This window comes from Cryobacterium soli (assembly GCF_003611035.1).
GTDB lineage: Bacteria > Actinomycetota > Actinomycetes > Actinomycetales > Microbacteriaceae > Cryobacterium > Cryobacterium soli.
Window position 1 is genome coordinate 57,672 of the sequence record NZ_CP030033.1, and the last position, 56,339, is coordinate 114,010.

At 68.7% G+C, this 56,339-nt stretch carries 52 protein-coding genes and 1 tRNA gene (1 of these 53 only partly in view); 36 read left to right on the forward strand and 17 right to left on the reverse strand.

The features are described from left to right. Together valS and DOE79_RS20400 are read right to left on the reverse strand one after the other, a co-directional pair. Positions 1-1,484, reverse strand: the 5' portion of a protein-coding gene (valS, locus tag DOE79_RS00310; protein WP_120336812.1) for a valine--tRNA ligase. The gene continues 1,099 nt to the left of window position 1, outside the view; the window shows 1,484 of its 2,583 coding nt (coding positions 1-1,484); its start codon is at positions 1,482-1,484; its stop codon lies beyond the left edge, outside the window. Positions 1,485-1,673: 189 nt separating this feature from the next. After that, complete coding sequence (locus tag DOE79_RS20400) at positions 1,674-3,179, reverse strand: HNH endonuclease signature motif containing protein (protein ID WP_245977264.1); 1,506 nt, start codon at positions 3,177-3,179, stop codon at positions 1,674-1,676. Here DOE79_RS20400 and DOE79_RS20820 point away from each other — a divergent pair. The 3 genes from DOE79_RS20820 (at position 3,173) to DOE79_RS00335 (ending at position 5,247) form a co-directional block, all read left to right on the forward strand. Then, a complete protein-coding gene (locus DOE79_RS20820) occupies positions 3,173-3,916 on the forward strand; it encodes a TetR/AcrR family transcriptional regulator (RefSeq protein ID WP_162942555.1) in 744 nt (247 codons plus the stop codon). The two genes, DOE79_RS20400 and DOE79_RS20820, sit on opposite strands and share 7 nt — an antisense overlap. 81 nt (positions 3,917-3,997) lie before the next feature. Then, positions 3,998-4,504: a metalloregulator ArsR/SmtB family transcription factor gene (locus DOE79_RS00330; protein WP_120336815.1), complete on the forward strand. Its 507-nt coding sequence runs from the start codon at positions 3,998-4,000 to the stop codon at positions 4,502-4,504. Further along, positions 4,501-5,247: a DUF2071 domain-containing protein gene (locus DOE79_RS00335; RefSeq protein WP_120336816.1), complete on the forward strand. Its 747-nt coding sequence runs from the start codon at positions 4,501-4,503 to the stop codon at positions 5,245-5,247. The genes DOE79_RS00330 and DOE79_RS00335 overlap by 4 nt, the downstream gene beginning before the upstream one ends. Before the next feature lie 49 nt (positions 5,248-5,296). On the opposite strand, the gene DOE79_RS00340 is transcribed toward DOE79_RS00335, so the two are convergent. From DOE79_RS00340 to DOE79_RS00355, 4 genes are read right to left on the reverse strand one after another with little or no spacing between them, the layout of a single operon-like run. Next, the gene (locus tag DOE79_RS00340) at positions 5,297-7,036 is read right to left on the reverse strand and encodes a dipeptide ABC transporter ATP-binding protein (RefSeq protein WP_220094269.1); all 1,740 of its coding nucleotides are present in this window, start codon (positions 7,034-7,036) and stop codon (positions 5,297-5,299) included. Then, positions 7,033-7,932: an ABC transporter permease gene (locus tag DOE79_RS20765; RefSeq protein ID WP_120336818.1), complete on the reverse strand. Its 900-nt coding sequence runs from the start codon at positions 7,930-7,932 to the stop codon at positions 7,033-7,035. Before DOE79_RS20765 ends, DOE79_RS00340 begins: the two co-directional genes overlap by 4 nt. Further along, a complete protein-coding gene (locus tag DOE79_RS00350; RefSeq protein WP_120336819.1) occupies positions 7,929-8,939 on the reverse strand; it encodes an ABC transporter permease in 1,011 nt (336 codons plus the stop codon). Before DOE79_RS00350 ends, DOE79_RS20765 begins: the two co-directional genes overlap by 4 nt. Beyond that, a complete protein-coding gene (locus DOE79_RS00355) occupies positions 8,924-10,603 on the reverse strand; it encodes an ABC transporter substrate-binding protein (protein WP_120336820.1) in 1,680 nt (559 codons plus the stop codon). Before DOE79_RS00355 ends, DOE79_RS00350 begins: the two co-directional genes overlap by 16 nt. A 165-nt stretch (positions 10,604-10,768) precedes the next feature. Between DOE79_RS00355 and DOE79_RS00360 the strand changes: the two genes are divergently transcribed. The 5 genes from DOE79_RS00360 (at position 10,769) to ndk (ending at position 17,271) form a co-directional block, all read left to right on the forward strand. Continuing rightward, positions 10,769-11,383, forward strand: a complete 615-nt coding sequence (locus DOE79_RS00360) for a TetR/AcrR family transcriptional regulator (protein ID WP_120336821.1) — start codon at positions 10,769-10,771, stop codon at positions 11,381-11,383. A 270-nt stretch (positions 11,384-11,653) separates the two neighbouring features. After that, entirely contained in the window at positions 11,654-15,079 is a 3,426-nt protein-coding gene (ileS, locus tag DOE79_RS00365) for an isoleucine--tRNA ligase (protein WP_120336822.1), read from the forward strand. After that, entirely contained in the window at positions 15,072-16,442 is a 1,371-nt protein-coding gene (locus tag DOE79_RS00370; protein WP_120336823.1) for a bifunctional folylpolyglutamate synthase/dihydrofolate synthase, read from the forward strand. Before ileS ends, DOE79_RS00370 begins: the two co-directional genes overlap by 8 nt. Next, entirely contained in the window at positions 16,439-16,786 is a 348-nt protein-coding gene (locus DOE79_RS00375; protein ID WP_245977043.1) for a DUF4233 domain-containing protein, read from the forward strand. Before DOE79_RS00370 ends, DOE79_RS00375 begins: the two co-directional genes overlap by 4 nt. 65 nt (positions 16,787-16,851) lie before the next feature. Next, positions 16,852-17,271 carry a nucleoside-diphosphate kinase gene (ndk, locus tag DOE79_RS00380; RefSeq protein ID WP_066595890.1) on the forward strand — a complete coding sequence of 140 codons (420 nt, stop codon included), beginning with the start codon at positions 16,852-16,854 and terminating at the stop codon, positions 17,269-17,271. Between the two features lie 100 nt (positions 17,272-17,371). Here ndk and DOE79_RS00385 read toward each other — a convergent pair whose 3' ends face one another. Then, on the reverse strand, positions 17,372-17,971 hold the full coding sequence (locus DOE79_RS00385) for a vitamin K epoxide reductase family protein (protein WP_120336824.1): 600 nt from the start codon (positions 17,969-17,971) through the stop codon (positions 17,372-17,374). 280 nt (positions 17,972-18,251) lie between these two features. Between DOE79_RS00385 and DOE79_RS00390 the strand changes: the two genes are divergently transcribed. From DOE79_RS00390 to DOE79_RS00405, 4 genes are all read left to right on the forward strand, one after another. Further along, on the forward strand, positions 18,252-20,981 hold the full coding sequence (locus tag DOE79_RS00390; RefSeq protein WP_245977268.1) for a ribonuclease E/G: 2,730 nt from the start codon (positions 18,252-18,254) through the stop codon (positions 20,979-20,981). 304 nt (positions 20,982-21,285) lie between these two features. Beyond that, positions 21,286-22,329: a permease gene (locus DOE79_RS00395; protein ID WP_120336825.1), complete on the forward strand. Its 1,044-nt coding sequence runs from the start codon at positions 21,286-21,288 to the stop codon at positions 22,327-22,329. A 64-nt stretch (positions 22,330-22,393) separates the two neighbouring features. Then, positions 22,394-23,167: a TIGR03943 family putative permease subunit gene (locus tag DOE79_RS00400; protein ID WP_245977044.1), complete on the forward strand. Its 774-nt coding sequence runs from the start codon at positions 22,394-22,396 to the stop codon at positions 23,165-23,167. After that, the gene (locus tag DOE79_RS00405) at positions 23,157-24,593 is read left to right on the forward strand and encodes a hypothetical protein (RefSeq protein ID WP_162942556.1); all 1,437 of its coding nucleotides are present in this window, start codon (positions 23,157-23,159) and stop codon (positions 24,591-24,593) included. Before DOE79_RS00400 ends, DOE79_RS00405 begins: the two co-directional genes overlap by 11 nt. Positions 24,594-24,649: 56 nt before the next feature. Here the strand turns inward: DOE79_RS00405 and DOE79_RS00410 are convergent, their stop codons facing one another. After that, positions 24,650-24,925 (reverse strand): DUF4031 domain-containing protein, encoded by a 276-nt coding sequence (locus DOE79_RS00410; protein WP_120336828.1) that lies wholly within the window; start codon positions 24,923-24,925, stop codon positions 24,650-24,652. Positions 24,926-25,162: 237 nt separating this feature from the next. Between DOE79_RS00410 and rplU the strand changes: the two genes are divergently transcribed. The 10 genes from rplU to DOE79_RS00460 all read left to right on the forward strand — a co-directional run bounded on the left by rplU (position 25,163) and on the right by DOE79_RS00460 (position 32,241). After that, entirely contained in the window at positions 25,163-25,471 is a 309-nt protein-coding gene (gene rplU / locus DOE79_RS00415) for a 50S ribosomal protein L21 (RefSeq protein ID WP_066595881.1), read from the forward strand. 19 nt (positions 25,472-25,490) lie between these two features. Beyond that, positions 25,491-25,748, forward strand: a complete 258-nt coding sequence (rpmA, locus tag DOE79_RS00420; protein ID WP_066595878.1) for a 50S ribosomal protein L27 — start codon at positions 25,491-25,493, stop codon at positions 25,746-25,748. Between the two features lie 84 nt (positions 25,749-25,832). Continuing rightward, positions 25,833-27,416, forward strand: a complete 1,584-nt coding sequence (gene obgE / locus DOE79_RS00425) for a GTPase ObgE (RefSeq protein WP_120336829.1) — start codon at positions 25,833-25,835, stop codon at positions 27,414-27,416. A 35-nt stretch (positions 27,417-27,451) separates the two neighbouring features. Then, positions 27,452-28,261, forward strand: coding sequence for a glutamate 5-kinase (proB, locus tag DOE79_RS00430; protein ID WP_120340064.1), 810 nt, complete (start codon positions 27,452-27,454; stop codon positions 28,259-28,261). A 9-nt stretch (positions 28,262-28,270) separates the two neighbouring features. Further along, a complete protein-coding gene (locus tag DOE79_RS00435; RefSeq protein WP_120336830.1) occupies positions 28,271-29,629 on the forward strand; it encodes a glutamate-5-semialdehyde dehydrogenase in 1,359 nt (452 codons plus the stop codon). A 126-nt stretch (positions 29,630-29,755) separates the two neighbouring features. Beyond that, positions 29,756-29,962 (forward strand): hypothetical protein, encoded by a 207-nt coding sequence (locus DOE79_RS00440; RefSeq protein ID WP_120336831.1) that lies wholly within the window; start codon positions 29,756-29,758, stop codon positions 29,960-29,962. 14 nt (positions 29,963-29,976) lie between these two features. Continuing rightward, the gene (gene nadD / locus DOE79_RS00445; protein ID WP_120336832.1) at positions 29,977-30,570 is read left to right on the forward strand and encodes a nicotinate-nucleotide adenylyltransferase; all 594 of its coding nucleotides are present in this window, start codon (positions 29,977-29,979) and stop codon (positions 30,568-30,570) included. Then, on the forward strand, positions 30,567-31,568 hold the full coding sequence (locus DOE79_RS00450; RefSeq protein WP_162942557.1) for a hypothetical protein: 1,002 nt from the start codon (positions 30,567-30,569) through the stop codon (positions 31,566-31,568). The genes nadD and DOE79_RS00450 overlap by 4 nt, the downstream gene beginning before the upstream one ends. Before the next feature lie 83 nt (positions 31,569-31,651). After that, positions 31,652-32,095, forward strand: coding sequence for a ribosome silencing factor (gene rsfS, locus DOE79_RS00455; protein ID WP_084020945.1), 444 nt, complete (start codon positions 31,652-31,654; stop codon positions 32,093-32,095). Positions 32,096-32,168: 73 nt separating this feature from the next. Beyond that, positions 32,169-32,241, forward strand: a tRNA-Ala gene (locus tag DOE79_RS00460). Between the two features lie 179 nt (positions 32,242-32,420). Here DOE79_RS00460 and DOE79_RS00465 read toward each other — a convergent pair. After that, entirely contained in the window at positions 32,421-33,227 is an 807-nt protein-coding gene (locus tag DOE79_RS00465) for a PspA/IM30 family protein (RefSeq protein ID WP_120336834.1), read from the reverse strand. Beyond that, positions 33,224-33,844: a hypothetical protein gene (locus DOE79_RS00470; RefSeq protein WP_120336835.1), complete on the reverse strand. Its 621-nt coding sequence runs from the start codon at positions 33,842-33,844 to the stop codon at positions 33,224-33,226. Before DOE79_RS00470 ends, DOE79_RS00465 begins: the two co-directional genes overlap by 4 nt. 180 nt (positions 33,845-34,024) lie before the next feature. On the opposite strand from DOE79_RS00470, the gene DOE79_RS00475 reads away from it, so the two are divergent. From DOE79_RS00475 to DOE79_RS00500, 6 genes are all read left to right on the forward strand, one after another. Further along, positions 34,025-34,333: a zinc ribbon domain-containing protein YjdM gene (locus DOE79_RS00475; RefSeq protein ID WP_245977045.1), complete on the forward strand. Its 309-nt coding sequence runs from the start codon at positions 34,025-34,027 to the stop codon at positions 34,331-34,333. A gap of 56 nt (positions 34,334-34,389) precedes the next feature. Then, positions 34,390-34,905: an SOUL family heme-binding protein gene (locus tag DOE79_RS00480; protein WP_162942558.1), complete on the forward strand. Its 516-nt coding sequence runs from the start codon at positions 34,390-34,392 to the stop codon at positions 34,903-34,905. 4 nt (positions 34,906-34,909) lie between these two features. Next, positions 34,910-35,338 (forward strand): YchJ family protein, encoded by a 429-nt coding sequence (locus tag DOE79_RS00485; RefSeq protein ID WP_120336837.1) that lies wholly within the window; start codon positions 34,910-34,912, stop codon positions 35,336-35,338. Positions 35,339-35,394: 56 nt separating this feature from the next. Then, positions 35,395-36,063: a response regulator transcription factor gene (locus tag DOE79_RS00490; RefSeq protein WP_181445840.1), complete on the forward strand. Its 669-nt coding sequence runs from the start codon at positions 35,395-35,397 to the stop codon at positions 36,061-36,063. Continuing rightward, positions 36,060-37,409 carry a sensor histidine kinase gene (locus DOE79_RS00495; protein ID WP_120336838.1) on the forward strand — a complete coding sequence of 450 codons (1,350 nt, stop codon included), beginning with the start codon at positions 36,060-36,062 and terminating at the stop codon, positions 37,407-37,409. The genes DOE79_RS00490 and DOE79_RS00495 overlap by 4 nt, the downstream gene beginning before the upstream one ends. Before the next feature lie 202 nt (positions 37,410-37,611). Further along, a complete protein-coding gene (locus tag DOE79_RS00500; RefSeq protein WP_162942548.1) occupies positions 37,612-37,896 on the forward strand; it encodes a hypothetical protein in 285 nt (94 codons plus the stop codon). A 52-nt stretch (positions 37,897-37,948) separates the two neighbouring features. Here DOE79_RS00500 and DOE79_RS00505 read toward each other — a convergent pair whose 3' ends face one another. Both DOE79_RS00505 and DOE79_RS00510 read right to left on the reverse strand, forming a co-directional pair. Beyond that, complete coding sequence (locus DOE79_RS00505; protein ID WP_120336840.1) at positions 37,949-38,323, reverse strand: hypothetical protein; 375 nt, start codon at positions 38,321-38,323, stop codon at positions 37,949-37,951. Between the two features lie 129 nt (positions 38,324-38,452). Further along, positions 38,453-39,655, reverse strand: coding sequence for a trans-sulfuration enzyme family protein (locus DOE79_RS00510; RefSeq protein WP_120336841.1), 1,203 nt, complete (start codon positions 39,653-39,655; stop codon positions 38,453-38,455). A gap of 85 nt (positions 39,656-39,740) precedes the next feature. Here DOE79_RS00510 and DOE79_RS00515 point away from each other — a divergent pair, with 85 nt between their 5' ends. The 7 genes from DOE79_RS00515 (at position 39,741) to DOE79_RS00545 (ending at position 50,255) form a co-directional block, all read left to right on the forward strand. Next, positions 39,741-41,426 carry an ABC-F family ATP-binding cassette domain-containing protein gene (locus DOE79_RS00515; RefSeq protein WP_120336842.1) on the forward strand — a complete coding sequence of 562 codons (1,686 nt, stop codon included), beginning with the start codon at positions 39,741-39,743 and terminating at the stop codon, positions 41,424-41,426. Between the two features lie 126 nt (positions 41,427-41,552). After that, positions 41,553-42,587: an LLM class flavin-dependent oxidoreductase gene (locus tag DOE79_RS00520; RefSeq protein WP_120336843.1), complete on the forward strand. Its 1,035-nt coding sequence runs from the start codon at positions 41,553-41,555 to the stop codon at positions 42,585-42,587. Between the two features lie 106 nt (positions 42,588-42,693). Further along, positions 42,694-44,922: a glycogen debranching protein GlgX gene (gene glgX, locus DOE79_RS00525; protein ID WP_120336844.1), complete on the forward strand. Its 2,229-nt coding sequence runs from the start codon at positions 42,694-42,696 to the stop codon at positions 44,920-44,922. A gap of 5 nt (positions 44,923-44,927) precedes the next feature. After that, on the forward strand, positions 44,928-47,273 hold the full coding sequence (gene treY / locus DOE79_RS00530) for a malto-oligosyltrehalose synthase (RefSeq protein ID WP_120336845.1): 2,346 nt from the start codon (positions 44,928-44,930) through the stop codon (positions 47,271-47,273). Then, complete coding sequence (treZ, locus tag DOE79_RS00535; protein WP_245977047.1) at positions 47,270-49,057, forward strand: malto-oligosyltrehalose trehalohydrolase; 1,788 nt, start codon at positions 47,270-47,272, stop codon at positions 49,055-49,057. The genes treY and treZ overlap by 4 nt, the downstream gene beginning before the upstream one ends. Before the next feature lie 44 nt (positions 49,058-49,101). Further along, entirely contained in the window at positions 49,102-49,647 is a 546-nt protein-coding gene (locus DOE79_RS00540; protein ID WP_120336846.1) for a hypothetical protein, read from the forward strand. 35 nt (positions 49,648-49,682) lie between these two features. After that, positions 49,683-50,255 (forward strand): hypothetical protein, encoded by a 573-nt coding sequence (locus DOE79_RS00545; protein ID WP_120336847.1) that lies wholly within the window; start codon positions 49,683-49,685, stop codon positions 50,253-50,255. Between the two features lie 24 nt (positions 50,256-50,279). Here the strand turns inward: DOE79_RS00545 and DOE79_RS00550 are convergent, their stop codons facing one another. Further along, entirely contained in the window at positions 50,280-51,167 is an 888-nt protein-coding gene (locus tag DOE79_RS00550) for an oxygenase MpaB family protein (RefSeq protein ID WP_120336848.1), read from the reverse strand. Between the two features lie 195 nt (positions 51,168-51,362). Here DOE79_RS00550 and DOE79_RS00555 point away from each other — a divergent pair, with 195 nt between their 5' ends. Beyond that, positions 51,363-51,923 carry a YceI family protein gene (locus DOE79_RS00555; RefSeq protein WP_066595801.1) on the forward strand — a complete coding sequence of 187 codons (561 nt, stop codon included), beginning with the start codon at positions 51,363-51,365 and terminating at the stop codon, positions 51,921-51,923. Between the two features lie 61 nt (positions 51,924-51,984). Here DOE79_RS00555 and DOE79_RS00560 read toward each other — a convergent pair whose 3' ends face one another. From DOE79_RS00560 to sepH, 4 genes are all read right to left on the reverse strand, one after another. Beyond that, positions 51,985-52,728, reverse strand: a complete 744-nt coding sequence (locus tag DOE79_RS00560; RefSeq protein ID WP_120336849.1) for a TMEM175 family protein — start codon at positions 52,726-52,728, stop codon at positions 51,985-51,987. 9 nt (positions 52,729-52,737) lie between these two features. Then, positions 52,738-53,781, reverse strand: coding sequence for an FUSC family protein (locus DOE79_RS00565; protein ID WP_342767932.1), 1,044 nt, complete (start codon positions 53,779-53,781; stop codon positions 52,738-52,740). A gap of 41 nt (positions 53,782-53,822) precedes the next feature. Next, on the reverse strand, positions 53,823-55,016 hold the full coding sequence (locus DOE79_RS00570; RefSeq protein WP_120336850.1) for a winged helix DNA-binding domain-containing protein: 1,194 nt from the start codon (positions 55,014-55,016) through the stop codon (positions 53,823-53,825). A 109-nt stretch (positions 55,017-55,125) separates the two neighbouring features. After that, complete coding sequence (sepH, locus tag DOE79_RS00575) at positions 55,126-56,283, reverse strand: septation protein SepH (protein ID WP_120336851.1); 1,158 nt, start codon at positions 56,281-56,283, stop codon at positions 55,126-55,128. Between the last annotated feature and the right edge of the window lie 56 nt (positions 56,284-56,339).

Consider the following 56,339-nt stretch of genomic DNA (forward strand, 5'->3'; position numbering starts at 1 on the left):
TAGCCGGGAGCCACATCGGAGGACGGGTCGACCGGGAGCAGCTCGCGGGTGGCGATGATCGGCTGGTCGAAGACCGGGTTGGCGTCGGCGTCGAGCGGGTACCAAACCGGGAGCGGCACGCCGAAGAACCGCTGCCGGGACACCAGCCAGTCACCGGTGAGACCGTTGACCCAGTTCTCGTAGCGCACGCGCATGAACTCAGGATGCCACTGCAAAGCGGTTCCGTGTTCGATGAGCCGGGCCCGCAGCGCTTCGTCGCGGGCGCCGTTGCGGATGTACCACTGGCGGGTGGAGACGATCTCGAGGGGCTTGTCGCCCTTTTCGAAGAATTTGACCGGGTGCACGATCGGCTTGGGCTCACCGATCAGGTCGCCGGATGCGCGGAGCAGGTCGACCATGGCCTGCTTGGCGGAGAACACCGTCTTGCCGGCGAGCTGCGCGTACGCGGCTTGCGCGTCGGGCGTGGTGATGACGTCGGGCGCCTCGGCAATGATGCGGCCGTCGAAGCCCATGATCGCACGGTTGGGCAGATCGAGTTCGCGCCACCAGACCACGTCGGTGACGTCGCCGAAGGTGCAGATCATGGCAATGCCCGATCCCTTGTCCTTCTGGGCGAGGTGGTGCGCGAGGATCGGCACCTCCACGTCGAACACCGGGGTGCGCACGGTGGTGCCGAAGAGCGGCTTGTAGCGCTCGTCGTCCGGATGCGCCACGAGCGCCACACACGCCGCGAGGAGTTCGGGGCGGGTGGTCTCGATCTCGATGGTGGAGCCATCCGGCTTGTGGAAGGAGACCCGGTGGTAGGCGGCGGGCATCTCCTTGTCCTCGAGCTCGGCCTGGGCCACGGCCGTACGGAAGGTGACGTCCCAGAGCGTCGGCGCCATGGCCTGGTAGGCCTCGCCGCGGGTGACGTTGCCCACGAACGCGAGCTGCGAGGCGAAGATCGACTCCGGCGCGATGGTGCGGTAGCTCTGGGTCCAGTCGACGGAGAGGCCGAGGGTGCGCCACAGCTCTTCGAACTGCTTCTCGTCCTCGACGGTGAGTCGTTCGCACAGCTCGATGAAGTTGCGACGGCTCACGGGGAGCTGGTCGGCGGCCTTGGTGCTCTTGCCGTCGCCACCCTCGAAGGGGGGCACGAAGTCGGGGGTGTACGGCAGCGACGGGTCGCAGCGCACGCCGTAGAAGTTCTGCACGCGGCGCTCGGTGGGCAGACCGTTGTCGTCCCAACCCATCGGGTAGAACACGCTCTTGCCGCGCATACGCTGGAATCGTGCGACGACATCGGTGTGGGTGTAACTGAAGACATGTCCGATGTGGAGGGAACCGGATGCGGTGGGCGGCGGGGTGTCGATCGAGAAGATCGACTCCTTCGCGGCAGCGGCCCGGTCGAACCGGTAGGTGCCCTGAGCCTCCCAGCTGGCTTCCCATTTGGCTTCGAGCCCTTCGAGGACTGGCTTTTCGGGAACGCGGTCAGCGTTGCTCATGACTCTCCGATTCTTATTTCAGCGGCACCGTGTCGATGGTGAGGTGCCTTCAGTACTGCTGAACCAATCTAGCCGATGCTCCGCCCCGACCAGCACGGCGACCCTCCGAACGGGCTGATCCGGGGCTTGTTTGGGAGTCTTCTCAGGAGGTTGGCCGGCTGATACCTGATCATCTCGAGGCTCGGTCGGCTAGAACGGCGGCGCTTCGGGAAGGGGGCGTGTCGGGCGTTGGTCCGGTCGTGTCGCCGTGTTGGGTGCGTGGGCCGGATGTGGGGGTGGGGTGGGTGGTGGCCCGAGGGTGGTTTCGGGGTAGGTGCGGTGGGTCGCCCCCGCCGGGGAGGTCCAGCGGAGCACTCCGCCGGGTTCCTGCACGACCGACCAGAGGGTCTGGTGTTTGAGCCGGTGGTGCGGGCCGCAGAGGTGGGCGAGGTTGTCGTAATCGGTGGGGCCGCCGGCCTCCCAGGCTGTGGTGTGGTCGATGTCGCTGCGGACGGCGGGGCGGGTGCAGCCGGGGAACCGGCAGGTGCCGTCCCGCAGACGCAGCCAACGGCGCAGGTCAGCGGGGACCGTGTAGCGGTCCTTCCCGACGGAGAGCACGGCGCCGGTCTTGGGATGAGTGAGCAGCCGGGCGAAACTGGGCGCTCCGGCGGCGATCTCCCGGGCCGTATCCGCGGGGATCGGCCCGTACCCCTCTAGGACACCGGGCTCGTCGCTCGTGCCCATCGCCGTGAGTACAGGGACGGTGACGAGGACTTGGCCCTGAATCCCGCCGCCGGTACCCGACGGGGTCACGCCGTCCAGGGCCAGATCGGCCATGGCGTCGGCGCAGATCTGACCGATCGTGCGACGCTGTTCTTCCGGGAGGGCGTCGTCCTTGCGTTCCTGAGCCTGGGCGGCCCGGGCGATACGGGTAAGGCGGTCGTGCGCAGCCTGGGTGTGCTGCGCGGTGCCGTACCAGGTGAGGGTGCCCATGCCGTCGGGCCGTCCTTCCCACCACACGCCCCGTTCGGCGTGCGCGGCGGTGGCCCGGCTGGTCAGGGTTTCCGGGTGCCGGTGTTCCCGCACCCGCCGCGCCTTCACCCTGAGCTTGCCCACGGTGAGCTCCTTCGCCGCCGCCAACAACTCGGCTTCCAGCTCGGCGGCTTCCTCGAGCGGGATGAAGCTCAACTGCTCCATCAACACCTGCCCGTGCCGGTAACTGATCTCCCCACGCCTCATCGCGGTCAGGGTCGCTGTCATCGGACCGGCGAACATCGCCGATTCGCCGATCAGGTTCTCCGCCGTGCGCTCGGCCAGGTGCAGGGCGCACGCGACCTCGCTGGCGATGGTGCGGCGGGCGATCTCCTGGTCTTCCCACGCGGCGACCTTCCGCGAACTGGCCTGCGAATCGGTCAGGACCGGGCGGCGGGCCTCCTCGAACGCGCTGTCGGGTTCGAGGGCGTAGTCGGGGTTGAGCAGTTTCGCGATGACCGGGTCGGAGCTCCAGTCCTGCAGCTCGGCTAAGGCCCGGGCGCGGTTCGCGTTCGCCGTAGCAATGCTCCGGTGGGTGGGGGTGTGGAAAAGATTTCTGACCAGCCTGTTGTGGAGAAGGGGTGGGCGTTTTCCACGTACGGCTCGAGCATTTTCGAGCCGCGTCGCGGCACCCCGGGGCTGACCGCGGGGGTGGCGTTGTGTGGCACGATGGCTCTGTGACAGACCACGCCGCGCAGCCCCGTGCCGAACGAGGCCGGCCTCGCGCGGCGGCCGCCCATCGACCCGATCTGTCGGCGACGGAGCAGATCCTCGACGCGGCGGCTCAGCTGTTCGTCGAGCGGGGCTTCGCGGCCACATCGACCCGCGCGATCGCGGACCGGGTGGGCATCCGCCAGGCTTCGCTCTACTATCACTTCCCCAGCAAGGAGCAGATCCTCAAGGTGCTACTGATGCGCACCGTGCAACCCTCTACGCGGGTAGCGGCGTATCTGGAGGCGGCACCGGAGCCGGCCGTGGTTCGCTTGGCCGCGCTGATCTGCTTCGATACCGGACAGCTGGCGAGATCGTCCTACAACATCGGAACGCTGTACTTCCTCCCGGAGATTCGCAATGAGCTCCTCGAGCCGTTCCGGCGGGAACGTGCCAGGCTCCGGGACACCTACGCGGCACTCATCATGCACAGCGTCGAGGCCTCGGTCCGGGCCGATCTCGGACCCACGGGAGGCGGCTCCAGATCCGCACTCGACTATCTGGTCGACGTGATCTTCGGTCTGGTGGAGAGCGTGATCGCCATCCGCGCCGATCGCCCCGACGAGGATGCGGCGGCGCTGGTCTCCACAATCCTGTACAGCAGCCTGCGGGTGCTGGGTCATGACGGGGACTCCAGCCCTGGCATCACCGAGCAGGCCGGAATCCTGTTGAGGGGGATGCCCGACGCCCCCGTGGTGCCGGAGACCTGAGCCTCCTGGACCCTGGGCAGCACAGCGGTGGGGCCGGGATTGTCATTGTGCGCTATTTAGCTTGAGTGCTAGATTGCAAACATGCAAGCTATCAGCACGACCGAAGCCGTTGGTGATGTCTTCACAGCTCTGGCACATCCCACTCGTCGGCAGATTCTGCAGGACCTGAAAGACGGCGAGCTGGCCGCGGGGGAGATCGCCGCACGGTTCACGGCTACCGGGCCCACGATTTCCCGGCACCTGTCAGTGCTCCGGGTCGCTGGTCTCGTCACGGAACGTCGCGACGCCAACCGCATCCTGTATTCGCTTGCGGGCGACCGCCTCGCCCTGTCGGTTGGCGACTTCCTGTCCACGGTCTGTCCAGAACAGATGGTCCTGCGCAGCATCCGACCGACATCGCGCCCAGCCGCCGTATCGCCCGGCGCGGAGTCGGTCGGTCACTCCACGAAGTCGTCGGCTAAGGGTGTGCGCCCGACGGCGCATACGGGCGCTCAGAAGGCGAACCGGAAGGCCCAGAAGTCTGCAGCGAAAGCTGAGCGAGCCCAGAAAGCCCAGAAAGGCGTCACGCCTGTCCGGGACGCTCGATGACGCTCCTGAGGCCGCGCCTGGCTGCGACCATCGAGCGTCGCCTGCTGATCACCTATCGGCTTGATCCCGATGTGGCGAGCCGGTTGCTCCCCGCCGGGCTACGGCCCCAGCTGCTGAACGACCAGGCCGTCGCCGGCGTGTGCCTGTTGCGCCTGGGTTCCCTGCGCCCGGCCTGGTTCGCCCCAACGGTGGGCTGGGGTGCCGAGAACGCCGCGCATCGGATAGCCGTCGAATGGGACGACGCGCACGGAACCCAGGTGGGGGTCTATATTCCCGAGCGGCACAGCGCCTCCTGGCTGCCCGTCGCTGCAGGCGGGCGTCTGCTGCCCGGGGTGCATCACCATGCACGTTTCGCCGGCTACGAGACGGATGACCATATCGAGGTGACCATGACGGCGCCGGGCGCCAGCGTGCACGCAGCGGTCGATCTCACCGAGGACTGGACAAGTGACCTCTTCGCCAGCGTCGAGGACGCCTCGGCGTTCTTCCGGAACGGGGCCGTCGGCTGGTCGCCGAGTCGTGACGGTCGCCGCCTTCAGGGATTGCGCCTCGATACGACACAATGGCAGGTCACGCCAGGCCGGGCCCGCTCGGTGCGGTCGACGTTCTTCGCCGGCCTCCCGCACGGCGCAGCGACCCTCGACAGCGTCCTCGTCATGCGCGATGTGCCCATCACCTGGACCGTGGTGACAGGTCCCACTCCGCCGGCAGGTGGTCCTGCTCGTCTCAGCCGGCTCGTGTGAGCTGTGCCGGGTGGGCTCGTGCCGGGTGAGCGGTACGGTGTGAGCAGTTTCAGAGGAGCCGCGGCACCGCCGCGAGCAAGGCTTGCGTATACGGATGAGTCGGTGCAGCGAAAACCTGCTCGGCCGAACCCGTCTCGACGATTCTGCCCGCGTGCATGACGGCGACCTGGTCGCTGACGTGCTGGATCACTCCCAGGTCGTGCGAGATGAACAACAGGCTCAGCGCCAGCTCTCGCTGAAGCTCGTCGAGCAGGTCGAGCACCTGGGCCTGCACGCTCACATCGAGCGCGGACACGGGCTCATCGCAGATCAGGATCTGCGGCCGGGAGGCCAGTGCGCGGGCGATGCCCACCCGTTGTCGTTGCCCTCCCGACAGATCGGTCGGCCGACGGTCGAGCAGGGTGGGCGACAGGCCGACATCGTTTAGCAGGGCGCCCACCCGCGCCTCGCCGGCCCGGCGGTTGGTCCCGTCGCGCACGTCGGGTGCGGCGACGGCCACAGCGTGCCGCAGGATCTCGCGCACGCTCAGCCGGGGGTCGAAGGAGGCGAGCACATCCTGGTACACGGCTCCCACCAATCGGCGCCGAGCGCGGCGCTGTTTCTCGGGCAAGGCGCTCCACGGTTCGCCGAGGAGCCGCACCTCGCCCGAGTCCGCCGCGGTGAGCGCCAGGGCCAGACGGGCCGTGGTGGTCTTGCCCGAGCCGGACTCGCCCACGATGCCCAGGGTGCGGCCGCGCGGCAGGCTGAAGCTCACGTCGGCGACGGCATGCTGCACGGTGCCATGGGGGCCGCGGAAGGTCTTGTTCAGTCCGATGCCCTCCAGGGCCAGGTCGGAACCGGTGGCCGGCGTCATGCCGGTCGCGGCTCGCGTGCGTTCGGCGACGAACAGTCGCTCCGCGTCGTCGATTTGCTCTGTCGCGGGAGGCGGTTGTGTCGCGATCACCGGTGCCAGCCTGGAACCCCGCGGCTTGTCCACGGGAACCGCGGCGAGCATCCGCCGGGTCTCGGGGTGGCTGGGATGCCCGAGCACCTCGTTCGGCGTTCCCGTCTCGACGATGCGGCCGTCGTGCATGACCGCGATCCGGTCCGCGATACGGCTGACCACGGCGAGGTCGTGGCTGATCAGCAGGATGGCGGTCCCGCGGTCACGGATCTCCTCGAGCAGGTCGAGAACCTGTGCCTGCACGGTGACGTCGAGCGCCGTGGTGGGTTCGTCGGCGATCAGCAGCGGGGGATCGAGGGCAAGTGCGGCCGCGATGAGCGCCCGCTGGCGCTGGCCACCGGAGAGCTCCCCCGACCGCCGGCCTGCGTAGAGTTCGGGGTCGGGCAGGCCGACGGCGGCGAGGACCTCGAGCACCCGTCTGTCACGCTCGGCACCGTCTAGCCGCGTGTGCAGTCGGAGCGAGTCACCGATCTCCCGCGCGATCGGGCGCAGCGGGTCGAGCGAGGCGAGGGCATCCTGCAGCACCAGACCCACGTCGCGGCCACGGCGCCGGCGCCAGGCGGACTCGCTGAGGCCGAGGACCGACTCGCCGGTCAAACTGAGTTCGTCGGCGCTGACCTGGGCGCCTGCGCCGGCGAGGCCCAGCAGGCTGCGGGCGGTGACGCTCTTGCCCGACCCGGACTCGCCGACGATCGCCAGGCATTCGCCCGGTGCGAGCTCAAGCGACACTCCGCGCACCACAGTCTGGGACCCGAACCCGACCGAGAGATTTCGGACCGCGAGTGCCGGCACGGGCGGTGGGCCGCCCGCCGGCGCGGCCAGCCGGGTGGCGTCGGCGGCGCTCATGCGTGCCTCATCCGGCGTTCGATCGCGCGGCCGAGGGCCGTGGCGCACACGGCGGTCAGCACGATGAACAGCCCGGGGAAGAAACTCATCCACCACGCCGACGTGATGTAGGTGCGGCCGGCCGCGAGCATCGCACCCCATTCGGCGGCCGGCGGCTGGGCGCCCAGGCCCAGGTAGCTCAGGGCGGCGGCCCAGACGATGGCTTGGCCCACGCCGAGGGTGCCGAGAACGAGCAGGGGCGCCAGGGTGTTGGGCAGAATGTGCCGGGCGAGGATGCGGCCGCGGCCCAGACCCTGCACCGTCGCGGCCTCGACGAACGCCGAGGAGCGCACTCGCAGCAATTGGGCGCGGATGATGCGCGCGTAGCCCGGTGCGGTCGACAGCCCGACGGCCACGATCGCACTGCCCGCCCCAGGACCGAAGACGAGGATGAACAGGAGCGCGAGAAGCAGGCCGGGGAAGGCGAACAGGACCTCGAGGAACCTGTTGACCGTGAAGTCGACGGCGGTGCCGAGCGTGCCGGCGACGGTTCCGAGCACAGCGCCGAGGCCCAGCCCGATCAGGGTGGCCGAGACGCCGATCACGAGCGAGTCGCGGGCGCCGTCGATCACCCGGGTATAGATGTCCCGGCCGGACTCGTCGGTGCCGAACCAGTGAGACCAGGATGGCGCACCGAACGCCGACAGCGGGTCGATCGCGAGCGGATCACCCGGAGCCAACAGGCGGTGGGCTATTGCCGCGACGAGTAGGAACAGGGCAAGAAGGCCGGCCGCGATCTCGACGACGCTGGGCCGGGCCCGCGGACCGCTGGACGGTGAACCTGGTCGGCCGTCCTGCTGGTCGTCCTGGTCACCCGGCCGCGCGGATGCGGCGGCGGTGATTTCGAGTTCGCTCACTGCGCGCCTCCGGCGGTACTGGTGGTGGGGCGCGGATCGGCCAGGCGTGAGGCCAGGTCGGAGAGGATAGTCATGAGGATGTAGGCGAGTGCGACGACCATCACGACGCCGATCACCACGGGCACGTCGCGCACGGTGACGGCGTTGAGCAGGGTGCGGCCGAGGCCGGGGCGGGCGAAGACGGTCTCGACCACTACGGCGCCGCTGATCAGCGAGCCGAAGGCCCAGCCGGACAGTCCGATCGCGGGCAGAGCCGCGTGCCGGAGAGCGTGACGCCACAGCACTCCGCGCTCGCCCTCGCCGCGGGCACGGGCGGAGAGCACGAACGGGGACTCCAGGGCCGTGGTCAGGCTCTCCCGCATCACTTGGCCGAGGAATCCGGCCAGCGGGATGGCGAGGGTGAGCACCGGCAGCACCAGGCCGCGCGCATCCGCGGTGCTGATCGGCGGCAGGATGCCCCACCAGACGCTGGCGACCACGATGAGGGTCGTGGCCAGCCAGAAGTGCGGCAGCGCCGCCGCGACGATCTCCAGGCCAGATCCGATGCGCCGGGCCACCCGACCACGCCCGGTGGACCACGTGGCCAGTCCCAGGGCGAGAATCCAGGCGACGGTGAGAGCGAGTACCGCCAGGAGCAGGGTGCCGCCGAGCTGGCTGAGCACCAGCGGACCCACGTCCATGTTGAGCGCGTAGGAGCGACCCAGGTCGCCCGTGGCGAGGCGGCCGAGCTGCGCGAGATACTGCACGAAGACGGGCTGGTCGAGGCCGTACTCGGCCCGCACCGCTGCGAGGGCCTCCGGCGAGGTCTGCGACCCCGGCCCGCCGAGAATGGCCTGGGCGGGGTCGCCGGGGATCAGCCGGACCGCGAAGAAGGTGAGCGTGGCCACCGCCCACAGCACGAAGACGGCGCCGCCGATCCTTCGTGTGAGCGGCCAGCCGATGCGCGCGCCGAGCCGCCGGACGCGCTGCCCGCCGGTGCTGCGGGCATCCGTCAGCGGTTCAGCCATGCGTCGTAGAAGGTGGGCGTCGACACCGTCGGCAGGGCACGGGCGCCCTGAACGGCGGTGTCGAGCAGGAAGTGGTTCTGCTGGTCGTAGAGCGGCAGGATGTAGAAGCCCTCCAGGATTCGCTCCTGGGCATCCGCGTAGAGCGTGGCGCGTTCGTCGGCGTCACCGGTCTGGCCGGCCTGGGTCAGCAGCGCGTCCAGCTCCGGGTCGTTCACCTGCGCGTGGTTGGCGAAATAGCCGCTGGGGGCCGGGGTGATGCCGTCGGAGTGGAAGAGGATTCGCAGCACGTCCGGGCCGACCTTGGTGTACGGCGCGCTCACCGCGTCATAGGCGTTGCTGCCGAGGGCGGTGTACCAGCTGGAGAGATCGAGCTTGGTCAGCTGCACGTCGAACCCGGTCGCCTTGGCGGTCGCCTGGATCTGCTCGAATAGGGATTGCTCGGCCGGGATGGACTGGTTGGTGCTCACCGGGAAGACCACGGTGAGGCGCACGCCGTCCTTGGTGCGGTAGCCGTCCGCATCCTTCTCGGACCAGCCGGCGTCGTCGAGAAGGGTCGCCGCCGCTGCGGGGTCGTAGTCGAAGAGCTCGGGGCGTGAGGTTCCGAGGGGCTCGACGCTCGACAGGGCCGAGTAGGAGCGCTCCGCACTGCCCTGGAACAGGGAGGCGACGGCGTCGTCGACATTCGCCGAGCGGATGAACGCCTCGCGAACGGCCGCATCGTTGAACGGCGCCTTGCCCGAGTTGAGCTCGATCCGGTTGGAGGCCCCGGGCCGAGGCGCATCCAGGTGCACGATGGAATCGCTCTGCCCGGCCTGGGCGATGGTGTCCGGCTGGGCATTGTCGATCACGTCGACCTCGCCGGCCTGCAGCGCGGCATAGCGGGAGGCCGAATCGGGAATGAAGCGCCAGACGATCTTCTCGAGATAGGCCGGCCCGTCGTGCTCGGCGTCGGCGGGCGGGGACGTGTAGTCGTCGTTCCGCACCAGGGTGATGGCGTTCTGCTTAACCCAGGAGTCGACGACGAACGGGCCGGTGCCCACGGGGGCGGCGCAGTTGTCATCCTGGCTGCGCTCGAGCGCGGTGGGGGACTCGATGCCCAGCCACGGCTGGGAGAGGGACTCGAGCAGTGCGCTGTCGGGCTGCGCGAGGGTGAGACGCACGACAGAGTCGGAGACGGCCTCGGTGCCGGTGACCTTCGCCAGGGCCAGGTAGCCCGTGGACGACCCGGTCGCCGGGTCCTGCAGGTGCGCGATGTTGGCCTGCACGGCCGCGGCGTCCAGCGGCGTGCCGTCGGAGAAGGTGACGCCGTCGCGCAGCGTGAACTCCCAGGTCAGGCCGTCGTCGCTGACGGTCCAGCTATCGGCCAGCCAGGGGATGACGGTGCCATCGGAGTCGAGGGAGACCAGCGACTCGAGGTACTGGGTGCTCACGAGGGCCTGCGGGTAGTTGCCGCCCACGTGCGGGTCGAGGCAGGTGGGTTCGGCGTCGCCGGAGGCGTAGGTGAGAGTTCCGCCTGCCGTCGGCGTCGACGAGGCCTGCGGGGCGGCGCTGGTGCAGCCGGTGAGCGCGAGGCCGAGCACGGTGACGCCGGCCGCGAGGGCCACACCGAGCGGGCGCCGGGTCGAGAGGAGCGGTACGGATCGAACGAGTGCCGGACGGGGCATGCGATGGGCTCTTTTCACGGGTGCGGAATGCTGGAGGAGACGGGCGTCGACGGTCGGGCGGCCGGGGGACCGGCCACGATGTCTGCTTCGAAGGCTGCTGTGCCATTATTGGACTCGGTCCAAAAACCGAAGACCTCGAGTCCCATCGTAGAACACGAAAGAACCATGAACGATTCCCGCACCGTCGGCCGCCCCCGCGGGTCCTCCCGGGCCATGCTCGAAGAGGCCGCCGCCGAGCTGTTCCTCGAGCAGACCTACGCCAGGACCACAATCGGTGACATCGCCCGGAGAGCCGGCGTGAGTCGCAACACCTTCTTCAACTACTTCTCCGCCAAGAGCGACCTGCTCTGGGTGGATGTCGACGCGGGACTGGCCGCCCTGCCCGGCGCGTTGGCCGAGTGCGACCGCAGCGCAGGCGTGGCCAGGGCGGTCCGCCAGGCGCTGCTGCGGGTGGCCGCGGGCTTCGGGCCCGGCCGGGTGCCCTGGTCCGTCACCCAGTACGAGCTGATGAACACGGCCAGCGAGCTGGAGGCATCCGCCCTCGCCCGCCTTCTGGTGCAGGTGGGTCTGGTGGGGGAGTTCGTGGGCGCGCGGCCCGGCCACTCGGCCGACACCGACCCGGTGGGGCGGGCCTTCTCGACCGCCGTGGTGGCGGCTGCGGCCGCTGCCGCCACGGAGTGGGCCGGCGCCGGTGTGGCGCGCGGTGACCTGACCGCCTATGTGGATGCGGCGATCACTCCTGTCTGTGCGGGGTTCGGACCGGTTCTCGATCACGGCTGACCCGCCCGGCGCCGGAGTTGACGGGCGCGGTAGTATTAATCGACATTGATCCGGCCATCACCGGGGAGTCTTCGGAAGAACAGTGGAATCGTGCCCCGGTGCGAGACCAGCCAGTAGAGCCGAACGGGTCGGGCCCGTCACAGCCTTTGTATGAGCGGTCGTTCGCCTGCACGGGAACGGCAAGCGAGGTGGTACCGCGCATCGTCCTGTCGGGGCGGGCGTCCTCGTGGAATAGGCCGGCGACTCAACACCGCCTCGTCCAGGAGAAGCATGACGTACCCGAAGTCCCCCGAAGACAACCAGTCCGATTCGGCCAGCCCCGACGCCGCCGTCGTTCCCTCCCCGAACTTCCCGCAGATCGAGGGCGAAGTCCTCGACTTCTGGGCGAAGGACGGCACCTTCCAGGCGTCCATCGACAACCGCGAGGGTGCCCCTGAATGGGTCTTCTACGACGGCCCTCCCTTCGCCAACGGCCTGCCGCACTACGGCCACCTGCTCACCGGTTACGCCAAGGACCTGTTCCCGCGTTTCCAGACCATGCGCGGCAAGCAGGTGCACCGCCGGTTCGGCTGGGACACCCACGGCCTGCCCGCCGAGCTGGAGGCGGAGCGGAAGCTCGGCATCACCGACAAGAGCCAGATCGAACAGATGGGCCTGGCCGCGTTCAACGCCGTCGCCCGGGAATCGGTGCTGGAATACACCAAGGACTGGGAGACCTACGTCACCCGCCAGGCCCGCTGGGTCGACTTCGAGAACGACTACAAGACCCTCGACATCACCTTCATGGAATCGGTGATCTGGGCGTTCAAGGAACTGCACACCAAGGGACTGGCCTACGAGGGCTACCGGGTGCTGCCGTACTGCTGGCGCGACCAGACCCCGCTGTCCAACCACGAGCTGCGCATGGACGACGACGTCTACAAGATGCGCCAGGACCAGACCGTCACGGTCACCTTCCCGCTCGTGGGCGCCAAGGCCGAGACCCTCGGCCTCACCGCCGTGCGCGCCCTGGCCTGGACCACGACCCCGTGGACCCTGCCGACCAACCTCGCGCTGGCCGTTGGCCCGGACATCGTCTACGCCGTCGTCCCCGCGGGCCCCAACGGCACCCCGGATGCCGAGGTGTTGCGTGAACAGGCCGGCGCCGTGTCCGGCACCGAGGTTCTCGGCGGCGAATACCTGCTGGCCATCGACCTCGTCGGCAGCTACGCCAAGGACCTCGGCTACGAGAGCGCCGCCGGCGCGACTACCGCCATCAGCCGCACCATCACCGGACGCGAGCTCGAAGGCGTCTCCTACGACCGCCTCTTCGACTACTACGCCGACGAGAGCGAGTGGGGCACCCAGAACGCCTGGCGTTTCGTCGTCGCGGACTACGTCACCACCAGCGACGGCACCGGCATCGTGCACCAGGCGCCCGCCTACGGCGAGGAAGACCAGACAGTCTGCCAGGCCTATGGCATCCCGGTGATCCTGTCCCTCGACGACGGCGGCAAGTTCCTGCCCGAGGTCACCGAGGTCGCTGGGCAGCTCTGGAGCGACGCCAACAAGCCGCTCACCCAGCTGGTCAAGTCGCAGGGCCGGCTGCTCCGCCAGGCCAGCTACGAGCACTCCTACCCGCACTGCTGGCGCTGCCGCAACCCGCTGATCTACAAGGCCGTCTCGAGCTGGTTCGTGCGTGTCACCGACTTCCGTGACCGTATGGTCGACCTCAACCAGGAGGTGAACTGGGTTCCGGAGAACGTCAAGGACGGCCAGTTCGGCAAGTGGATCGGCAATGCCCGCGACTGGTCGATCAGCCGCAACCGCTACTGGGGCTCGCCCATCCCGGTCTGGAAGAGCGACAACCCGGCCTACCCGCGCATCGACGTCTACGGTTCGCTCGACGAGCTCGAGGCCGATTTCGGCGTGCGCCCCACCGACCTGCACCGCCCCTACATCGACGAACTCACCCGGCCCAACCCCGACGACCCCACCGGGCAGTCCACCATGCGGCGCATCGAGGATGTCCTCGACGTCTGGTTCGACTCCGGATCGATGCCGTTCGCCCAGGTGCACTACCCGTTCGAGAACCGCGAATGGTTCGAGTCGCACAACCCAGCCGACTTCATCGTTGAGTACATCGGGCAGACCCGCGGCTGGTTCTACCTGCTGCACGTGCTCTCCACGGCGCTGTTCGACCGGCCGGCCTTCAAGAACGTCGTCAGCCACGGCATCGTGCTCGGCAACGACGGCCAGAAGATGAGCAAGTCGCTGCGCAACTACCCCAACGTCAACGAGGTCTTCGACCGCGACGGCTCGGACGCCATGCGATGGTTCCTGATGAGCTCGCCGGTCCTCCGCGGCGGCAACCTCATCGTCACCGAAGAGGGCATCCGCGAGGGCACCCGCCAGATGCTGCTGCCGCTCTGGAGCACCTGGTATTTCTTCTCGCTCTACGCCAACGCCTCCGGCTACACCGCCACCTGGCGCACAGACTCCACCGATGTGCTCGACCGCTACCTGCTGGCGAAAACCCGCGACCTCATCGAGGACGTCACCGGCGACCTCGAACGGCTCGACAGCACGCTGGCCGCCTCGCGCCTGCGCGACTTCGCCGACGTTCTCACCAACTGGTACGTGCGCCGCTCCCGCGACAGGTTCTGGGGCGGCGTCGCCGCCGACGGCACCGGGTCGGAAGCCTTCGACACCCTGTACACCGTGCTCGAGACCGTCACCCGGGTGGCAGCGCCGCTGCTCCCGCTGGTCACCGAGCGCATCTGGCAGGGCCTGACCGGCGGCCGCAGTGTGCACCTCACCGACTGGCCCGACGCCACGGTCTTCCCCGCCGACCCCGGACTGGTCACGGCCATGGACCAGGTTCGCCTGATCAGCTCCACAGTGCTGTCGCTCCGCAAGAAGGCGGGCCTGCGCGTTCGGCTGCCGCTGGCCAACCTCACCGTGGTCACCACGGAGACGAGCGCCCTGGCCGGGTTCGAGGGCATCCTGCGCGACGAGCTGAACGTCAAGTCGGTCACCCTCGTCGAACAGGAGGCGGACAGCGCCGAGAGCTACGGCATCACCTCGAAGCTCACCGTCAACGCCCGCGCCGCCGGCCCGAGGCTCGGCAAGCAGGTGCAGCAGGTCATCAAGGCCGCCCGCACCGGCGACTGGTCGGAGACCGATGGCGTCGTCACCGCCGGCGGCATCGCGCTGCAGGCGGGGGAGTACGAGCTGGAGCTGCAGTCGGCCTCCACCTCGGCCGACACCGAGTCGGTGCTGCACAACGCCGCCCTCGCCCTGCTCACCGGCGGCGGGTTCGTACTGCTGGAGACCACCACCACCCCTGAGCTCGAGGCCGAGGGCCTGGCCCGCGACCTGATCCGGGCCGTGCAGGACACCCGCAAGTCCGCCGGCTTCGAGGTCAGCGACCGGATCCGCCTGGACCTGGTGTTCTTCGACGAGGCTGATGCCGCCACCTTCGGCCTGGCCTCGGGCGTCGACGTCGCCGGCGAAACCCTGGCCGTCCGCTTCACCACCCACTCGGCCGCCTCCGTCGCCGACGAGGTGCTGAAGGCCGGGACCCCCTCCGAATGGTTGCCGGGCCTGACCGGCGCCGCCGTCGAGCACTATGTGCGCTTCGAGGCCGACCACTACGCGAACCGAGGACCGGTCATCGTGGCCGTCGCCCGTGACAAAGGAACCATCAATGTCTGACGACTACTTCCCCGACGAATTCCGTGACGCCGGCGACGCCGTCTTCGCCGCCCTCCTCGAGCGGGTGGGCGAGAGCGCCCCGCAGCCGCGCCTGCAAGCCACCCGGCGCGCGGTCGAGCTGCTCGGCGACCCGCAGAGCTCCTACCCGATCATCCACGTCACCGGCACCAACGGGAAGACGAGCACCAGCCGCATCATCGAGAGCATCCTGCGCGCCTACGGTCTGCGCACCGGGCTGCTGGTGAGCCCGCACCTCGTGCGGCTCAACGAGCGCATCGTGATCGACGGTGCCCCCATCAGCGACGAGGCCCTCGCCGCGAACTGGGCCGACATCCAGCCCTATCTCACGATGGTCGACACCGAGCTCGAGACCGCCGGAGAGGTGCCGCTGACCTTCTTCGAGGCCCTCACCGTCCTGGCGTTCGCCTGCTTCGCCGACGCCCCCGTGGACGTCGTCGTGCTCGAGGTGGGCATGGGCGGCGAATGGGACTCCACGAACGTGGCCGACGGCCAGGTCGCCGTCTTCACCCCGATCGCCCTGGACCACACCAAGCGGCTGGGCAGCACCGTCACCGAGATCGCGCGCACCAAGTCGGGCATCATCAAGCCCGCCGCGGCCGTGGTCACCGCCGCCCAGACGCCGGAGGTGCTCGCCGAACTGTCCCGGGCCGCCGAGTTGACCGAGTCCACCCTGGTCGGCGAGGGCGCCGACTTCGCCCTCCTCGCCAGCCACGTCGCCGTCGGCGGCCAGCTCATCTCGGTGCGCGGCATCGCCGGCACCTACTCGGAGCTGTTCCTGCCGCTCTACGGCACCCACCAGGCGCAAAACGCCGCCGTGGCCATCGCCGCTGTCGAGTCATTCCTGGGTGCGGGCAGCCAAGCCCTCGTCGAGGACATCCTCGTGGAAGGCCTCGCCACCGCGACCTCGCCCGGCCGCCTGCAGCTGGTCGGCATCGAGCCGACCGTGCTCGTGGATGCCGCGCACAACCCGCACGGCGCCCTCGCCCTGACCGCCGCGCTGCAGAGCTACTTCGACTTCGACGAGATCACCGTTGTGGTGGGCATCCTCGAGGACAAGGACGCCGCCGGCATCATCGAGGCGCTGCGCCCCGTGGCGACCCGGTTCCACGTCACCCAGTCCCACTCCGAACGGGCCATCCCGGTCGACGACCTGGCCGACCTCGTCGACGAGATCGCCGGGTCCTCGGCCACCTTCCGCTACGGCGATCTCGCTCAGGCGCTCGACGCGGCGCGCGGCTGGGCCCAGGACGAACCCAAGCGCGCGGTGCTCGTGGCCGGATCGATCACCCTGGTCGGCGACGCCGTGGCCCTGGCCGACTCCGGGGACTGGATGACACCGTGAGCGCCGCCCGCGCCTCCTCGGTGCGCCGGTCGCTCGCCTCGATCGTGCTCGGCTTCGAGCTCATCGTGGTGTTCCTGGCCACCCTGGTGATCTTCGGACTCAGCGACCTGCCGCCCTGGGTCACCCTGGGCGGGGGAGCGTTGCTCTGCCTGATCATGGTGGCCACGCTCGGCTTGCTACGGTTCACCTGGGCCTACGCGGTCGGATGGGCCATCCAGGTCGTCATCGTCGCCACCGGATTCCTCAACCCTGCCATGTTCGTGGTCGGGGCGCTTTTCGCCGGCATGTGGGCCTACTGCATGATCAGCGGTTCGCGGATCGACAGACAGAACAACGCCGCCTGACCAGGCGCACCCATCCACCTCACAGCCGACTCGACCAGCACAGACCGACAGCACAAGGAGAACACATGACCCAGGTCCAGGAAACACTCGTATTGGTCAAGCCCGACGGCGTGGCCCGCAACCTCTCCGGCGAGATCCTCCGCCGCATCGAGGCGAAGGGGTACTCCCTCGTCGACATCAAGCTCGTCCAGGCCGAGCGCACGCTCCTGGCCGAGCACTACGCCGAGCACGCCGGCAAGCCGTTCTTCGAGCCGCTCGTCGAATTCATGGAGAGCGGGTCGATCCTCGCCCTGCGTATCGCCGGTGACCGTGTGATCGAGGGCTTCCGTGCCCTGGCCGGCACCACCGACCCCACCACAGCCGCTCCCGGAACCATCCGCGGCGACCTCGGCCGCGACTGGGGCCTGAAGGTTCAGCAGAACCTGGTTCACGGCTCCGACTCGCCCGAGTCGGCCGCCCGCGAACTGGCGCTCTGGTTCGCCTAAACGACCCGACTACCCGCGCCGTCCCACCCGCGAGCGGCTCTAGCTGCCGAAAAGCCCCGAAAACGTCGTGTTTTCGGGGCTTTTCTCGGTCCGCGAGCGTTTAGAGACGGTGCAGGAAGTCCATCTGCAGCTGGGCGACCGTCGCGGCGACCAGGTAGCAGGCGATCGTGATCACGAAGATCCAGGAATAGGCCACCGCCGCGAGGCGGCGCACCCGTGCCGGACCGGGGATGATGCCGGTCTTGAGGTTGTACAGGGTCACGGCCAGGAACACCGGGATCGTCACCACCCAGGTGACCATGCACCACGGGCACAGCACATCGAGCACGAAGAAGCTCTGGCCCATCAGCCAGATCACAAAGGCCAGCGCACCGGTCACGCCGACGTTCAGGCCCAGCCAGAACCACCGCGCGAACCGGGCGCCGGACAGGATGGCGGCTCCGATCGTGATCACGACGCTCCACGCCGCCACCCCGATCAGCGGGTTCGGGAACCCGAAGAGAGCGCCCTGCCAGGAGCCGAGGTTGGTGCTGCATCCCACCAGGACACTGAAGTTGCAGGACAGCTGGGCCGTCGGATCCTCGAGCATCGTGAACTTGTCCAGCGTGAGAGCGAAGGCGGCGGCGAAGCCGATCGCCCCCGCAACGATAAGGAAGACAGCGAGGCCGACGGGAGGCTTTTTCGACGAGGTGAGGGGCACATTCGGATTATGTCATGTGTCGCGCGCGAGTCTCTGGGAATGCGTGCGATAATCGAAACAGTCGTTTGAGCCGCGCTCAAACCGATGCCAAAAGGCTTAATGGGCTTACATTCGCCCAGATTCATTGGTCGTAGACCAAAGGTATTAGCAACCAGAGCCACGGGCCGGTTGCGTCAACGCAATAGGATTCGCGGGGTTGTCGCGTAAGCGGGAACGTCGCACGAGAGAGTAACCGAGTGGGTGGCGCGGTCGCCCACACCGGTCAAGGAGCGCACCAGTGATGGTGGAAGACAACGAAAACAAGAAGCGCAAGGGCCTGTTCGGCACTCGCAAAACCACCAGGAAGGCGGCACCGGCACAGCAGTCTCCAGTACAGCAGACTCCGGTCGAGCAGGTTCCCCCGCAGACTCCGAACCTGTTGGAACCCGTCGCAACGCCCGTCACGGTCGACGAGGCCGTGGACCAGCCGGTCGCTTTCCCCGCCCTGCCCACCCCGTTCGACGAAACCGTCGAGGTGGTCCGCCGTCCCACGACATCGCTGATCTTCCAGGCGCCGGCGATCCTGCCCGCCCCGGTCCGGTCCGGCGGTCGCCAGCTCGACGACGAGGATGACGACGCCGACGAGAGCTCGACGGTGCGCCGTCGTGCCCGCCGACGCACCGGCGAGGAGGGCCGCAGCGACGACCCGGCCAACACCGTTGTGCGGGTGCGCACCCCGCGCGAACCCGAACTCATCACCGAACCGCAGCGCATCAAGGGCTCCACCCGGCTCGAGGCGAAGAAGCAGCGCCGCCGTGACGGCCGCGACGCCGGACGTCGACGCCCCGTCATCACCGAAGCCGAGTTCCTCGCCCGCCGTGAGTCCGTCGACCGTGCCATGGTCGTGCGTGCCAAGCACAATAAGATCCAGATCGGCGTGCTCGAAGACGGCGTGCTGGTCGAGCACTACGTGGCCAAGAACCAGGACGCGTCGCTCATCGGCAACGTGTACCTCGGCCGCGTGCAGAACGTGCTTCCCAGCATGGAAGCCGCATTCGTCGACATCGGACGCGGCCGCAACGCCGTGCTGTACTCCGGTGAGGTCGACTGGGACGCTGCCGCGGTGAACTCGCCCGGTGGCACCCAGACCCGTCGCATCGAACTGGCCCTCAAGCCCGGCGACAAGGTCCTTGTGCAGGTCACCAAGGACCCCGTCGGGCACAAGGGCGCCCGGTTGACCAGCCAGGTCTCCCTGCCCGGCCGGTATCTCGTCTACGTGCCCAACGGGTCGATGAACGGCATCAGCCGCAAGCTGCCCGACACCGAGCGTGCCCGGCTCAAGAAGATCCTCAAGGAGGTCCTGCCCGACAACGTGGGCGTCATCGTGCGCACCGCGGCAGAGGGCGCGACCGACGAGCAGCTCACCCTCGACGTGAACCGGCTGACCGCCCAATGGGCGTCCATCGCCAAGCAGGTCGAGACGGTATCGGGTCCTGCCCTGCTGCACAGCGAACCCGATCTGCTCATCAAGATCGTGCGTGACGTCTTCAACGAGGACTTCCACAAGATGGTCATCTCCGGTGACGACGCGCAGGAAGTCATCGAGTCTTACCTGCGCCAGGTGGCCCCCGACCTCGTCGAGCGCGTGCAGCGCTACGAGGGCGAGCGCGACGCGTTCGACGAGTACCGCATCTCCGAGCAGATCGAGAAGGCGCTGGACCGCAAGGTCTGGCTGCCGTCGGGCGGTTCGCTCGTGATCGACCGCACCGAGGCCATGACCGTGGTCGACGTCAACACCGGCAAGTTCGTCGGTTCAGGCGGCAACCTCGAAGAGACCGTCACCAAGAACAACCTCGAAGCGGCGGACGAGATCGTGCGTCAGCTGCGCCTGCGGGACATCGGCGGCATCATCGTCGTCGACTTCATCGACATGGTGCTCGAGTCCAACCGCGACCTGGTGCTCCGCCGCCTGGTCGAATGCCTCAGCCGGGACCGCACCAAGCACCAGGTGGCCGAGGTCACCTCGCTCGGACTCGTGCAGATGACCCGCAAGAAGCTCGGCCTTGGCCTGCTGGAGTCATTCAGCGAGAACTGCGAGACCTGCGCCGGCCGCGGAATCGTCATCCACCACGATCCCGTCGTCAAGCACCGCCAGACCGCGCAGCCGGCTCAGGAGCGCCGCCCGCGCAGCAAGTCGGCCGGCAACGGCAACGCCAATGGCAGCGGCTCGTCGCACCAGGACGGCGGCAACTCCGGTCAGCGTGGCGGCCACACCCCGCCCGCCGCCCACACCGACTCGGTCAAGGCCGGCCCTGGCACGCACGGCATCACCGAGGACGCCAAGCACGCCCTCGCGCTGATCGCCGCTCGCACCATCTCCCGGTCGCTCACCGGATCGATTCCCGTGATCGCCCCGAACGAGTCGGATGCGGCTTCGGCTCTGCCCGCCGCCACCGAGACGGAAGGCGCCACTGCACCGAGCGCTGCTCAGACGAGCACCGCTTCGACCGGCAGTTCGACTCCGATCTCCGAGCCGGGCACCGACAGCGCTCCGACGGGGGAGTCCGCAGCCGTGGACACCACCACCGATCCGGCCGCTGACGGCGGCGCCCCCGCCTCGCGCGGCGCGGCGCGTAACCGGTCGGGCGGGCGTTCGGACAACCGCACGGACAACCGCTCCGGCGCGCGCACGACGTCCCGTTCCGACGACCGCGCCCCAGAGGCTGCTGCCTCGACGGGGCAGCCCGCCGAGGACCTGGCCGCAGGGGAGCGCACCGAGGTCGCGGCTCAGCTGGTTGCCGACGCGTCCGAGGGTGTCGCGATTCTCGACATCCCGGTGAAGAAATCACCGCGCAGTCGTCGTCCGGTCAGCAAGCAGGTCACCGACCAGCTGCTCGATTCGGTTCTGGACTCACTGCCGGAGCCCAAGCAGCCCGGTCAGGGCCGCTCGCGCAGCCGGCGGGTCACGACGGCCGGTGGCTCGACGACCTCGGTGCAGCCCATCGTGGTGCCAACGACAGACCAGAAGTAGCAGCGGGACAAGCAGGACCACAGCGGCGCCACCCTCACGGGTGGCGCCGCTGTGGTCGTATGGTGACACCGCCACCAGGGCGGTCGCAGTCTGCCTTCCCGAGACTGCCTTCCCGAGACTGCCTTCCCGAGACTGCCTTCCCGAGACTGCCTTCCCGAGACTGCCTTCCCGAGACTGCCTTCCCGAGACTGCTGTCCCGGGACTGCCGTGGCGAGACCGACTGCACGCTGCCGGTTCGGCCCGGCGGTGCACACTCCGCGTCGCCCTATTCGGCACCGCAATATCGCCACGGTAAGCTCGACCCATGCACAGCGATCGGGGGGCCGTGTCGCGTGTGCCCACCGGACTCATCGTCGGGGTGATCCTGGTTGCTCTGGCCTTCACCGTCCGAGCCCTGAGTCCGGCCTTCGAGGGCTGGGGACTCCCGGACCGCGCGCAGGACACCGTCACGCTGGCGCTGAGCGTCATCATCGAATCCGCCCCGTTCGTCTTCCTCGGCATCCTGCTGTCGACCGTGGTGCAGGTATGGCTGCCGCACGGCTTCGTCACCCGGTTCCTCCCACGCCAGCCGCTGCTTCGCCGCGCCTGTATCTCGCTCCTGGGCATGTTCTTCCCGGTCTGCGAGTGCGGCAATGTGCCCCTCGCCCGCGGCTTCATGGTCGGCGGGTTCACGGTGCCCGAGTCGATCACCTTCCTGCTCGCCGCGCCGATCCTCAACCCGATCACGATCATCACCACCCACCAGGCGTTCGGGTTCAGCGACGGGATCCTGATCACCCGCATCGTGGCAGGTTTCGTGATCGCCAACGTGATCGGCTGGCTCTACAGCCGCCACCCCGATCCCGACAGCCTGCTGACCCGCACCTTCTCGGCATCGTGCGCCCGTCCGGAGACGGCCGGGCACGACGAGCACGACGGCCACGGCCACGCCCCGGGCCCTCGTCAGGGGCGCGTCGAGAAATCGGTCGACCTGTTCACCCGGGAAACCGCCGTGATCATGCCCGCGCTCTTCGTCGGCTCGCTCATCGCGGCCCTCACCCAGGTCTTCGTGCCCCGGTCGGTGCTGCTGGCCCTGGGCAGCAACCCGGTCTGGTCGGTGTTGGCCATGATGGGGCTCGCCTTCATCGTGGCGGTCTGCTCCAATGTGGATGCCTTCTTCGTCCTGTCGTTCGGCAGCACCTTCATGCCGGGCGGCATCGCCTCCTTCCTCACCTTCGGAGCCATGATCGACGTCAAGATGCTCGCCCTGATGCGCACCACCTTCACCACTCGCACCCTGGTGCAAATCACGGCCCTGGTGGCCCTCATGAGCGCCGCGGCCGGATTGTTGGTGAACTATGTCGCCTGATGCAGAGAAGACGTCCAGACGGATGCCCGGGCCCAACGATGCCGGGCTATCCGGAGCGGCGCCCGTGAGCGCTCGTCCCCTGAGCTCCGTTCCCGGCTACCTGGCCGAACGGTGGCGCGGCATCGGCCTCAGTCTCGTCGTGGTGGTCGGCACCATCTGGCTCGGTGTTACCGGTCAACTGGGGCTTTACATCCATCCCCGGTACTTCGTCTTCACCGTCATCATGGCCGCGCTCGGGCTTCTGTTCGTGGTGGCGAGCTTCGTGGTGCGCACCCCAGCGGGTTCAGCTCCGCTGTCGGCCCGCCGCGGGGCGCTCGCCCTCACCGGCAGCGGGCTCCTGCTCACGATTGCCGCCGTCGCCGTGCTCGGCCTGCCTCCGGCCACGCTCACGAGCGCCACCGCGACCCAGCGTGAGGTGAACTCCGGCGGCCTCGACAGCGAAGCCTCGTCGAAGCAGGCCGCCGCCCTCGTGGGCACCGGAGATTACGAACGGCTGAGCGTGAAGGAATGGGTGTCGCTGCTGGCCCAATCGAGTGACCCCGGCCTGTACGCCGATAAGACGGCACGGGTCACCGGGTTCGTGCTGCCGGATACGTCGGACCCCGACAATGTGTTCTATGTGGCCCGGTTCGTGGTCACCTGCTGCGCCGTGGACGCTCAACCCATCGGCCTGGCGGTCTACCAGCCGGGTTGGAAGGCGAGCTACGACACCGACGAGTGGGTCGAGGTGACGGGTACGTTCCGGCCCAACCCGAGCGTGCGATCGGCGGATGCGCTTGCCCTGCAACCCACCGACATCACGCCCGTCGAGCAGCCGAGCGACCCGTATGTCTACTGAGCCGCCGGTCACCGCCGGCCCAGCGGATCCGGGCGGAGCGCGTCGATTCCGGCGCACTCTCGGGATCCTCCTGACTGGGCTGATCGTTCTGTGCCTTGCGCTCGTGGCGGTCAACCTGCTGAACGGCCCCCGGCTCACGGGATCCGACGTCGACACGACCGCCGTGGTCTCGGCCGCCGGGCAACGCCTGGTCCTCTCGACCAACCAACAGCTCGCAGACGTCAGCGCGGACCAGGTGGAGATCAGCCCGGCCAGTCCGGTCGACGTGCAGACCTCGAACGATTCCGTCGTCGTTGTCTTCCCCCAGCCGTTGGCCTACGACACCGAGTACACGGTCCGGGTCACCGACGTCACGGGAGCCTTCGGCGACCGGACCAGCGACCTGGCCGTGACCTTCCGCACCGGAGAGGCACCGCTCTTCATCCTCAGCCGGACGCCGGCGACCCCGGGGGAGTCGACCAAGGCTCCGGACCGCATCCTGCGCACCGCCGTCGGCTCGCCGCAGAGCACAGACGCCTTCACGGCGCCCTACATCCAGTCCTTCGTGCCGATGGGGGACGAACTCGTGGTCGTCACCCTCGCCGACGATCTCAGCAGCCGGCTGAGTCTGGTGTCCGCCGACGGGCAAGCCGCCGAACTCACCCTGCCCGGCACCGGCACGGTAGAGGACCTGCAGGCCTCGGCGTCGTCCAGCACCGTCGGGTTCCGGTTCAGCAGCGCGCCGGGCGCCGCCGGCACCGTGTACGACAACACCCTGTTCCTGCTCGACCTCACCCGCGGCACTGTCGACACCGTGGGGGGCCTGGACGGAAAGCCCATCCAGGCCATCGCCTGGGGATTCATGCCGGCCCGGCCAGAGCTCGTCGCGCAACTCTTCGACACCACCCTCTTGCTCGTCGACCCGCGCACCGACACCGCCCCCATCCCGATCGGGCAATTTCCCAATCTCAACGCCTTCGCGCCCGACGGAGTCCGCATCGCGGTCTCCGATCAGGGCAGCCAGTACATCCTGGACCTCTCGACGGGCTCTGAGGCCGCGATAGTGCCCCAGGACGTGGCCGGGACCACCCCGTACACGGCGGAGCTGCGCTTCCTCACCGGGGGAGAAGGATACGTGCAGCGGGTGGCCGAATTCGACCAGGCGACCGGCCGCGTGCGGCAGTACCTCACCCTCGTCACCGGCGACCCTGCCGCGCCCACCAGCCGGGTCGTCTACGAGCCGGTGCTGCCCAACGAGACCATCTTGGGCTTCGTGATCTCGCCGAACGACCAGTATCTGGCGATCCAGACCGTGCCCAACAGCCAGACCCAGATCAGCGATGACTACCCCGTCGGAGCGCAGGCGACCACGGCGACGACGATCATCGTCGACCTGGCGACGGGTGCGATCAGTCGCAGCATCGTAGGGATCGACGCCATCTGGTGACGCCCCACAGCCTGGTGATGCCCGGATACTCGGTGACACCGCCAGACGGTGCCGCCTCAGGGCCTCGAACGGCGTTCGCGCCCGCTCACGCGCAGGCCGCTGGCCCGCAAGCGGGTGACCAGTCCGCGGAAGTCCACGGGTTCGGCTCCCGCGGCCACCAGGCTGTCGTAGCGGGCCTGCGGCACGTCGTAGTGGTCCAGGTCGAACCCGCGGCGGGGGATACCCTGAGCAGAGGCGAAGGCGTGCAACTCCTCGAGGGATGAATCGCTCACCAGGTGCGACCAGAGCGTTCCGTGGGCCGGCCAGGCAGGCTGGTCGATCAGTATGCTCATTCTGAAAGTGTAGGGACTGAATCGCCGGCCGGAAGACCCGGCGCGACACACCCCCGCCCAATGGTTTGACCGGGGCTATCCGATCCGCTAAAGTCGAGTGTTGGTGTGCGGAGGACTATGTCCACGCAACGCCCAAGGTTTTCTGAAGTGAGATGGTCCGACTTGGTCCATTCGCACCAGTGACTTTCCATCATAGGAATCGGAGCCCCCGGGGTTCCCCAGAGATAGGTACGTAAAGTGGTTTACGCAGTTGTGCGCGCCGGTGGGCGGCAGGAGAAGGTAGAGGTCGGGACCATCGTAACGATGGACCGAATCAAGGCTGACAAGGACGGCAACGTCGAGCTGGCCGCCGTGCTTCTCGTCGACGGCGACAAGATCACCTCTGACTCGACGTCGCTGGCCAACGTCAAGGTCACCGCCGAGGTCCTCAACGACCTTCGCGGCCCGAAGATCGTCATCCAGAAGTTCAAGAACAAGACCGGTTACAAGAAGCGTCAGGGGCACCGTCAGGAGCTCACTCGCGTTCAGGTCACCGGCATCGCCTAAGGCCTGAGGAGAAGAACAAATGGCACACAAAAAAGGCGCGAGTTCCACTCGCAACGGTCGTGACTCCAACGCACAGCGCCTCGGCGTGAAGCGCTTCGGCGGTCAGGTTGTCGGCGCGGGCGAGATCATCGTCCGTCAGCGTGGCACCCACTTCCACCCCGGCGTCAACGTCGGCCGTGGCGGCGACGACACCCTCTTCGCCCTCGAAGCCGGCTCGGTCGAGTTCGGTGCAAAGGGTGGCCGCAAGGTCGTCAACATCGTGGTAGCTGCCGCTTAGGCATCCACACAGCTTTTCAGCATGAGGGCGGGCTTCGGCTCGTCCTCATGTTTGTTTTTATCGCCACCTGAAAGGGGCATTCCCATGGCCACGTTCGTTGACCAAGTCACGCTGCATCTGCGAGCGGGCAACGGAGGAAACGGTTGTGTCTCGGTCAAACGCGAGAAGTTCAAGCCTCTCGCCGGCCCCGATGGCGGAAACGGCGGCAACGGTGGTGACATCGTCCTCGTGGCCGACCCGCAGGTCACCACCCTCCTGTCCTTCCACCGGTCCCCGCACCGCAGCTCCGCCAACGGCGGACCCGGCATGGGCGACCACCGCAACGGCTACAGCAGCGACATCATCGAGCTGCCGGTGCCGCTGGGCACCGTGGTCAAGGACGCCGAGGGCAACGAACTCGCCGACATGACGGAGCCCGGCTACCGCATCGTCGTCGCGCCCGGCGGACAGGGCGGGCTCGGCAACGCCGCCCTCGCGTCGACCAAGCGCAAGGCCCCCGGTTTCGCCTTGCTCGGCACCTACGGCTATGAGGGTGACGTCTACCTCGAGCTGAAGACCGTGGCGGATGTGGCCCTGGTCGGCTACCCGTCGGCGGGAAAGTCCAGCCTCATCGCGGCGATCTCCGCCGCGCGGCCCAAGATCGCCGACTACCCTTTCACGACCCTGCAGCCCAACCTCGGTGTCGTCGATGCCGGTGAGGTGCGCTACACCGTCGCCGACGTTCCGGGACTGATCGAGGGCGCCAGCGAGGGCAAGGGCCTTGGTCTCGAGTTCCTGCGCCACGTGGAGCGTTGCACCGCACTGCTGCACGTGCTCGACTGCGCCACGCTCGACCCCGGTCGCGACCCGATCAGCGACCTCGACATCATCCTCGGCGAGCTTGCCGCGTACCCGGTCCCCGAGGGCCAGACGCCGCTGCTCGAACGCCCGCAGCTGATCGCCCTGAACAAGATCGACGTCCCAGAGGGCCGGGAGCTCGCCGCCTTCGTCAAGGCCGAGTTGGAGGAGCGCGGCTACCGCGTCTTCGAGATCTCCACGGTCAGCCACGAGGGACTGCGCCAGCTCAACTTCGCCCTGGCCGAGACCGTTGAAGCCGGCCGTCTCAGCAGTGCAGAGGCCGCCGCGCTCAAGCCCCGCATCGTCATCCGGCCCAAGGCCGTCGACGACAGCGGCTTCATCGTGCGCGTCGAAGGCGGATCGTTCGGCAACATCTTCCGCATCCTCGGCGCCAAGCCTGAGCGCTGGGTACAGCAGACGGACTTCAAGAACGACGAAGCCGTCGGCTTCCTCGCCGACCGCCTGGCGAAGCTCGGCACCGAGGACGAACTGTTCAAGGCCGGTGCCGTGGCCGGCTCGACCGTTGTGATCGGCCCGGGCGACGGGATGATCTTCGACTGGGAGCCCACCCTCACCTCAACCGCCGAGCTGATCACCGCCCCGCGCGGAACCGACAGCCGGATGGACGACTCCAAGCGCCGCACCAGCAACGAACGTCGCGAGGAATACCTCAAGCGCATGGACGCCAAGTCCGCTGCCCGGGCCGAACTCATCCGCGAGCGCGAGGCCGGCATGTGGTCGACCGGTGAAGAAGAGTACAACGCCGGCGAAGGCGTCGTGACCGAGAACAACGCCGCCCGTCGCCGCACCAAGGAGGGCGACTCCGAGTGACCGATGGAGGGGTGAGTGGCGCCACACGGCGCCGCCTGGAGCGTAGCGGCATCGCCACGGCCAGACGCATCGTCGTCAAGGTCGGATCGTCGTCGATCAGCGGCGCCAACGTCGGCCAGATCGCACCCCTCGTCGACGCCCTCGCCACGGCCCACGGGCGCGGCGCCGAGGTAGTCCTGGTCTCCTCCGGCGCCATCGCCACGGGCATGCCCTACCTGCAGCTCGACGAGCGCCCCACCGATCTCGCGACCCAGCAGGCCGCGGCGTCGGTGGGTCAGAACCTCCTCATCTTCCGGTACCAGGACAGCCTCGACCGGTACGACATCATCGCGGGCCAGGTGCTGCTCACGGCCGGAGACCTCGAGAACGCGTCGCCGCGCAGCAATGCCCAGCGCGCCATGGAACGCCTGCTCGGGCTGCGCATCCTGCCCATCGTGAACGAGAACGACACCGTCGCCACCCACGAGATCCGGTTCGGCGACAACGACAGGCTCGCCGCCCTCGTGGCCACCCTGGTGAAGGCCGACCTGCTCGTGCTGCTCAGCGACGTGGATGCCCTGTACACCCGGCCGCCGCACCTGCCCGGTGCCGAGCGCATCGACCATGTGGCCGTGGGCGACACCCTGCCCGGTGTGGAGTTCGGCGCCTCGCTGTCCGGAGTGGGCACTGGAGGCGCCGGCACCAAGGTGTCCGCCGCCCGGATCGCCCAGGATGCCGGAACCGCCGTGCTCGTGACCTCGACGGCGCTCGTCGCCGAGGCGCTCAGGGGAGAGAAGATCGGCACCTGGTTCGAGCCGGCCGAGCCCGGTCTGGGCGGACGCACCGTCGCACACGAGCTGCCCTAAACTAGGGGCATGTCGCAGACCCGCCCCGTCGCCCTGCCGTCCACCGAGGACAAGGCGGGGACCGCGCCAGACGCTGTGCCATCCGAGGCTGTGCCATCCGATGCTGTGCCCGCGGACACGGATGACGGCCTCACCGCTCTGCTCAGCTCCGCACGCCAGGCCTCGCTGTCCCTCGCCTCAGCGCCCACGCAGGTGAAGAATCGCGCCCTGCGCGGCATCGCCCAAGCCCTCCGCGACAACGTCGCCGGTATCGTCGCGGCCAACGCCGCCGACCTGGCCGTCGGGGTCGTGAACGGCCTGAGTGCGGCCCTACTGGACCGGCTGACCTTGGATGAGACCCGCATCCGCTCTCTCGCCGACGCCGTGGCCGAGATCGAATTGCTCACCGACCCTGTCGGCGAGGTGGTGCGCGGCAGCAGCCTGCCCAACGGCGTCAAGATCAGCCAGGTGCGCGTGCCGTTCGGTGTGGTCGGTGTCATCTACGAGGCCCGGCCCAATGTGACCGTCGACATCGCCGCCCTGGCGCTCAAGAGCGGTAACGCAGCGGTGCTCCGCGGCGGATCTGCTGCTGAGAACTCGAACCGGGTTCTGGTGGGGCTGATTCAACGGGCCCTGGTCGAGGCTGGGCTGCCGGGGGAGTCCGTGCAGACCATCGACCCCTACGGACGCGACGGCGCCACCCGCCTCATGCGGGCCCGCGGACTCGTGGATGTCCTGATTCCCCGCGGCAGTGCCGGGCTGATCCAAGCGGTCGTGACCGAATCCACCGTGCCCGTCATCGAAACCGGGGCCGGAGTCGTGCACATCTTCCTCGACGACTCCGCGAATCTCGAGTGGGCCACGGACATCGTGCACAACGCAAAGGTGCAGCGACCCAGCGTCTGCAACGCCGTCGAGACCGTGCTCGTGCACGAGGCCGCAGCGACCCGGCTCCTGCCGACGGTGCTGGGCAGGCTCGCCGAGGCGGGCGTGACCATTCACGGGGATGCTGCGGTGCGCGAGGTGTTCCCGGCCGCGGTGCCGGCTACCGAGGAAGACTGGGCCACCGAGTACATGAGCCTTGACGTGTCCGTGGCGGTGGTCGCCGACCTCGACGAGGCGATCGCACACATTCGGCGCTATTCCACTGGGCACACCGAGTCCATCATCACCAACGACATCGTCAACGCCGAGCGCTTTCTGGGCGAGGTCGACTCCGCGGCCGTGATGGTGAACGCCTCGACACGGTTCACCGACGGCGGCGAGTTCGGCTTCGGCGCCGAGGTCGGCATCTCCACGCAGAAACTGCACGCACGGGGGCCCATGGGCCTGCCCGAACTCACGAGCACCAAATGGATCGTGCGCGGAACCGGCCAGATCCGGTCCTAGGACGTCGTCGACGCACCCCTGGCTCCGCTCCCTGGCCGGGCGGGTCGCCCCGCTAGACTGGTCCCGGTACCGGTGCCGCCCGTCGCGGCTTCCGACTGACACCACGCTTCCCCGAACGGAGATTCCATGTTGTTCCTGACCGCTGTCCTGGCCGAGGTCGAGCACGCCCAACTGCCCGTGCCCACGTGGGTCTACGGCCTGGTGGCCCTCGTGGTCTTCGCGGCGCTCGGTTTCGTCCTGTGGAGCTTCCGCGACGTCGCCAACCGCCACAGCGCCAAGGCCAACGCGTACGCGGCAGCCCACGGTGGCGCGTCCAGCCACGGCGGCCACTAACCGAACCGCCGACAATGACCCGGCACCGCCCCCGCATCGGCGTGATGGGCGGAACCTTCGACCCCATCCACCATGGGCACCTCGTGGCGGCCAGTGAGGTTGCGCAGAGCTTCGATCTCGACGAGGTCATCTTCGTGCCGACCGGGCAGCCGTGGCAGAAGCATGACGTGACCGTGGCCGAGCACCGCTACCTCATGACGGTGATCGCCACGGCATCCAACCCGCGGTTCACGGTGAGCCGGGTAGACATCGACCGCACCGGCCCCACCTTCACCATCGACACGCTGCGGGACTTGCACGCCGAGCGTCCTGACGCCGAGCTCTTCTTCATCACCGGAGCCGACGCCATCACCCAGATCCTGGGCTGGAAGGATGCCTCCGAACTGTGGAAGCTGGCACACTTCGTGGCTGTGAGTCGCCCGGGACATGATCTGAGCATTTCAGGTTTACCTAACCAGGACGTAAGCTTGTTGGAGGTTCCGGCTCTGGCCATTTCGTCCACCGACTGCCGGGAACGCGTGAACCGGGGATTCCCGGTCTGGTATTTGGTCCCCGACGGGGTTGTCCAGTACATCTCAAAGCATCACCTGTATCGGAGTGTGGCATGACGTTGGGTAATAGCCCGCAGCCACTGACGCGACGACAGTTGCGCGAGTTGGCCCGGGAAAACGAACCGGTCTCTGCAGAGGACCGTTCGATCGACGAATCACCCGCGTCCCCCGCAGTTCGCCCCGCCTCCTCGCAGGCGCCGATCGAGCCCGACGAACACCACTCCCGGCACACCGCGCCGCCCGTCGAACGTGCTGAACCCGCCCGCCCTGCTCCGGCTCCATTGCCGATCCCCGAGCCCGCCATGGTGCAGGACACCGGCCGCACTCTGAGCCGCCGCGAACTGCGTGCACTGCAGGCCGCGGCAACGGCGAGCACCGACGGTGCACATGACGGACATGCAGCCGATGAACGTGCAACCGACGACCATTCAACTCACAACGGGACTCCTGACGAACGCCAGCTGGCGCCGGCGGCTGTCCCCGCGAACCGGGACGCCGGCACCGACGCGGCGCCATCTCTGAATCCCGCCCCCGCATCCAGCGGGCTGCACCCGCCCATCGGCCATTGGTCGGTCGACCGGGAAGACGACAGCCACATCGAGACCATCGGCCGTCGCGACGACCAGACCTTCGACGACCTCGTGGGTCGGGGCGTCGGAGCGGGCGGGATCCCGACGACGACCAACGCACTCATCCTGCCGTCGATCCCCAGGCAGGGCCCGGCCGGTCCGATCACCAGCACCGGCGAGATCATGATCACCGGTTCCATCGACCTGCCGCGCAGCCTCGGCGCCACTGGCCAGCACCCCAACCTCTTCGACTCGTCCGAGATGGACCGCATGCTGGACCAGCTCGACGAGGGCGGTCACCACAACGACGTCGCGCCCGTGAGCGCGAGCCGCGCCGTCAGCACCCATACCTCGACCCGCGGCGTCATGACGCCGCCGCGCAAGCGGGGAGCGTCACTGCCGACGGTTCTCGCCATCACCGCGGCGGTGCTCGCCATCGGCGTGCTGTCACTGTTCGTGGTCGGCTACGCCTTCAATATCTACTAGCGACCCATGCTTTCTGGTGACCGACTAGTCTCGTTTCTTCTTATGCCATCCTTTTCACTTTTACTAACTCAGGGATTCAATCGATGACCGCTTCTGCCCACGCTCTCGAGCTCCTCAAGGTGGCTGCCGCCGCCGCCGACTCGAAAGCGGGGGAGGACCTCGTTGCTATCGACGTTTCCAACCCGTTGCCGTTGGCCGACATCTTCCTCATCGTCACCGGACGTTCCGAGCGCAACGTCGTCGCGATCGCCGGCGAGATCGAGGACAAGCTCATCGAGGCCGGCTACAAGCCCCTCCGTCGTGAGGGACGCGCCGAGGGCCGCTGGGTCCTCGTCGACTTCGGCGACCTGGTCGTGCACGTGTTCCACGAAGAAGAGCGGGTCTACTACTCTCTCGAACGCCTCTGGAAGGACTGCCCGGTCATCCCGATCGATCTGCCCAGCGCGCGTGCCCTCGACGAGCCCGTTGTGGAGCCCGCTGTGGCGTCCCCGACCGAATCCGTGGTCGAAATTGACGCCGCGGACTAGCGTTTGGTTCGCGAGCACTCAAAACATGTAGTAACCTAATGAAGTTGTTTCGGAGGAATTCGAAACAAAGTCTGGGTCCGTGGCGCAGCTGGTAGCGCACCTGCATGGCATGCAGGGGGTCAGGGGTTCGAATCCCCTCGGATCCACAAGAAAGTACAGAAACCCCCGGTGACAGTAGTCATCCGGGGGTTTTTTGCGTGCCGGTCCTGGTGTCCTGGGAAAAGTATTTCTGCTTTTTTCCGCACGATTCCGTAGGCCGCTGACAGGCCAAGGCGGAGGCGCGATGGATCGCCGGGACGGGACCGGGAACGGGTAGACGCCAGGCCTAACCGGCCGCAGGCCCACGGCCGATACTGAGCCAGCCGTCCGGGCCTCCGGACGGTCCTTTTCCCGTCGCTCCACCCTCTGCCTCACCCGCCGAACCCGAACCGCCCCCGGAGGCCGCATCCTTCATCGCCTGTAATTGGCGTTCGACATCCGCCCTGGTGGCGCCGGAGGAGAGCTGGCGCTCCAGATCGTCGTCCGGCGGCGCCGTCAGATCGTTCAGCGCGCCGCTGGCGAGCAGCTCGTCGGTGGCAGCGGCCCTGGCCTTCATCTGGGCCACCCGGTCCTTGGCCCTGTCGAGGGTCACCCCGACATCGCTCATCTCTGAGCCGATTCCCGCCGCGGCCTCGTTGGCCCGTGCCTGAGCTTCGGATGCCGCATACGTGGCCTTGATGGTTTCCTTCTCGGTACGGAACGCGGCGACCCGGTCGGCGAGCCGGCGCTCGTTGTCCTGCAGGCGCTCCTGCTGTTGCTGTAGCGCCGTGTACTGGTCCCGGAGCGAGGCGACCTGCCCCTCGAGCAGAGAACGGCGCTCAAGGGCCGTGCGGGCGAGGTCCTCGCGCCCCTGGGCGAGGGCCTCCTGCGCCTGGTCACCCAATCGGCGGTGCCGGACGCCCATCTCCTGCCCCTGGAGTTCGAGCCGTTTCTTCGCCGTGGCCACATCGGCCAAACCACGCCGCACCTGCTGGAGCATGACCACCAGTTGCTCGTAGCTGTCGTCGAGGGCTTCCCGAGGGTCCTCCAGGCGGTCGAGGGTGCGGGATGCTTTGCTGCGGAAGATGACGCGGAGCCGGGAGGTGAAGGTCATGAGTGGGTCCCTCGGTCAAGGTGGGTGTCCAGGCGACGAGACGCCGGTTGCGACGGCGGCTGCGCATCCGGGTGGTTCAGGGTGTGCAGCTGTGCCAGACCGGCGTCGAGAGCAGCGATCTCCCGGTCGACCTCGAGCTGCAGCGTGAGGAGGGCATCGTCGCTGAACCCGCCGAGTCCTGCGGCGACCGCCGAGCGCACCTTGCGCACCAGCCCGGTCACCTGGTCGACCCGGTGAACGGCCAGCGGCATGGCTCCGCGGAGCACCTCCGGTTCTGTCTCTGAGGACAGCAGCAGCAGGTGGGCGTCCACCGTCTCGGCCTCCCCCTCGATCCGGCGGAACAACCGTTTCAGCTCGCCGTGCGGTCCGGCGCTGCGACCCGCGAGATCGAGGGCGGCGTGCCCGCTGTACAGCGAGTCCCTCAGCCGTACCCGCTGCGCCAGGATCTCGTGCTGCGGCCCCACGCTCAGAGTCGCCCGGGTGCGGAGCAGTCCACGGTTCACCGCTCGGCTGCGGCGCATCCGCGTGTAGACCGTCCGACCGATCAGCACCACCGTCAACGTCGACACGAGAACGATGGTTCCCAGTGCGGCCAGGACCTCGATGAGCACACCCATTGCTGCCTCCCGAATTCTGCTGGGCGAGTCGCGCCCGCGAACACGGCACGATCTACCCGGTAAGGTACGCCGGAAACTGTGGAATTGTCAGGGAATCACGTGGCGGAGCCGAGTTCATCCGACCCCTACGATGAGGAGGTGAATGAGACTCTGCCTCCGTGCCCGGAATGCTCCAGCGATATGTCCTACGAGATGGGGGCGTTGCTGGTCTGTCCGCTCTGCGGCCACGAGTGGACGGCAGAGTCTGTCGCCGCCGATGAGCCGGCGCAGGAGGCCGTCATCACCGATGCGTTCGGCACGGTCCTGGCCGACCACGACTCGGTCACCATCATCAAGGACCTCAAGATCAAGGGCAGTTCCAGCGTGATCAAGGTCGGCACGAAGGTGCGCGGCATCAGGCTGCGTCAGGGCGTGGGCGACCACGACATCGAATGCCGTATCGAAGGCGTCTCCATGCAGCTCAAGTCCGGTGTGGTCAAGAAGGCCTGATCGGGAGCGAACCCGATCCCACCCCCGTCCGGGGCACCTGGATTACACTCCGTGGCATGACCGAGCAGCAGCCGTACACGGTGGTGCGGGCATTTCCCGGTTTCGACGTCCGCCGCTATCCGGACAGCGTGCGGGTCCAGGTGCGCGTGCAGGGCGACGTCACTCGAGCGGTCCGCCACGGTGTGCGGCCCCTGCTTCAGTACCTCAGAGGCCACAACAGCTCTGCCACCCGGTTCGCCCAGACGGCCCCGGTGCTCCATGAGGTGGCGGGCGAGGCCACATACCTGGTCAGCGTGGTGCTGCCGGGCCGGCAGGACCCGCACGACGTGCCGTCGCCCTTGGACGATGCTGTGACGGTGCGGGCGGTGCCCGCATTCGAGGCGGCGGCTTTGCTCTTCCGCGGCGGCTGGAGCACGCGGCGTTTTGTCGACCGTGGGCTGCACCTGCTCGGCGAGGTGCTGGCGGCGGACCTCCTGCCCGACGGCCCGGTGTACTACACCCGGGTTGACCCGAAGCCTGCCCCGGGCTTCCTCACCCGGCATGAGGCGTTGGTGCGGGTGACGTCGGCCTGACCTGATGGCGGAGAATTGCTCTGTGCCCCTCTCCGACCCCCTGTCGTCGTCTCCCACCTTGGACCGCTGCCCCTGCCTGAGCGGGGTGAGCTATGCCGACTGCTGCGGACGCCTGCATCGCGGCGACGCACGCGCGGCCACGGCCGAGCAGCTGATGCGGTCGCGGTATGCGGCCTTCGCCGTCCCGCACGCCGACTACCTGCTGCGCAGCTGGCATCCGAGCACCCGGCCGGAGACCCTGGAACTGGACCCCACGCTGCGCTGGGTGCGGTTGGACATCGGGCGCACGGTGCGGGGCGGACCGTTCGACACCGAGGGGAGCGTGGAATTCACGGCGTACTACCGGCAGGATGGGCAGCGCGGTGAGCAACACGAGGTGAGCCGTTTCGTCAAGATCGACGGTGGCTGGCTCTACCTGGACGCGCTCGACTGACCGCCGTACGTGACGCCGTGACACGCGCCGGCCTGCAGAAGGCGCATACTTTGCTCATGGAAGACGATCCGCGCATCCTGGTCGTCGAAGACGAGGCTCGGCTCTCCGGCATGCTCCAGGAGCTGCTCGGCAGTGAGGGATACGTCGTAACCGTTGCCAGGGACGGCCAGCGTGCGCTGCATGCCGGCCTGACCCAGGACTTCGATGTGATCCTGCTGGACCGTGGCCTGCCCGTGATCAACGGACTGGACGTTCTCACGAAACTCCGCGCCGGCGGCGTCCTGACCCCGGTGCTGGTGCTCTCAGCCCTGGGTAACCCTGCCGATCGGGTGGAGGGGTTGGACCGCGGCGCCGAGGACTACCTGGCCAAGCCGTTCGACCTGGACGAGCTCCTGGCGCGCCTGAGGGCCTTGCGACGGCGGACGGTCTCGACGGTTCCCGTGCTGCGGGTTCCCCGAGGCCGGCTCAGCGTCGCCGACCGCGAGGTCACCCTCGACGAGGGTGGAACGGTGACTCTGTCCGAACGCGAGTGCGATCTTCTGGAGAGACTCGCCCGTCGGCCGGATCAAACGTACCCGCGCGAGGATCTGCTCAGCGTGGTCTTCCCTGACGCTGACGACGAAGGCGTTGTCGACACGTACGTGCACTACCTGCGCAAGAAACTGGGCCGCGATTGTGTGCACACCGTGCGCGGTATCGGCTACCGGATCGGACGCCCTCTGTGAACCGCGCGGACACCGGCCGGCCACGCACGGCCCTGGGCAGGACGGCCCTGCTGTCAACCGGCGCGCGGACGGACCGCACGGACGATCCTGAGCTGCGCCTGGCCGCGCGGCGTCTCGCCATGCAGTTCACCGGTCTCATCGTCGTCCTGCTGCTACTCGTGGGCGGGCTCGTGCTGGGCATCGTCAGCGCGGGCCAGCAGGAGGCATCCGATCAGGAGCTGCGCAACAGCGCCTCGATCGACTCCCCGGACGAGGCGCCCGACGGCGTCTACCTCATCGTCGTCGACGACGGCAGGCTTCGCACCTCCCGGGACCTGCCCGCCCAACTTCCCGACGAGGACGCCCTGCGGTCCGTCGCCGAGACCGGGAAGTCCGTGGAGAGCTCCGTGCGCATCGACGGACACGACTACCGGGTGCTCACCAGCCAGGACGGTCCGCACCTGACCCAGGTGGCCGTCGACCAGCACCAACGTGACGAGGAACGGGGCCGGCTGATCCTGGCACTCTCCGTGTCCGGCATCCTGGCTGCCGTTGCCGCGTGGTTCCTGGCCACGTGGATGGCGCGGCGCGCTATGCAGCCCCTGGCCGAGGCCCTCGCCCTCCAGCGCAGGTTCGTCGCCGACGCCAGTCACGAACTCCGTACTCCGCTCACGGTCCTGAGCACCAGAGCCCAGATGTTACGGCGCCGGCTCCCGGCTCTGACCGGGCCCGACCACGACGGCGCTCCGGGAGCATCGGCCCAGATTCGCGGACAGGTCGACGAGATCGTGCAGGATTCACGGATGCTCACCGAAATCCTCGAAGACCTGTTGATCGCGGCCGATCCGCGCGAGGTCCTCGAGCAGCAGCCGCTGGACATCGCCGCACTCGCCGACGAAGCGGTCGCCTCGTTGAGGCCGGCCGCTGAGCACCAGAACCTTACGCTGGAGCGCACCGGGTCCGCGGCCCCGGTCATGGTGAACGGCGCGAGAATCGCCCTGCACCGGCTGTTCACGGCACTGGTGTCCAACGCCGTGGACCATGCCGTGCACAGCGTGCAGGTGGACGTGCAGATCGTGGGCGCGAACGCGGTCATCCGGGTCAGCGACGACGGTCCCGGCTTCCCCGCCGGCACGGACGCGCGCGCCTTCGAACGATTCGCCAGCACGCGTGCCGGGGCGCCGGCGGGCGCCGGGGACGCATCCGAATCCGCAGCCGCGGACGCAGATGCAGCCGCTCCACGGCACTACGGCCTGGGGCTCGCCCTGGTGGCCGAGGTGGCGGCGCGGCACGGCGGCTCCGTCTCCATTGAGCCGCTCAGCGGCAGAGGGGCGACCGTGGCCGTGTTCCTTCCGGCCCGGCGCTGACGGGATACCCGACGGTGTCCGGCAGCCAAGGGGTGTTGCCCTCGGGTTCCTGCACAAGGCTGCCCTCGACCGGTTCTGCACAGACTTCGTGAGCTAAGAATCTTGGAAGAAATCCGTCGCATGCTCGACGGAGGACAGGTCGAGGGAGGTGCCCTCGAGCATGGACGCCGTCGCGGTCGTCCGGGTCGGAAAGGGACGTGTCATGAGCATCAGAAGCACAGGCAAGGCCGCCGCGCTGGCCGTGACCATGGCCGTCGGCGCTGTCAGCGTCGTCAGCGGGGGCGTGGTCGCCGGCCTGCTCTGGGTGGCCGGTGCGGGCACATCCGGTGCGGGCACGAGCAGCTCCGACCCATCCGTGCCGTCCGATTCCGTGCCGGCACAGCCTGCACCGGTACAGCCCGCACCAGTACAGCCCGCACCAGTACAGCCCGCACCTGTACAGCCAGGCCAGGGCCAGGCGCCGCACGCCCAGTCGTCGGGTTCCTGAGGGCCGTGCCCCGCGAACGGGCCTCGCCGGCCCCACACCCCAAGCGGTGAGGCTAGGCCAGGAACACCGCGGCCAGCAGGGCGATGTACACGATCACGAAGATCGCGGGCGTCAGGAATCGAACCACGTTCAGCCAGGGGGCCGACGCGATGACCCGACGGCTGAGGGCCGACGGTGCGCTCAGCAGTGCCAGGTCCTCGATGATCGCCCCGCCCTCATTCGCGGCGGCGATCTGCGCGAGAGCGCCCAGGATTCCGGAGGCGAGCAACACGCCGGCGGCGGCGATGCGCACGCTGACGGGGGTGTCGCCCAGCCCCAGCGCGGTGAACCCGATCAGGGCGGTGAGCAGGAAGGTGGGTGCCAGCTGGGACACGATGATGTGCCACCGGGCCGCGGCCCAGCGAGTCAGCAGATCGGCTTCGGTCATGATCGCTCCGTTCGTGAGGGCGGCCGGACAGCCCCCGATGTCCCCCCAGTGTGACCCCAAACCCGAGCGAACGCCGCACGCCGCACCGGTCGCACGGGACGATCCACGGGCCGACGGAGCGGCCTGGCGTCAGGCGAAGGTCTCGTCGAGGGCGGCCGCGAGATCCCCGATCAGGTCGGCGGCGTCCTCCAGCCCCACCGAGAGCCGCAGGTGCCCGAACCGCTGGAATTCCTCCGGGTAGTAGGCGGCCCGCGGCCCGCTGCCCGACACATGCACGATCAGGCTCTCGTCGTGGCCGAGGGAGACAGCGGAGGTGATCACGCGGAGCCGGGCCACGAACCGGTTCTGGGCGTCGGCGTCGCCCGCCACGGCGAACGCGAGCATGCCCCCGAACCCGTGCTGGAACTGGCGGACGGCCAGTTCATGCTGCGGATGCGTCGGCAACCCCGGGTAGGCGACATACTCGATCCGCGGGTCGGCGGCCAGGAACTCCGCGACCAGTTGGGCGTTCTCGGTGTGCTGGCGCAACCGCAGCGGCAACGTGACCGACCCGCGCATGATCAACCAGGCGTTGAATGGGCTGATCACCCCGCCGACGTCCACCATCGCCTCGGACTTGATCCGCTGCACCAGCGTGCTGGAGCCGATCACGGCCCCGCCCATGGCATCCCCGTGGCCGTTGATGTACTTGGTGAGGGAGTGCACGACGAGGTCGGCGCCGAGATCGAGCGGACGCAGCACCGGTGGCGGGGTGAACGTCGAATCGACCGACAGCAGGACGCCGGCCGCCCGGGTGATGGCCGCGATCGCGGCGATGTCGGCAACCCGGGTGGTCGGGTTGGCGATGGCCTCCACGTGCACCAGGCGGGTCTCTGGGCGAAGGGCCGCCGCGACGGCCGCCGGGTCGCTCGTGTCCACGAACGTCGCCGAGATGCCGTACTTGTCGGGCAGGAGCTCGCGGAAGAGCTTGAAGGTGGCCTCGTAGGCGACATCGGAGACGACGACATGATCTCCCGTGCGCAGGAAGGTGAAGAACACGGCGTGCAGCGCGGCGACGCCGCTGGCCAGTGCCACGGCGTCCTCGCCGTGCTCGAGGAGCGCCAACTTACGCTGCAGGCCGAGCTGGTTGACGCCGCTGTTGCGGGTGTAGAGGGGAACATCGGTGCCCGACCAGCTGATCGTCGAGGGGTCGTCGGGAAGAGCGTACGAGTTCGCCATCACGATCGGGGTGCGCACCGCACCCGTGCCGGGGTCGATGTCGTTGCCCGCGTGCACGGCGCGGCTGGACTCGGCGAGGGACTGCGGCGCATGCTTGTCTGGTCGAACCGTCATGAGGCCAGCGTAATGACCTCGATGAGCGGCGGGCGAGGGTGTGACGCCGCGCGACGGCCGGTGTCGCGAATGGGAAACTAGACCCATGACCGCAACACTCGTCGCCAAGGGCCTGGCCGGCGGCTACGCCCACCGCACACTGTTCGACTCCCTCGACCTCACCGTGGCGCCCGGAGACGTCGTGGGCGTAGTGGGGGTGAACGGGGCCGGCAAGTCCACCCTCCTGCGCCTGCTCGCCGGGATCGACGAGCCCTCGTCCGGCAGCGTCTCGCTCTCACCGGCGGATGCCTTCGTGGGCTGGCTGCCGCAGGAACACGAGCGCGTGCCCGGCGAGACCGTCTCGGACTACATCGCCCGGCGCACCGGATGCGCCGAGGCCACCCGGGAGATGGACGTCGCGGCGGCAGCTCTCGCCGAACCGGCCACACCCGGCGGCCCTGACCCCGCCGACGTCTACTCGCACGCACTCGACCGATGGCTGGCCAGCGGTGCGGCCGATCTCGACGACAGGCTGCCGGGCGTCCTGCACGACCTCGGTCTCACGCTGGATGCCGACGTCGCGGCGGACGCCCCGATGACGGCGCTGTCCGGCGGCCAGGTCGCGCGGGTGGGCCTGGCGGCGCTGCTGCTGTCCAGGTTCGACATCGTCCTCCTCGACGAACCCACCAACGACCTCGACCTCGACGGCCTCGAGCGCCTCGAGTCCTTCGTACGAGGCCTCCGCGGCGGCGTTGTGCTCGTCAGCCACGACCGCGAGTTCCTGTCGCGGTCCGTGACGCGGGTACTCGAATTGGATCTGGCCCAGAACGCCAACCGGGTCTTCGGCGGCGGGTACGACTCCTACCTCGAGGAACGCGAAACGGCCCGCCGGCAGAAGCGGGCCGCGTTCGACGAGTTCGCCGACAAGAAGGCCGACCTGGTCGGCCGCGCCCGCATCCAGCGCGAGTGGTCGAGCCAGGGCGTGCGCAACGCCATGAAGAAGGCGCCGGACAACGACAAGATCCGCCGCAAGGCCTCCGCCGAGTCCAGCGAGAAGCAGGCTCAGAAGGTCCGCCAGATGGAGAGCCGCATCGCCAGGCTCGACGAGGTCGACGAACCGCGCAAGGAATGGAAGCTCGAGTTCACTATCGGCCCGGCCCCCCGGTCGAGCACCGTCGTGTCGGTCCTCAACGACGCGATCGTGCGGCAGGGCGACTTCGTCTTCGGCCCCGTGTCGCTGCAGGTCAATGCGGGGGAGCGCATCGGCATCACGGGGCCGAACGGCGCGGGCAAGACCACGCTGCTGCGGGCGCTGCTGGGCCGTCGCGTCCCCGACGCCGGGTCGGCGAGCATGGGCACGAGCGTCGCGATCGGCGAGATCGACCAGGCACGGGCCAGTGTCACCGGTGACCAGAGCCTGGTGGCCGTCTTCGAGGAGCGCCTGCCCGACCTGGCCGCCGGAGAGATCCGCACCCTGCTGGCCAAGTTCGGGCTGACCGCCGATCACGTCAACCGGCCGGCCAACGCCCTCTCGCCCGGAGAGCGCACGCGCGCTGGACTCGCGCTGCTGCAGGCCACCGGCGTCAACCTGCTGGTGCTCGACGAGCCCACCAACCACCTGGACCTGGCGGCGATCGAACAGCTCGAGCAAGCCCTGGACTCCTACACGGGTACGCTGCTGCTGGTGACGCACGACCGACGGATGCTGTCCACTGTGAGTCTCGACAGGCACTGGGCGGTCGAGGCCGGCCAGGTCGTCGAGACCAGCGCCGCCGCATCCGCTGCTCGCTGAACCGGCAGCACCGGACCGGCAGCGCCGGGCCGGCAGCGCTGAACGCACCTGGAATAGAACCGGCCACGCCGCCGTTGGGGCGTAGTATGCGTTTGCATACAAACTGATGGGAAGGGCGCACCACACATGGCACCGACACTGGAATTGGGTCTCGACACGTTCGGCGACGTCACGTACGCCCCCGACGGAACCCTGCTCAGCCACGCAGAGGTGCTGCGGAACGTCGTGGCGGAGGCTGTGCTGGCCGACCAGGTGGGCCTGAGCTTCTTCGGCATCGGCGAGCACCACCGCGAGGACTTCGCCGTCTCCGCCCCCGAAGTCGTGCTCGCCGCGATCGCCGGGCAGACCTCCACCATCAAGCTCGGCTCCGCCGTCACCGTGCTCAGCTCCGACGACCCGGTGCGGGTTTTCCAGCGTTTCGCCACGCTCGACGCCGTCTCCAACGGCCGCGCCGAGGTGATCCTCGGCCGGGGCTCGTTCACCGAGTCGTTCCCGTTGTTCGGCCTGGAGCTGAGCGACTACGAGCAGCTGTTCGAGGAGAAGCTCGAGCTGTTCACCGAACTGCTCAAGGAAGAGCCGGTCACGTGGACCGGCACCACCAGGGGCTCGCTGACCGATCAGCGGGTCTTCCCGCCCACCGAGTCGGGCAGCATCCGCACCTGGATCGGCGTGGGCGGGAGCCCGCAGTCGGTAGTGCGTGCCGCCCACTACGGTCTGCCCCTGATGCTCGCGATCATCGGCGGCGAACCGTTGGCGTTCGCCCAGTTCACCGACCTGTATCACCGCGCTCTCGACCAGTTCGGGCGCGACCGGCTGCCCATCGGCGAGCACTCGCCCGGCTATGTGGCCGCGACCGACGAGCAGGCCCGCGAGGAGATGTGGCCGCACTACCGGGCCATGCAGGACCGCATCGGCCGCGAGCGCGGCTGGGGCCCGGCCACCAAGGCGCGCTTCGAGCAGGACGCCGGACCCGACGGCGCGCTGTTCGTCGGCTCGCCGCAGACCGTCGCCACCAAGATCGCCAAGATGGCCACCGGACTGTCGCTGTCCCGGTTCGACCTCAAGTACAGCCTGGGCACCCTCTCGCACGAGAAGCTCATGAACAGCATCGAGCTGTACGGCACGGAAGTGGCCCCGCTCGTGCACGACCTGATGGCCTGACGGGCGAGCACGGTCCCTCGGACGGGGTAGCGTGAACGAGTGGGCCCGGCTCAGGCAAGCCGCCCACGTTCATCCTTTCGCTCACCCATTCCTCGAGGAGTACACCGTGGAAACCTGGCCCGGATCTGCCTACCCGCTCGGCGCGACCTATGACGGCAGCGGCACGAACTTCGCCCTGTTCAGCGAGGCCGCCGAGCGGGTGGAGTTGTGCCTGTTCGATGAGAACGGCGCGGAGACTCCCGTGGAGGTCCGCGAGTCGAGCGCCTTCGTCTGGCACTGCTACCTGCCGGAGGTGCAGCCGGGCCAGCGCTACGGCTACCGGGTGCACGGCGAGTACAACCCCAGCGAGGGCAAACGCGCCAACCCCAACAAGCTGCTGCTCGACCCGTACGCCAAGGCCACCTGTGGTGTCATGGACTGGGACCAGGCCCTGTTTTCGTACAACTTCGGCGACCCGGACTCCCGCAACGACGAGGACTCCGCCCCGCACATGATGCTCGGCGTGGTCGTCAACCCGTTCTTCGACTGGACCGGCGACCGGTCGCCGCGCACTCCCTATAACGAGACGGTGATCTACGAGGCCCACGTCAAGGGCCTCACCCAGCTGCAGAGCGAGGTGCCAGAGTCCCAGCGCGGCACCTACGCCGCCGTCGCGCATCCGTCGGTCATCGAGCACCTGCAGAAGCTCGGCGTCACCGCCATCGAGCTGATGCCGGTGCACCAGTTCGTCAACGACTCCACCCTGCAGGACCAGGGCCTGAGCAACTACTGGGGTTACAACACCATCGGGTTCTTCGCCCCGCACAACGCATACTCCTCCAGCGGCGACCTCGGCCAGCAGGTGCAGGAGTTCAAGGGCATGGTCAAGAACCTGCACGCCGCCGGCATCGAGGTCATCCTCGACGTGGTCTACAACCACACCGCGGAGGGCAACCACCTGGGCCCGACCATCTCGTTCAAGGGCATCGACAACGCCGCCTACTACCGTTTGATGGACGACGACGGCCGCTACTACATGGACTACACCGGCACCGGCAACACCCTGAACGTGCGTCACCCGCACGCGTTGCAGCTGATCATGGACTCGCTGCGCTACTGGGCCATCGAGATGCATGTCGACGGCTTCCGCTTCGACCTCGCCAGCGCCCTGGCCCGCGACCTGTACGACGTCGACAAGCTCTCCACCTTCTTCGAACTCGTGCAGCAGGACCCGATCGTCTCCCAGGTGAAGCTCATCGCCGAACCCTGGGACGTCGGCCCCGGCGGCTACCAGGTCGGCAACTTCCCGCCGCAGTGGACCGAATGGAACGGGAAATACCGCGACACCGTGCGCGACTTCTGGCGCGGTGAACCGTCGACGCTGGGAGAGTTCGCCTCCCGCATCTCCGGCTCCGCCGACCTCTACGAGCACTCCGGCCGCCGCCCGGTCGCCTCGATCAACTTCGTCACCGCGCACGACGGCTTCACCCTCAACGACCTGGTGTCGTACAACGAGAAGCACAACGACGCCAACGGCGAGGGCAACAACGACGGCGAGAGCCACAACCGGTCCTGGAACTCGGGCGTCGAGGGCCCCACCGACGACGACGCCATCCGCACCCTGCGCGGCCGCCAGCAGCGCAACTTCATCGCCACCATGCTGCTGTCCCAGGGCGTGCCGATGATCCTGCACGGCGACGAACTGGGCCGTACCCAGCACGGCAACAACAACACCTATGCGCAGGACTCCGAGCTGAGCTGGATCCACTGGGACGAGGCCGATGTGCCTTTGATCGAATTCACGGCGGCCGTGGTGCGCCTCCGCAAGGAACACCCCACCTTCCGCCGCAGCCGTTTCTTCGACGGCCACCCCGGCAAGCGTGGTGAGGGCGACCCGCTGGCGGACATCGTCTGGTTGAACACCGACGGCGAGGAGATGCGGGCGCAGGACTGGGACGAAAGCCGCGCCCGCACCGTAGGCATGTTCCTCAACGGCCAGGGCATCCGTGAGCGCGACTCGCGTGGCCGGGAGGTCACCGACGTCAACTTCATCCTGCTGTTCAACGCGGATGGTGAGGATGTCGAGTTCACTCTGCCCAGCGACGAGTACTCGCCGGCCTGGGAGATCGTGATCGACACCGGGGGAGAGGGGGCCGACTCACTGCCCCGGCCGGCCGGTGCCATCCACACCGTGAAGGGACGCTCCCTCGTCGTGCTCCGCGAGTACCACGAACCCGAGGCCCTGCCGGATCACTCCGTGGCCGCATCGCTCGCGAGCCACCCATCCCCACCGACGGCGACGCTCACGCTGCCGGTGCTGCCCGACCCGTACGCCGCGACCGAAGGACACGCGTAACCACTATGACCGTCCCCGTCTCCACCTATCGCCTGCAGATCACGTCGGCCTTCGACCTGGATGCGGCGGCAGCCGTGCTCGACTACGTCACCGCACTCGGCGCCGACTGGATCTACCTCTCACCGTTGCTCACCGCCGAGGCGGGCTCAGATCACGGCTACGACGTGATCGACCACGGTACCGTCGACCCGGCCAGGGGCGGCCCCGAAGCGCTCGCTCGGCTCTCGGAGCAGGCCACGGCCGCCGGTCGGGGCATCCTGGTCGACATAGTGCCCAACCACATGGGGGTGAACACACCCCACGACAACGCGTGGTGGTGGGACCTGCTCACGCGCGGCCAGGAGTCGCGGTATGCGGAGGCCTTCGACGTGGACTGGCCGGCCGGCCACGGCCGGGTGCTGCTTCCGGTGCTCGGAGACGGCGACACCGAACTCGAGAAACTCACGATCGTCGGCGACGAACTGCACTACTACGACAACCGGTTCCCGCTGGCCCCGGGGACGGCGGACGACGGTGCGAGCGCCAGGGCGGTACACGAGCGACAGCACTACGAACTGGTGAACTGGCGCCGCGCCGACGCCGACCTCAACTACCGGCGGTTCTTCGCGGTGAACACCCTCGCCGGCCTCCGCGTCGAGGTGCCGTGGGTCTTCGAGGAATCCCACCGGGAGATCCTGCGCTGGGTGCACACCGCTCAGGTGCAGGGCTTGCGGGTGGACCACCCGGACGGCCTGGCCGACCCGGGCGGCTACCTCGATCGCCTGCAGGCCGCGATGGGTGGTCGTTACCTCCTGGTGGAGAAGATCCTCGAGGGTCGTGAGCAGCTGCCCAGCAACTGGTCGACCGACGGCACCACGGGCTACGACGCCCTCGCCGACTTCGACCGGGTCCTCGTCGACCAAGCGGGCGCGGAACGGCTCGACGCTCTCGAGGCGGCCCTGCAGGCCGAGCGGAGCGGAGCCGAGGCCCCGGTCTCCTGGAGCGAACTGGTCTACGCGGGCAAACGCGCCATCGCGGACACGATCCTGCAGAGCGAGGTGCGCCGGCTGGACCGGCTGATCCCCGAGGTGCCCGACGCGGTCGACGCCCTGTCGGAACTGATCGCCTGGTTCCCGGTGTACCGCTCCTACCTGCCCGTCGGCCGGCACGAGCTCGACACCGCGGTGCGGTTGGCCCGGCAGCGCCGGCCAGACCTGGACGCCACCATCAGCGCCCTGCTTCCCGTCCTCACGGACCCCGCCCACCCGGCGGCCGTGCGGTTCCAACAGACCTCAGGCATGGTCATGGCCAAGGGCGTCGAAGACACCGCCTATTACCGCTACAGCCGGCTCACCTCGCTCAACGAGGTCGGCGCGGATCCGAGCGAGTTCGCGGTACCGGTGGACGAGTTCCAGCGCCGCCAGCAGACCCGCCTGGCCGTCGCGCCCGCGTCCCAGACCACGCTGTCCACCCACGACACCAAGCGTGCGGAGGACGTGCGCAGCCGCATCTCGGTCATCGCCGAACTTCCAGACGAGTGGGCCGCTGTGCTGGGCACGCTGCGCGGGCTGGCCCCTCTCGGCGACGCGCCCTTCGAGAACCTGCTCTGGCAGGCCATCGTCGGCTCCTGGCCGGCGTCGACGGATCGCCTCATCGGCTACGCCGAGAAGGCGTCCCGGGAAGCCAACCTCTCCACCACCTGGACCGCGCCGAACGAGGAGTTCGAGAACGCCATGCGCGACCTCGTCCGCACCCTGGCCGAACCCGGCCCACTGCGCGACACCGTCACCGCGTTCGTCGATAGGATCCGGCAGGCCGGCTGGAGCAACTCGCTCGCCCTCAAGCTGATCCAGCTCACCGCTCCGGGTGTCCCCGACGTCTACCAGGGCAGCGAGCTCTGGGAGACCTCCCTCGTCGACCCCGACAACCGTCGCCCCGTCGACTACGGGGTGCGCCGCGAGTACCTGGCCCGGGTCACCGAGGGCTGGCTGCCGCCGGTGGATGAGACGGGCGCGGCCAAGCTGCTGGTCACCACCCGTGCGCTCCGGCTGCGGCGGGATCGGCCGGACCTGTTCCGCCGGCACGCCCCCGTCGAGGCCTTCGGGTCGGCCGCCTCCCACGTCGTGGCCTTCGACCGGGGTGGCGCCGTCACGGTCGCCACCCGGCTCCCGGTGGCCCTGTCCCGCACCGGCTGGGGCGACACCACGATCATGCTCGCCGGCCACGACTGGCAGGACATCCTCACCGGCGCCCATGTCCCCGGGGGAGAGGTGCGCCTGGCCGACCTGCTCTCGCACTACCCGGTGGCACTGCTCATCCCCGCGTCCGCCACCGAGCCCGCATCCGCCGCCACCGAGGAGGTCGCCCCGTGACTGAGGACACCACCAGCTCCGCACCAGATCGAGCAGCCGCAGCGCCGCTCCCCATCGACGTGTGGGCGCCGAATGCCGCCGACGTGCAGTTGGTGAGCGAAGCCGGCCCGGCGCCGATGCGCCGCGACGAGTCCGGGTGGTGGCATGTGGGCCTGTCTGGCGCGCCCGACGGCGCCGACTACGGCTTCCTGGTCGACGGCGCCGGCCCGTTCCCCGACCCGCGCTCCCGGCGCCAGCCCTCGGGCGTGCACGGTCTCTCCCGCACCTTCGACCCGGCCGCCCACGCCTGGCAGGACGGCGCCTGGACCGGCCGCCAGCTGGCCGGCGGCAGCATCTACGAGCTGCACATCGGCACCTTCACCCCCGAGGGCACGCTGGATGCCGCAGCCGCGCGGCTCGACCACCTCGTGGACCTCGGCGTCGACTTCGTCGAGCTGCTCCCGGTCAACGGGTTCAACGGCAGCCACAACTGGGGTTACGACGGAGTGCTCTGGTACACCGTGCACGAGGGATACGGCGGCCCCGCCGCCTACCAGCGCTTCGTCGACGCCTGCCACGCTGCCGGCATCGGGGTCATCCAGGACGTCGTGCACAACCACCTCGGGCCCAGCGGCAACTACCTGCCCAACTTCGGCCCGTACCTCAGCGACGCCGAAGGGAACACCTGGGGCGCATCGGTCAACCTGGACGGCCCGCACTCCGACGAGGTGCGCCGGTACATCATCGACAGCGCCCTGATGTGGTTGCGCGATTACCACGTCGACGGGCTGCGCCTGGATGCCGTGCACGCGCTCAAGGACCACTCCGCCGTGCACCTGCTCGAACAGCTTGCCGAGGAGACCGCCGTGCTCAGCGCATTCGTCGGCCGCCCGCTCACCCTCATCGCCGAGTCCGACCTCAACGACCCGCGCCTCATCACGCCCCGCGAAGCCAACGGCTACGGGCTGGACGCGCAGTGGAGCGACGACTTCCACCACGCCGTGCACGTCGCGCTCACCGGCGAGACCGTGGGCTACTACGCTGATTTCGCGCCGCTCGGCGCCCTGGCCAAGGTGCTCACCCGCGGGTTCTTCCACGACGGTACCTTCTCCAGTTTCCGGGGCCGGCTGCACGGCCGCCCCGTCGACCTGCAGCGGATGCCGGCCTGGCGCCTGGTCGTCGCCTCCCAGAACCACGATCAGATCGGCAACCGCGCCATCGGCGACAGGTTGAGCGCCCAGCTCGACACCGGCCAGCTGGCCATCGCCGCAGCCCTCACGCTGCTCGGCCCGTTCACCCCGATGCTGTTCATGGGCGAGGAATGGGGCGCCCGCACCCCGTGGCAGTTCTTCACGTCGCACCCGGAGCCGGAACTGGGCGTCGCAACGGCCGAGGGCCGGATCGGCGAGTTCGCCCGGATGGGCTGGGACCCGGCCGTGGTGCCCGACCCGCAGGACCCCGCCACCTTCGAGCGGTCCAAGTTGGACTGGTCCGAGCTGCAGCGGCCCGACGCGGGCCGCCTGTTCGCGTTCTACCGCCACCTGGCGGTGCTGCGCCGCGAGCACTGCGACCTGACCGATCCCCGGCTGCTCAGGGTAGCCGTGGAGTTCGACGAGGCCGACGGCTGGGTGAAGCTCACCCGGGGCGTCACCGAGATCCTGCTGAACCTGTCGACGAGCCCGCGCTGGGTTCCGGCGGCTGGGAGCACGGTCGTCCTGGCCTTCGCGAACAACGCCGATGCAGCACCCCGCCTGGACGCCGGTGCGGTCTTGTTGCCCCCGCACTCCGTCGCCGTGCTCGCCTGACCCGAACATCGCGCCCTAGCCGACGCAGAATCGAGGAGAAAACCGTGGGTTCCTTCCTGTCCCAGCAGAGCGCCGAGGCTCTGGCCAGGCTCGTCCGGCTGGACGGCGAAGAGTCCGCGCCGCCCCTGGAACGGATGCGGGCGATCCGCGCCGTGCTACATCACCTTGATGCCGATCCCGCCGCGCTCAGCAGCGTGCGCGACGCCCTCGCGGGCGGGTCAGGCTGGCCGGAGATCGCCGAAGCGGCCGGCCTCAAGCCCACCGCGGCCAAATGGCGTTGGCAGGGCACCGACGACGAGATCGCCGCGCGGCTGTCCGCTGGCCGCAAGCGCAGCATCCGGCCCAGCAGCGTGCCCACCGACCTGCCCGGCCGCTCGGTGGCCGAGGCGGCGGCGCAGCTCGGGGTGTCCGCGCAGGCCGTCTACCTACAGGTGACCCGGGGTAGGCTGATCAGCCGCACGGTCGAGCTGGCCGACGGGCGGAGCTACAAACGCGTGTTCCTCCCCGGTGACGCGCTACCCTCCACTTCAGAAACACCGGCGCACTCGCTCGATGATTCGCCCGAGGACCCGACCAGTACCGATCGCTAAGAACAGACCGCTAGCCCGACACCGACGGAGTGACCATGACCGATCAGAGCTACGACCCCTTCGACCGCACCCGCCCAGTGCAGACCGCTGCAGCGGACCAGACGCACACCGAGCGCCTCGACTTCGACCGCGACCCGGTCACAGCCCCGTCGGAGGCCGAACTGGCGGAGACCACAACCGAGTCGCGCGGTGCCAGGCCCCGCAGCCGCACGCTGATCTCCGACCTGCGCACCGGCGGCCCCCAGCGTGCCGCGCTGGTGGTGCTGGTGGGCATCGCCGTTCTCACGATCGCGTTCATCATCATGATCTTCGTGAACGTGTCCAACGAGTCCATCATCGCCCTGGCCGTGATCGCCACGCCGATCGCGTCGATGGTGGCGGCCTACTACGCGGTGACCCTGAGCATCCAGCAGGTCAAGACGGAGCGAGCCGACAAGGAGAAGGCCCTGGCCAAGCTCGAGGCCGTCGAAGCGGCCGCACGCGAGACCGAGGTGTGGGCCTCCCAGATGGAATCCGGCCTCCGGGTCGCGGTGGCCAAGCTCGATGGCGCCGGACTGTCCAGCGTCGCCGTCACTCGCGCCGCCGGCACGCCGGACGACTTCTTCTAGGCCGGATCCCGGCCGGCCGCGTCCCTAGATCTCGCCGGATGCGGCGCCGAGCCGCTCGGACTCGGAACGTTCGGCGGCGGACCGGGCCCGGGCGGCACGCAGGTAGTGGCGCATCGGCGCGTGCCGCAGTCGCCGCGGCAACCGCGGGTAGACCGCGCGCAGGAGCGTCAGAACAAGGTTGAAGCGCCGTTGCCGCCCCGGCGACCACGGCAGCGCGAACAGAGCGCGTTCCCCGGGCTCGAGCAGCCCGGCCGTGACCAGGCGGGCCAGCGGCATGGCCAGGCGCAGCCAGACCGGCCCGGTCCGCGGATGCAGCAGCGTGTCGGCGACGGCGCGAGTCGTGGCATCCGTCGACAGTGCGCGGCCGGCGCTCCGCCAGTATTCCGCGAAGTCCTGCCGGGTCGGCGGCCACAACCCGGCCGGCACCTGCAGGGCGGTGCCCAGCACCGCGTAGTCGCGGTAGACCGCCTCCGCGTCGTCGTCGGGGAGCGGGCCGAAGACCAGGTCGTGCATGCGGGTGGCCGACTCGTAGAGGGTGGCGGCCACCCAGAGCTGAAGCGCCGGATCGAACGCGTTGTAGGCGGGGTCCCCGTCAGGGACGGTTCGGGGGCTGTGCACCGGACGGTGCGCCAGCGACACTCGGCGAACCGCCGCCGCCCTGTCGATGGGAGTTCCGCAGGTGACCGCGTACACGTATGCGAGGGTGCCCGTCAGCCGGTCGAGCGGCCGGGCGGCGAAGTCGCTGTGCCGGGCCACCCCGTGCCCGACGGCGGGGTTGGCCAGCTGCAGCAGGATCGCCCGCCCGCCGGCGAGGATGAGAATTCCCTCAGGCGCCAGGTCCCCGATGCCCAGGGCGGGGCGTGCCTGAGCGGGCCGGCCTGTCCCTGCGAGGGGAGTCTCGTCGTGCGCCATGGCGGCCTCCTTCACGGTGAGCCTACTTCCCCGCACGCCTTCGCCCGCGACCGTGCTCCCGACCGTCCCGTCAACCAAGCCGTTCCTGACCCGTTCACAGAAATTCTTCCCGACGATGGAATATCCTGAGGTCCTATGCGATTGCATATACCTGAGGGTGACGGATCCGGTCGCCCCACAGACCTGAGGAGCACCATGAGCGACACCGACATCATCACCATCCCCGGCTACAAAGCGGGAACCTGGACCATCGACCCCACCCACAGCGCGGTCGGCTTCAGCATCCGTCACATCATGATCAGCAAGGTCAAGGGCACCTTCGAGTCGTTCGACGCCACGTTCGTCACCACCGAGAACCCCCTCGAGACCAGCGTCACCGCCTCCGCGACGGTCGCCTCCATCAACACCAACGAGCCCAACCGCGACGGCCACCTGCGCACCGGCGACTTCTTCGACGCCGAGACCTACCCGACCATCGACTTCGTGTCGACCGGCGTGCGTCTGGTGAAGGGCGACTACCTCGTCGACGGCAACCTGACCATCAAGGGCGTCACCAAGCCGGTTACCTTCGACTTCGACTTCGGTGGCTTCGGTTCGGACCCCTACGGCAACTACAAGTTCGGCGCTACCGCCAAGGCCGAGATCAACCGTGAGGACTTCGGCCTCACCTACAACGCAGCCCTCGAGACCGGCGGCATGCTGCTCGGCGACAAGGTCACCATCACCCTCGAACTGCAGGGCGCCCTCCAGGCGTAACCCAGTCCGCTGAACGGGGATCCCACCTGGTGGGGTCCCCGTTTCGTGTGTCCGGGCGGATTCAGCCGACGACCGCACCGTCCGGCGTCGGTTTGAGGACTCCAAGTCGCCGCAGGGCGAGAGCGATCACCGGATCGAGAGCGAAGACGAGGAACGCCGCGGAGCCCCACACCGTCGCCAACAGGACCACACAGAAGGCCTGCACCAGCGCGCTGGCCGAGTTGACCCTGCCGTTGTGCACGGCTTCGGGAGAGGCGCCCTGCACCAGCCTGCGGCGGGGCGAGCTGGCATGGAACCACTGCCAGGTGCTGATGAAGAGGATCAGGAAGAAGTTCACCGGGAGCAGGGTGCGGCCGAGCAGGTACCGACTGAACTCGTCGTTGAGGCTCGTCGTGAACGGCACGAGCACCACCCCGAGCAGGCGCAGGTTGTTCAGCCAGATGATGGTGGTGTCGACCCGGGGGATGAACTCGAACTGCCGCACGTGGATGAGCCAGAGCAGACCGAGCAGCAGAAAGCTGATCACGACGTTCAGGACGCTGGGAAGCAGGGCCTGCACCTGGTGCACAAGCTCGGCGTTCGAGTGCACCACGCCGATCCCGCTCACCGAGAGGTTCAACACCAACAGGGTCGCCGCGATGGCGAACACCCCGTCCGTGTAGGACTCCAGCCGCCGGGTGGCGAGCACGGTGCGCCGGTCCGGCCCGGTCCGTGGCGAGCGTGCGTTCCGGCCTCCAGGGCCCCGTTGCGGGCCGGGGAAGGCGTCCGGGTCGTTCGGCTCGGGAGGAGGGGGCACGCTCGGCATGCCGGCAGCCTACTCGCCGGTGATCTCCTCGCGCACGCGGCGCAGGTCCTCCATGAGGGCCCCGATCAGGATCCAGTGCTGCGGATGCGGCGTCGTGATCATCAGGGGCGCGGTGAGCGCGGGCGGCTCCACGGTGGGCGGCACGGAGGTGGCGGCGGGCGACTCCGGCAGCACGGTCAGCAGACGCAGGTCGTGGGCCGCGCGTTCCAGCTCGATGGAGAAGGCCTGCACGGTGGGCTCCAGGTGCAACGAGTCGTCGTAATGGTCACGCAGCGCGCGGGTCATCCCCAGAGCACGGGTGACCAACGGCACCAGTCGCGTGTAGAGCTCGGTGTCGGCGTCGAGCACCTCCCGGTGCCGTGCCTGACGCGGATTGAGAGTGAGGCTCTCCTCGGCCTGGCTGATCGCCCGTTCGGCCTTGGCCAGCATCGGCCGCAGCAAGCGGGCCTGGATCATCAGGGACTCGAGGTCGGAGTACTTCTGCGGACTCAGCAACGCGTTGGCTACCCGGTCGAAGGTCGCGGCGATCTCCAGCGTGAGCCGGGTGACGGCATCGTGCGCGGGGGTGAGGAGCACGGGCGGCACGATGAGGGCGTTCACGATGACGGCAATGGCGGCGCCGAGGATGGTCTCGATGATGCGATCCCTGGCGTAGGTCGGCGTCGCCGCTCCCAGGGTGAGCACGAGCATCGCGCTGATCGGGATCTGGTTGGCGGAGCCCGGCGAGAGCTTGAGCGCCCACGCGAGCAGGATGCACAGCACGATGGCCGAGAGCACGATCCAGCTGGACTGCCCGAAGAGCAGGCCGATGGCCAGGGCCACCAGGACTCCACCGACGACGCCGAGGCTGCGTTCGAGTGCCCGCCCGAGGGACTGGTTGACGCTGGGCTGCACCACGAAGATGGCCGCCATCGCGGCGAAGATGGGAAGCTCACCCGGCAGCAGCCACTGCGAGATGATCCAGGCCAGGGCCACCGCGACCGACGTCTTGAGGGTCTGCAGAAGCGGGATCCGTCTGGACACTCGCAGGTTGGCCGTTATTCGCACTGTCATAGGGTACAAGCCGGCCAGGGTCGAACCGGTCCGCCACTGCCTCAGCCGACCGGCTCCGGCGGTTCCGGCGTGGTGGCGGCCGGGAGGACGTGCACGGGGCGGCCGAGGAATCGCGCGTATTCGTGCAGGGCACGGTCGGCGCTCCGTGCCGACACGTCGGAGAACGGGAGGAAGGGCTGGGGCTGGACGGTCACCCGCCGGGGCTGCCACTCCCGGCGCCAGGTGCCGATCACGCGCCCGCCTCGAACCAGGATGGGTAGGAAGATCCCGTTCTTGCCCGGGACGACCCAGGTGAACTTCTCGGGCTCGATCGCCAGGTTGCGTTCCCGGTAGCCCAGCAGGTACTCGTCGAAACCGGCCAACGCCAATACGGCCGCAGGGCCCCGTCCGGGCGCGGCGCGGGGGAGCGCTGTCGTGTCGGTGCTCCGGGGAAGCAGATGGCGTACTCCGTCCACCTCGAGTTCCACCAGGTGCGGGGCCGCGACGGCGAGGGCGATCTTGGCGTCCGCCGTGGTGAGCTGCGACCACCAGATGAAGTCGGTCAGCGGGGCCGGGCCGTGGCCGACCAGATAGCGCAGCAGGTACTCGCCCAGAGCCTCGTCACGCTCGAGGCGACGCGGCCGGGGAACCCACTCGTCCAGCAGTACGAGCATCTGCTGCGAGTCGAGCTGGCGGCCCCAGCATAAGGTGCCCGATTGGGCCAGGTGCCAGATGAGGTGGTAGCCGCGTTGCCCGGCGGCGCTGATACCGTTCTGTTCCAGAAGCTCCATGAACGCCGAGCGGGACAGCTCCCGTCCGCCGATCAGGGCGTCAACGGCCACCTGTCTGGCGTGCTCGATAATGGACTCATCCAGGCCGAGGTCGCGCCGGCGAGTGGCGGCACCCGACCAGAGCCTCGGCGTGGTGAGCTCCAGCATCCAGCCCAGGTCCCGTCCGGGAACCAGGTGCAGCGTGCCGCGCATTGGCCATGAGCGCACGATCCGGCCGGAATCGATCAGTCGGTCGACGTCTGCGCTGGTGGTGCCGGGGGAGCGCACGGCCACGGCCCATTTGGCCCAGCGCAGGTCCTGGGCCTGCAGAGCGAGCATCCGTTCGACGACCGCGACAGCGCCCTCGCCGGCATCCCTGTCGCCGGCAGCCGGCACGGCGCCAGAGACGGGGAGCACCGGCGAACCGGTCAGCGACTGGCTGACCAGGCGCCGGCGCACGATGTCTGAACTCGAAGCTCGCGTCATAGCTCGGCAGTCTAGGGCCGAACGCACCGGATCCGCAGGGCAACACCCAGGTCAGCCCGTCCCGTGCACAGCCGTCAGCGGGCGAGGTGGTTCATAGACGCGGTCGCTCTCAGGCGAGGTCGTCGTCGGTGCGGGCACCGAACACTATCTCGTCCCAGCTGGGCATCGAGGCACGACCGCGCCGGCCGGTCTGACCGGTGCGTGGCTGGCCGGTGGCTGCCTGTCCCGTCGCTGCCTGGGTGGCCCAGACATTGCGCGCGGCATCCGGCCGGGCCGGAACTGGATCGGGTGCACCTTCTGCGGGTGGCTGAGGCGACGGGGCCTTGGCGGCCTCGTCGACCAGACGGATACCGGTCTCCAGCGGCGCGCGATCCGCCGAGCGGCCTACGGGCACGGCGGCAGCCGCTGGGGCCTCGACGGCGGCGGCCTCGCGTTCGCCACGGCGACGGCGCAGGGACTCCAGCAGGTCGGCCGTCTCACTCAGGCTCTGCGCCGGTTCGTCGGCGCGCTTGATCGCGGCTTTGGACACGGCTTCCGTCGTGCCGGCGGAGCGGGCATAGGGCACCAGGTCGTGCAGCGGCGCGGTGTCATTGAGGATGTCGTCGGCCAGAGATTCCTTGAACGTGAACGCGCCGCTGTCGAAGCGGCTGACGTCGGCCAGGCTGGTCTCGGCTCCCACGGCGCGCAGTCGGGGAATCAGGGCGCCCTTGAGCTCACCCTGCTGGGAGAGCGCGATGGCCTCGCTGCCGATGGGAGCGAGCGCGTTCTTCTTCGGTTCGAAACCCCAACGGGCATCGTGATCGATGTCGTCGGCCGTGAAGGCCAGCTTGACGATCCAGCCGGCGCCCGGTTCTTTCCAGCTCGCCCAGCGCTCGTTCGAGGCGCCGAGTGAGGCGAGGCGTTCGCGGATGACGCTGCCGAAGGTGGCCGGTTCATCGCCTGGGTCGGGTTCGACCGCCGTGTGCACGGGCACGCTCAGCGCAGAGGAGACGATGTACTCCCGTTCGGCGACCACAGGGCCCTCGAAGCGGCGCACGAAGTCCAGCGACGCACCGGTCACGGCAGCCACGTCCTCGGCGGACATGCCCGCCCGGATGTGGGCCTGCACTTCCCGGGGCGACAACTTGGGTCGGACGGACGAATCCGTTTGGGTTTGGCGAAGCCGGGACTGGAGAACCGCGTCGATGGGAATCCTGAAACGATCACCATCCTCTGACGCTGCAAGCAGCGCGCCGTTCTCGACTCCGATAACTTTCAAATCCTGCATGGCGAAAGCCCTCTCGCGATCACTGATGGCCCAACCCTGCCATGCCGAGTGGTCAT

What these genes read in the sequence shown, in the direction of transcription:
- rpmA (WP_066595878.1), top strand. Translation starts at nt 25,491, where the DNA reads ATGGCACACAAAAAAGGCGCGAGTTCCACTCGCAACGGTCGTGACTCC.
- DOE79_RS00405 (WP_162942556.1), top strand. Translation starts at nt 23,157, where the DNA reads ATGTCTACTGAGCCGCCGGTCACCGCCGGCCCAGCGGATCCGGGCGGA.
- DOE79_RS00515 (WP_120336842.1), top strand. Translation starts at nt 39,741, where the DNA reads ATGACCGCAACACTCGTCGCCAAGGGCCTGGCCGGCGGCTACGCCCAC.
- DOE79_RS00480 (WP_162942558.1), top strand. Translation starts at nt 34,390, where the DNA reads ATGACCGAGCAGCAGCCGTACACGGTGGTGCGGGCATTTCCCGGTTTC.
- DOE79_RS00355 (WP_120336820.1), bottom strand. Translation starts at nt 10,603, where the DNA reads ATGCCCCGTCCGGCACTCGTTCGATCCGTACCGCTCCTCTCGACCCGG.
- DOE79_RS00350 (WP_120336819.1), bottom strand. Translation starts at nt 8,939, where the DNA reads ATGGCTGAACCGCTGACGGATGCCCGCAGCACCGGCGGGCAGCGCGTC.
- DOE79_RS00555 (WP_066595801.1), top strand. Translation starts at nt 51,363, where the DNA reads ATGAGCGACACCGACATCATCACCATCCCCGGCTACAAAGCGGGAACC.
- DOE79_RS00485 (WP_120336837.1), top strand. Translation starts at nt 34,910, where the DNA reads ATGGCGGAGAATTGCTCTGTGCCCCTCTCCGACCCCCTGTCGTCGTCT.
- DOE79_RS00500 (WP_162942548.1), top strand. Translation starts at nt 37,612, where the DNA reads ATGAGCATCAGAAGCACAGGCAAGGCCGCCGCGCTGGCCGTGACCATG.
- DOE79_RS00340 (WP_220094269.1), bottom strand. Translation starts at nt 7,036, where the DNA reads ATGAGCGCCGCCGACGCCACCCGGCTGGCCGCGCCGGCGGGCGGCCCA.
- DOE79_RS00370 (WP_120336823.1), top strand. Translation starts at nt 15,072, where the DNA reads ATGTCTGACGACTACTTCCCCGACGAATTCCGTGACGCCGGCGACGCC.
- DOE79_RS00360 (WP_120336821.1), top strand. Translation starts at nt 10,769, where the DNA reads ATGAACGATTCCCGCACCGTCGGCCGCCCCCGCGGGTCCTCCCGGGCC.
- DOE79_RS00510 (WP_120336841.1), bottom strand. Translation starts at nt 39,655, where the DNA reads ATGACGGTTCGACCAGACAAGCATGCGCCGCAGTCCCTCGCCGAGTCC.
- DOE79_RS00470 (WP_120336835.1), bottom strand. Translation starts at nt 33,844, where the DNA reads ATGGGTGTGCTCATCGAGGTCCTGGCCGCACTGGGAACCATCGTTCTC.
- DOE79_RS00330 (WP_120336815.1), top strand. Translation starts at nt 3,998, where the DNA reads ATGCAAGCTATCAGCACGACCGAAGCCGTTGGTGATGTCTTCACAGCT.
- DOE79_RS00490 (WP_181445840.1), top strand. Translation starts at nt 35,395, where the DNA reads ATGGAAGACGATCCGCGCATCCTGGTCGTCGAAGACGAGGCTCGGCTC.
- DOE79_RS00450 (WP_162942557.1), top strand. Translation starts at nt 30,567, where the DNA reads ATGACGTTGGGTAATAGCCCGCAGCCACTGACGCGACGACAGTTGCGC.
- rsfS (WP_084020945.1), top strand. Translation starts at nt 31,652, where the DNA reads ATGACCGCTTCTGCCCACGCTCTCGAGCTCCTCAAGGTGGCTGCCGCC.
- DOE79_RS00565 (WP_342767932.1), bottom strand. Translation starts at nt 53,781, where the DNA reads ATGACAGTGCGAATAACGGCCAACCTGCGAGTGTCCAGACGGATCCCG.
- DOE79_RS00395 (WP_120336825.1), top strand. Translation starts at nt 21,286, where the DNA reads ATGCACAGCGATCGGGGGGCCGTGTCGCGTGTGCCCACCGGACTCATC.
- DOE79_RS00435 (WP_120336830.1), top strand. Translation starts at nt 28,271, where the DNA reads ATGTCGCAGACCCGCCCCGTCGCCCTGCCGTCCACCGAGGACAAGGCG.
- DOE79_RS00335 (WP_120336816.1), top strand. Translation starts at nt 4,501, where the DNA reads ATGACGCTCCTGAGGCCGCGCCTGGCTGCGACCATCGAGCGTCGCCTG.
- DOE79_RS00410 (WP_120336828.1), bottom strand. Translation starts at nt 24,925, where the DNA reads ATGAGCATACTGATCGACCAGCCTGCCTGGCCGGCCCACGGAACGCTC.
- obgE (WP_120336829.1), top strand. Translation starts at nt 25,833, where the DNA reads ATGGCCACGTTCGTTGACCAAGTCACGCTGCATCTGCGAGCGGGCAAC.
- DOE79_RS00390 (WP_245977268.1), top strand. Translation starts at nt 18,252, where the DNA reads ATGGTGGAAGACAACGAAAACAAGAAGCGCAAGGGCCTGTTCGGCACT.
- ndk (WP_066595890.1), top strand. Translation starts at nt 16,852, where the DNA reads ATGACCCAGGTCCAGGAAACACTCGTATTGGTCAAGCCCGACGGCGTG.
- DOE79_RS00475 (WP_245977045.1), top strand. Translation starts at nt 34,025, where the DNA reads ATGTCCTACGAGATGGGGGCGTTGCTGGTCTGTCCGCTCTGCGGCCAC.
- DOE79_RS00440 (WP_120336831.1), top strand. Translation starts at nt 29,756, where the DNA reads ATGTTGTTCCTGACCGCTGTCCTGGCCGAGGTCGAGCACGCCCAACTG.
- DOE79_RS00545 (WP_120336847.1), top strand. Translation starts at nt 49,683, where the DNA reads ATGACCGATCAGAGCTACGACCCCTTCGACCGCACCCGCCCAGTGCAG.
- DOE79_RS00520 (WP_120336843.1), top strand. Translation starts at nt 41,553, where the DNA reads ATGGCACCGACACTGGAATTGGGTCTCGACACGTTCGGCGACGTCACG.
- nadD (WP_120336832.1), top strand. Translation starts at nt 29,977, where the DNA reads ATGACCCGGCACCGCCCCCGCATCGGCGTGATGGGCGGAACCTTCGAC.
- sepH (WP_120336851.1), bottom strand. Translation starts at nt 56,283, where the DNA reads ATGCAGGATTTGAAAGTTATCGGAGTCGAGAACGGCGCGCTGCTTGCA.
- DOE79_RS00570 (WP_120336850.1), bottom strand. Translation starts at nt 55,016, where the DNA reads ATGACGCGAGCTTCGAGTTCAGACATCGTGCGCCGGCGCCTGGTCAGC.
- DOE79_RS00550 (WP_120336848.1), bottom strand. Translation starts at nt 51,167, where the DNA reads ATGGCGCACGACGAGACTCCCCTCGCAGGGACAGGCCGGCCCGCTCAG.
- ileS (WP_120336822.1), top strand. Translation starts at nt 11,654, where the DNA reads ATGACGTACCCGAAGTCCCCCGAAGACAACCAGTCCGATTCGGCCAGC.
- DOE79_RS00560 (WP_120336849.1), bottom strand. Translation starts at nt 52,728, where the DNA reads ATGCCGAGCGTGCCCCCTCCTCCCGAGCCGAACGACCCGGACGCCTTC.
- treY (WP_120336845.1), top strand. Translation starts at nt 44,928, where the DNA reads ATGACCGTCCCCGTCTCCACCTATCGCCTGCAGATCACGTCGGCCTTC.
- DOE79_RS00465 (WP_120336834.1), bottom strand. Translation starts at nt 33,227, where the DNA reads ATGACCTTCACCTCCCGGCTCCGCGTCATCTTCCGCAGCAAAGCATCC.
- DOE79_RS00505 (WP_120336840.1), bottom strand. Translation starts at nt 38,323, where the DNA reads ATGACCGAAGCCGATCTGCTGACTCGCTGGGCCGCGGCCCGGTGGCAC.